58 protein-coding genes, 1 other RNA gene, 2 riboswitches and 1 other annotated feature are annotated in these 52,663 nt (G+C 35.9%); of the genes, 42 read left to right on the forward strand and 17 right to left on the reverse strand.

Annotated elements, in window-relative coordinates:
• Positions 1-176 precede the first annotated feature (176 nt).
• Positions 177-458 (reverse strand): DUF4190 domain-containing protein, encoded by a 282-nt coding sequence (locus BUB12_RS09135; RefSeq protein WP_234982632.1) that lies wholly within the window; start codon positions 456-458, stop codon positions 177-179.
• Between the two features lie 219 nt (positions 459-677).
• Here BUB12_RS09135 and BUB12_RS09140 point away from each other — a divergent pair, with 219 nt between their 5' ends.
• The 9 genes from BUB12_RS09140 (at position 678) to BUB12_RS09180 (ending at position 5,033) form a co-directional block, all read left to right on the forward strand.
• Positions 678-1,133, forward strand: coding sequence for a YrvL family regulatory protein (locus BUB12_RS09140; RefSeq protein WP_072890245.1), 456 nt, complete (start codon positions 678-680; stop codon positions 1,131-1,133).
• Positions 1,130-1,591 (forward strand): hypothetical protein, encoded by a 462-nt coding sequence (locus BUB12_RS09145; protein ID WP_072890248.1) that lies wholly within the window; start codon positions 1,130-1,132, stop codon positions 1,589-1,591. Before BUB12_RS09140 ends, BUB12_RS09145 begins: the two co-directional genes overlap by 4 nt.
• The gene (locus tag BUB12_RS09150) at positions 1,575-1,784 is read left to right on the forward strand and encodes a hypothetical protein (RefSeq protein ID WP_072890250.1); all 210 of its coding nucleotides are present in this window, start codon (positions 1,575-1,577) and stop codon (positions 1,782-1,784) included. Before BUB12_RS09145 ends, BUB12_RS09150 begins: the two co-directional genes overlap by 17 nt.
• An 11-nt stretch (positions 1,785-1,795) precedes the next feature.
• Positions 1,796-2,404 carry a class I SAM-dependent methyltransferase gene (locus tag BUB12_RS09155; protein ID WP_072890252.1) on the forward strand — a complete coding sequence of 203 codons (609 nt, stop codon included), beginning with the start codon at positions 1,796-1,798 and terminating at the stop codon, positions 2,402-2,404.
• A 50-nt stretch (positions 2,405-2,454) separates the two neighbouring features.
• Entirely contained in the window at positions 2,455-2,622 is a 168-nt protein-coding gene (locus BUB12_RS17655; RefSeq protein WP_159431561.1) for a hypothetical protein, read from the forward strand.
• Complete coding sequence (locus BUB12_RS09165) at positions 2,603-3,514, forward strand: alpha/beta fold hydrolase (RefSeq protein ID WP_234982634.1); 912 nt, start codon at positions 2,603-2,605, stop codon at positions 3,512-3,514. The genes BUB12_RS17655 and BUB12_RS09165 overlap by 20 nt, the downstream gene beginning before the upstream one ends.
• 10 nt (positions 3,515-3,524) lie before the next feature.
• Positions 3,525-3,881, forward strand: coding sequence for a hypothetical protein (locus BUB12_RS09170; RefSeq protein ID WP_072890256.1), 357 nt, complete (start codon positions 3,525-3,527; stop codon positions 3,879-3,881).
• Positions 3,882-4,095: 214 nt separating this feature from the next.
• Positions 4,096-4,536 (forward strand): NUDIX domain-containing protein, encoded by a 441-nt coding sequence (locus BUB12_RS09175; protein ID WP_072890257.1) that lies wholly within the window; start codon positions 4,096-4,098, stop codon positions 4,534-4,536.
• A gap of 2 nt (positions 4,537-4,538) precedes the next feature.
• Positions 4,539-5,033, forward strand: a complete 495-nt coding sequence (locus BUB12_RS09180) for a GNAT family N-acetyltransferase (RefSeq protein WP_072890259.1) — start codon at positions 4,539-4,541, stop codon at positions 5,031-5,033.
• A gap of 134 nt (positions 5,034-5,167) precedes the next feature.
• Here the strand turns inward: BUB12_RS09180 and metG are convergent, their stop codons facing one another.
• The 3 genes from metG to BUB12_RS09195 form a co-directional block, all read right to left on the reverse strand.
• Positions 5,168-6,805 carry a methionine--tRNA ligase gene (gene metG, locus BUB12_RS09185; protein WP_072890261.1) on the reverse strand — a complete coding sequence of 546 codons (1,638 nt, stop codon included), beginning with the start codon at positions 6,803-6,805 and terminating at the stop codon, positions 5,168-5,170.
• Positions 6,806-6,858: 53 nt separating this feature from the next.
• Positions 6,859-7,172 (reverse strand) — a binding site (T-box leader).
• Between the two features lie 100 nt (positions 7,173-7,272).
• Positions 7,273-8,007: a metallophosphoesterase family protein gene (locus BUB12_RS09190; protein ID WP_084063289.1), complete on the reverse strand. Its 735-nt coding sequence runs from the start codon at positions 8,005-8,007 to the stop codon at positions 7,273-7,275.
• Between the two features lie 4 nt (positions 8,008-8,011).
• Positions 8,012-8,212: a DUF4177 domain-containing protein gene (locus BUB12_RS09195; protein ID WP_072890265.1), complete on the reverse strand. Its 201-nt coding sequence runs from the start codon at positions 8,210-8,212 to the stop codon at positions 8,012-8,014.
• A gap of 99 nt (positions 8,213-8,311) precedes the next feature.
• On the opposite strand from BUB12_RS09195, the gene BUB12_RS09200 reads away from it, so the two are divergent.
• From BUB12_RS09200 to BUB12_RS09235, 6 genes are all read left to right on the forward strand, one after another.
• A complete protein-coding gene (locus tag BUB12_RS09200) occupies positions 8,312-8,719 on the forward strand; it encodes a VOC family protein (RefSeq protein ID WP_072890267.1) in 408 nt (135 codons plus the stop codon).
• Entirely contained in the window at positions 8,716-9,705 is a 990-nt protein-coding gene (locus tag BUB12_RS09205; protein WP_072890269.1) for an alpha/beta hydrolase, read from the forward strand. Before BUB12_RS09200 ends, BUB12_RS09205 begins: the two co-directional genes overlap by 4 nt.
• Positions 9,656-10,345: an aspartate/glutamate racemase family protein gene (locus BUB12_RS09210; protein ID WP_072890271.1), complete on the forward strand. Its 690-nt coding sequence runs from the start codon at positions 9,656-9,658 to the stop codon at positions 10,343-10,345. Before BUB12_RS09205 ends, BUB12_RS09210 begins: the two co-directional genes overlap by 50 nt.
• 9 nt (positions 10,346-10,354) lie before the next feature.
• Positions 10,355-10,945 (forward strand): zinc dependent phospholipase C family protein, encoded by a 591-nt coding sequence (locus BUB12_RS09215; protein ID WP_072890272.1) that lies wholly within the window; start codon positions 10,355-10,357, stop codon positions 10,943-10,945.
• 52 nt (positions 10,946-10,997) lie between these two features.
• Positions 10,998-12,818 (forward strand): GNAT family N-acetyltransferase, encoded by a 1,821-nt coding sequence (locus BUB12_RS17660; RefSeq protein WP_159431562.1) that lies wholly within the window; start codon positions 10,998-11,000, stop codon positions 12,816-12,818.
• Between the two features lie 207 nt (positions 12,819-13,025).
• Positions 13,026-13,568, forward strand: a complete 543-nt coding sequence (locus tag BUB12_RS09235) for a hypothetical protein (protein ID WP_072890274.1) — start codon at positions 13,026-13,028, stop codon at positions 13,566-13,568.
• A 95-nt stretch (positions 13,569-13,663) separates the two neighbouring features.
• Here BUB12_RS09235 and BUB12_RS09240 read toward each other — a convergent pair whose 3' ends face one another.
• Positions 13,664-15,181, reverse strand: coding sequence for a DHA2 family efflux MFS transporter permease subunit (locus BUB12_RS09240; protein ID WP_072890276.1), 1,518 nt, complete (start codon positions 15,179-15,181; stop codon positions 13,664-13,666).
• Between the two features lie 191 nt (positions 15,182-15,372).
• Between BUB12_RS09240 and BUB12_RS09245 the strand changes: the two genes are divergently transcribed.
• Both BUB12_RS09245 and BUB12_RS09250 read left to right on the forward strand, forming a co-directional pair.
• A complete protein-coding gene (locus tag BUB12_RS09245) occupies positions 15,373-16,254 on the forward strand; it encodes a TetR/AcrR family transcriptional regulator (RefSeq protein ID WP_072890278.1) in 882 nt (293 codons plus the stop codon).
• A gap of 135 nt (positions 16,255-16,389) precedes the next feature.
• Positions 16,390-17,151, forward strand: coding sequence for a DUF2087 domain-containing protein (locus BUB12_RS09250; protein ID WP_407668442.1), 762 nt, complete (start codon positions 16,390-16,392; stop codon positions 17,149-17,151).
• A 29-nt stretch (positions 17,152-17,180) separates the two neighbouring features.
• Here the strand turns inward: BUB12_RS09250 and BUB12_RS17665 are convergent, their stop codons facing one another.
• Positions 17,181-17,336: a hypothetical protein gene (locus BUB12_RS17665; RefSeq protein ID WP_159431563.1), complete on the reverse strand. Its 156-nt coding sequence runs from the start codon at positions 17,334-17,336 to the stop codon at positions 17,181-17,183.
• 126 nt (positions 17,337-17,462) lie between these two features.
• Between BUB12_RS17665 and BUB12_RS09255 the strand changes: the two genes are divergently transcribed.
• Positions 17,463-18,797 (forward strand): amino acid permease, encoded by a 1,335-nt coding sequence (locus BUB12_RS09255; protein WP_072890282.1) that lies wholly within the window; start codon positions 17,463-17,465, stop codon positions 18,795-18,797.
• On the opposite strand, the gene BUB12_RS09260 is transcribed toward BUB12_RS09255, so the two are convergent.
• Positions 18,775-19,404, reverse strand: a complete 630-nt coding sequence (locus tag BUB12_RS09260; RefSeq protein ID WP_072890284.1) for a LysE family transporter — start codon at positions 19,402-19,404, stop codon at positions 18,775-18,777. The genes BUB12_RS09255 and BUB12_RS09260 overlap by 23 nt on opposite strands.
• 65 nt (positions 19,405-19,469) lie before the next feature.
• Complete coding sequence (locus BUB12_RS09265; RefSeq protein ID WP_072890286.1) at positions 19,470-19,943, reverse strand: GNAT family N-acetyltransferase; 474 nt, start codon at positions 19,941-19,943, stop codon at positions 19,470-19,472.
• Positions 19,944-20,120: 177 nt separating this feature from the next.
• Here BUB12_RS09265 and BUB12_RS09270 point away from each other — a divergent pair, with 177 nt between their 5' ends.
• The 3 genes from BUB12_RS09270 (at position 20,121) to BUB12_RS09280 (ending at position 22,850) form a co-directional block, all read left to right on the forward strand.
• Positions 20,121-21,053, forward strand: coding sequence for a ketopantoate reductase family protein (locus BUB12_RS09270; RefSeq protein WP_072890288.1), 933 nt, complete (start codon positions 20,121-20,123; stop codon positions 21,051-21,053).
• 324 nt (positions 21,054-21,377) lie between these two features.
• Entirely contained in the window at positions 21,378-21,917 is a 540-nt protein-coding gene (locus tag BUB12_RS09275; protein ID WP_072890290.1) for a DUF6241 domain-containing protein, read from the forward strand.
• A gap of 15 nt (positions 21,918-21,932) precedes the next feature.
• A complete protein-coding gene (locus BUB12_RS09280; protein ID WP_072890292.1) occupies positions 21,933-22,850 on the forward strand; it encodes an aldo/keto reductase in 918 nt (305 codons plus the stop codon).
• A gap of 27 nt (positions 22,851-22,877) precedes the next feature.
• Here the strand turns inward: BUB12_RS09280 and BUB12_RS09285 are convergent, their stop codons facing one another.
• Complete coding sequence (locus tag BUB12_RS09285) at positions 22,878-23,384, reverse strand: YusW family protein (protein WP_072890294.1); 507 nt, start codon at positions 23,382-23,384, stop codon at positions 22,878-22,880.
• Between the two features lie 147 nt (positions 23,385-23,531).
• Between BUB12_RS09285 and BUB12_RS09290 the strand changes: the two genes are divergently transcribed.
• The 4 genes from BUB12_RS09290 (at position 23,532) to BUB12_RS09305 (ending at position 27,031) form a co-directional block, all read left to right on the forward strand.
• Positions 23,532-24,746 (forward strand): DUF819 family protein, encoded by a 1,215-nt coding sequence (locus tag BUB12_RS09290; protein ID WP_072890295.1) that lies wholly within the window; start codon positions 23,532-23,534, stop codon positions 24,744-24,746.
• Between the two features lie 83 nt (positions 24,747-24,829).
• Entirely contained in the window at positions 24,830-25,162 is a 333-nt protein-coding gene (gene csaA / locus BUB12_RS09295; RefSeq protein ID WP_072890296.1) for a chaperone CsaA, read from the forward strand.
• Between the two features lie 211 nt (positions 25,163-25,373).
• Positions 25,374-26,063 carry a CBS domain-containing protein gene (locus BUB12_RS09300; protein ID WP_072890298.1) on the forward strand — a complete coding sequence of 230 codons (690 nt, stop codon included), beginning with the start codon at positions 25,374-25,376 and terminating at the stop codon, positions 26,061-26,063.
• Positions 26,064-26,077: 14 nt separating this feature from the next.
• Complete coding sequence (locus BUB12_RS09305; protein WP_143155619.1) at positions 26,078-27,031, forward strand: glycerophosphodiester phosphodiesterase family protein; 954 nt, start codon at positions 26,078-26,080, stop codon at positions 27,029-27,031.
• Positions 27,032-27,097: 66 nt separating this feature from the next.
• Here BUB12_RS09305 and BUB12_RS09310 read toward each other — a convergent pair whose 3' ends face one another.
• The gene (locus tag BUB12_RS09310; RefSeq protein ID WP_072890299.1) at positions 27,098-27,865 is read right to left on the reverse strand and encodes an NRDE family protein; all 768 of its coding nucleotides are present in this window, start codon (positions 27,863-27,865) and stop codon (positions 27,098-27,100) included.
• 165 nt (positions 27,866-28,030) lie between these two features.
• Here BUB12_RS09310 and BUB12_RS09315 point away from each other — a divergent pair, with 165 nt between their 5' ends.
• Both BUB12_RS09315 and BUB12_RS09320 read left to right on the forward strand, forming a co-directional pair.
• A complete protein-coding gene (locus tag BUB12_RS09315) occupies positions 28,031-29,479 on the forward strand; it encodes an MDR family MFS transporter (RefSeq protein WP_084063291.1) in 1,449 nt (482 codons plus the stop codon).
• A 168-nt stretch (positions 29,480-29,647) separates the two neighbouring features.
• Positions 29,648-30,250, forward strand: a complete 603-nt coding sequence (locus BUB12_RS09320; RefSeq protein WP_072890302.1) for a short chain dehydrogenase — start codon at positions 29,648-29,650, stop codon at positions 30,248-30,250.
• Positions 30,251-30,310: 60 nt separating this feature from the next.
• On the opposite strand, the gene BUB12_RS09325 is transcribed toward BUB12_RS09320, so the two are convergent.
• Entirely contained in the window at positions 30,311-31,951 is a 1,641-nt protein-coding gene (locus tag BUB12_RS09325) for a putative bifunctional diguanylate cyclase/phosphodiesterase (protein ID WP_072890304.1), read from the reverse strand.
• 135 nt (positions 31,952-32,086) lie between these two features.
• Here BUB12_RS09325 and BUB12_RS09330 point away from each other — a divergent pair, with 135 nt between their 5' ends.
• From BUB12_RS09330 to BUB12_RS09340, 3 genes are all read left to right on the forward strand, one after another.
• Complete coding sequence (locus tag BUB12_RS09330) at positions 32,087-32,539, forward strand: V4R domain-containing protein (protein ID WP_072890306.1); 453 nt, start codon at positions 32,087-32,089, stop codon at positions 32,537-32,539.
• Between the two features lie 110 nt (positions 32,540-32,649).
• Positions 32,650-33,171, forward strand: coding sequence for a nitroreductase family protein (locus tag BUB12_RS09335; protein ID WP_072890308.1), 522 nt, complete (start codon positions 32,650-32,652; stop codon positions 33,169-33,171).
• Positions 33,172-33,318: 147 nt separating this feature from the next.
• Complete coding sequence (locus tag BUB12_RS09340; protein ID WP_072890310.1) at positions 33,319-34,092, forward strand: HAD family hydrolase; 774 nt, start codon at positions 33,319-33,321, stop codon at positions 34,090-34,092.
• A gap of 53 nt (positions 34,093-34,145) precedes the next feature.
• Here the strand turns inward: BUB12_RS09340 and serA are convergent, their stop codons facing one another.
• The 4 genes from serA to BUB12_RS09360 form a co-directional block, all read right to left on the reverse strand.
• Positions 34,146-35,732, reverse strand: a complete 1,587-nt coding sequence (serA, locus tag BUB12_RS09345; protein WP_072890312.1) for a phosphoglycerate dehydrogenase — start codon at positions 35,730-35,732, stop codon at positions 34,146-34,148.
• Between the two features lies 1 nt (position 35,733).
• The gene (locus tag BUB12_RS09350) at positions 35,734-36,888 is read right to left on the reverse strand and encodes a pyridoxal-phosphate-dependent aminotransferase family protein (protein WP_072890314.1); all 1,155 of its coding nucleotides are present in this window, start codon (positions 36,886-36,888) and stop codon (positions 35,734-35,736) included.
• 71 nt (positions 36,889-36,959) lie between these two features.
• Complete coding sequence (locus BUB12_RS09355) at positions 36,960-37,157, reverse strand: hypothetical protein (RefSeq protein ID WP_072890316.1); 198 nt, start codon at positions 37,155-37,157, stop codon at positions 36,960-36,962.
• 208 nt (positions 37,158-37,365) lie between these two features.
• On the reverse strand, positions 37,366-38,460 hold the full coding sequence (locus BUB12_RS09360; protein WP_072890317.1) for a 5-methyltetrahydropteroyltriglutamate--homocysteine S-methyltransferase: 1,095 nt from the start codon (positions 38,458-38,460) through the stop codon (positions 37,366-37,368).
• A 72-nt stretch (positions 38,461-38,532) separates the two neighbouring features.
• A riboswitch (SAM riboswitch) is annotated at positions 38,533-38,634 on the reverse strand.
• 213 nt (positions 38,635-38,847) lie between these two features.
• A riboswitch (yybP-ykoY riboswitch) is annotated at positions 38,848-38,984 on the forward strand.
• A 210-nt stretch (positions 38,985-39,194) separates the two neighbouring features.
• On the opposite strand from BUB12_RS09360, the gene BUB12_RS09365 reads away from it, so the two are divergent.
• From BUB12_RS09365 to BUB12_RS09390, 7 genes are all read left to right on the forward strand, one after another.
• On the forward strand, positions 39,195-41,831 hold the full coding sequence (locus BUB12_RS09365; RefSeq protein WP_072890319.1) for a cation-translocating P-type ATPase: 2,637 nt from the start codon (positions 39,195-39,197) through the stop codon (positions 41,829-41,831).
• A 307-nt stretch (positions 41,832-42,138) separates the two neighbouring features.
• Complete coding sequence (locus tag BUB12_RS09370; protein ID WP_234982636.1) at positions 42,139-42,762, forward strand: 3'-5' exonuclease; 624 nt, start codon at positions 42,139-42,141, stop codon at positions 42,760-42,762.
• Positions 42,763-42,781: 19 nt separating this feature from the next.
• On the forward strand, positions 42,782-42,934 hold the full coding sequence (locus BUB12_RS17670) for a hypothetical protein (RefSeq protein ID WP_159431564.1): 153 nt from the start codon (positions 42,782-42,784) through the stop codon (positions 42,932-42,934).
• A 16-nt stretch (positions 42,935-42,950) separates the two neighbouring features.
• Positions 42,951-43,178, forward strand: a complete 228-nt coding sequence (locus BUB12_RS09375) for a YdbC family protein (RefSeq protein WP_072890322.1) — start codon at positions 42,951-42,953, stop codon at positions 43,176-43,178.
• Positions 43,179-43,321: 143 nt separating this feature from the next.
• Complete coding sequence (gene sppA, locus BUB12_RS09380) at positions 43,322-44,314, forward strand: signal peptide peptidase SppA (protein ID WP_072890323.1); 993 nt, start codon at positions 43,322-43,324, stop codon at positions 44,312-44,314.
• Positions 44,315-44,328: 14 nt separating this feature from the next.
• On the forward strand, positions 44,329-44,796 hold the full coding sequence (locus tag BUB12_RS09385) for an RDD family protein (protein WP_072890325.1): 468 nt from the start codon (positions 44,329-44,331) through the stop codon (positions 44,794-44,796).
• Positions 44,797-44,951: 155 nt separating this feature from the next.
• Entirely contained in the window at positions 44,952-46,553 is a 1,602-nt protein-coding gene (locus tag BUB12_RS09390) for a fatty acyl-CoA synthetase (RefSeq protein WP_072890327.1), read from the forward strand.
• Between the two features lie 44 nt (positions 46,554-46,597).
• Here the strand turns inward: BUB12_RS09390 and BUB12_RS09395 are convergent, their stop codons facing one another.
• Positions 46,598-47,845: a TraB/GumN family protein gene (locus BUB12_RS09395; RefSeq protein WP_072890329.1), complete on the reverse strand. Its 1,248-nt coding sequence runs from the start codon at positions 47,843-47,845 to the stop codon at positions 46,598-46,600.
• 132 nt (positions 47,846-47,977) lie between these two features.
• On the opposite strand from BUB12_RS09395, the gene sspL reads away from it, so the two are divergent.
• From sspL to BUB12_RS09415, 4 genes are all read left to right on the forward strand, one after another.
• Complete coding sequence (gene sspL, locus BUB12_RS09400; RefSeq protein ID WP_072890331.1) at positions 47,978-48,118, forward strand: small, acid-soluble spore protein L; 141 nt, start codon at positions 47,978-47,980, stop codon at positions 48,116-48,118.
• 17 nt (positions 48,119-48,135) lie between these two features.
• Positions 48,136-48,384, forward strand: coding sequence for a sporulation protein (locus tag BUB12_RS09405; protein ID WP_072890346.1), 249 nt, complete (start codon positions 48,136-48,138; stop codon positions 48,382-48,384).
• A gap of 73 nt (positions 48,385-48,457) precedes the next feature.
• A non-coding RNA gene (gene ssrS / locus BUB12_RS09410) (6S RNA) lies at positions 48,458-48,640 on the forward strand.
• A gap of 1,374 nt (positions 48,641-50,014) precedes the next feature.
• Positions 50,015-50,383: a VOC family protein gene (locus BUB12_RS09415; RefSeq protein ID WP_072890333.1), complete on the forward strand. Its 369-nt coding sequence runs from the start codon at positions 50,015-50,017 to the stop codon at positions 50,381-50,383.
• 44 nt (positions 50,384-50,427) lie between these two features.
• Here BUB12_RS09415 and BUB12_RS09420 read toward each other — a convergent pair whose 3' ends face one another.
• Complete coding sequence (locus BUB12_RS09420; RefSeq protein WP_072890335.1) at positions 50,428-50,691, reverse strand: hypothetical protein; 264 nt, start codon at positions 50,689-50,691, stop codon at positions 50,428-50,430.
• A gap of 150 nt (positions 50,692-50,841) precedes the next feature.
• On the opposite strand from BUB12_RS09420, the gene BUB12_RS09425 reads away from it, so the two are divergent.
• Entirely contained in the window at positions 50,842-52,275 is a 1,434-nt protein-coding gene (locus tag BUB12_RS09425; protein WP_072890337.1) for a DHA2 family efflux MFS transporter permease subunit, read from the forward strand.
• Positions 52,276-52,663 lie beyond the last annotated feature (388 nt).

Here is a 52,663-nt window from a genome sequence, read left to right on the forward strand (position 1 = left end):
AAGTATAGCCACGTCCAGCTCCAGCGCCCAGCGACTAGTGAGACTTCCTTCACCTCCGTACGATAAGTCAACATCGACTCCCTCTGGTCGTCGTGTTTCCTTTATCTCCTCCGGCTCAGTCCCAGTCCATACGTCGCTAACCGGGCGCTTGCGCTTTTGTACTATGAAAAACAATCTTATCCAGAAGAAACTAATAGCAAAAAGGAAAGTAGACCAATAATAGTAAAAATCTCAAGCACCACTCCAACGATACTGCATATCATGCCAGAGCTTGCCAGGCCTTTTCCACCTTCGTTTGTTGTAGCAATCTCTTTGATGGCTTTTCTAGAAAATACAATTCCGATAATCCCTAGTATTCCACCAATAAATGGGGTTAGGATAGATAGAATTCCTAATGTTAAAGAAACAATTGCATTACTATTCGTTTGCACACTCCGTACTTCAATTTCCTCATTCACAATAATTCACCTCCAAAAAGTCGAATTAAAAACTATTTTATTTATTATTATGTATTGGGTTTGCCATGTTTAAATATTATATTATCATACTCCTTGTGTATCTAGAATAGTATGAAATTCATTCTAAAGATAAATGATTCCTACTGTTTGAAGTTTCACTTTATGATAAAATTGTAAAAAGAATAAGAAGGTTTGTATTAATGTAATTCTTCATGGGATGTGATTTCAATCAGCAAGAAAGATGACAAAGAATTAGGTGTAGGTGGAAAAATAACAGTATTTACTTTATTAACCATTGTTGTATTAGGAGCTCTGGCAGCATTTCTAGCGATCGTTGCTTTTGGCTTCATCGGTTTCTTTCAAATTTTTGAGGCGGAGTATGATTCCTTTGGAAGTCTTTTTTCCTATATAGTGATTGCGTTTATTATTAGTATTTTTCTAGAATTATTTGCTCGCGCCTTATTTAATGTAATGTCTCTATACATATCAAGCAAAGTAAAAACGTTTGTTGTTAGGTTGATTCTTGACGCAGGCTGTACATGGTTTGTCTTATTCCTAGTTGATGAATGGATGACTAGTGTACAAATTCCTGCACTTACAGAGTTAGCGTTAGCACTATTATTATTTTTAATTGAATATTTATTTGATGGAAATGGGAAGGAGAAAACGGAATGACTACGTATCATTCGCGTTCAAGCAACTCCATATTAACAGCCCTTATTGTTGTTGGAGTACTAATTGCACGAGACTATCATTTGGTTTTATTAATCATTCCTACTATCTTACTTCTCATAGGACTATTGCGATTGCAGGTAGAGATAGATGAGGAAATTAAGATTACCATTTGCTTTATCCGTTTACCATTGTTCCAAAAAAGTGTATCTGCTGAAAAGATTAGTAGTATTAAATTTACTCGTGCAATGTGGGCTAAGAAACGATCCGTTGTGAAGTTCAAAAATGGTTTCTTCCTCTTTTTAACTCAATATTATCCAGGTGATTTTTACGAAAAATTAATGGACTTTTCATCTCAGTACCAAATCCCTGTTAAAAAAACTAAAGATTTTGAAACTATTATTAGACTGGAACGTAAGAAAATGAATAAGGAGGAAGGTAGAAATGAAGAACTTTTTTAAAAAATATTTTAATAGTATTGCATTAATTGTTGGTACGATTACTTTTATAGCAAACGTTCCTGCCTTTCTAAATAGAGAAGGTGGAATGGTTGCACTGATATTCGGGGGTATTGGCTTATTGGCATGGTTAGTTCTAACGATTGCCATTCATAAAGAGAACAATGAGAAACCAGATCATCGAACAAGTGGCTAAGGGGAGAAGCTATGGAATCAATTAAAAAACTACATGTTTCATCATATAATCAACAAGCGGAAGCGAGAAATGCATTGACACTGCCAGAATGGAAGAAGAGGGAACGACAGAACTTTTATGAAAAATTAGTTAAAGGGCAATCCTTACTAGAATTAGGGGCAGGACCTGGACATGATAGTTTATTTTTCAAAGATAATGGGATCCAAACAATGAGTATTGACTTATCACCAGAGATGATTCGACTATGCAAGGAAAAAGGATTAGATGCCAAGGTAATGAGTTTTGAAAAACTAGATTTTCCGGACCAATCCTTTGATGCCATATGGGCTTTAAATTGTCTCTTACACGTACCTAAAAATGAAATTAGAAACGTATTATCCGAGATTAAAAGAGTTTTAAAGCCTTCTGGGTTATTCTACATGGGTGTTTATGGTGGGCAAGATTCTGAAGGTATTTGGGAAGAAGATACCTATGAACCAAAACGATTTTTTTCCTTTTATAAAGATGAGCAAATCCAGACAATCTTAAAGGAATTTTTTGAAATCGAGTATTTTCAAGTACTTCCCGTAGAAGCATTTGGTGGTAATTTAAGTTTCCAATCAATTATTCTCAGAAATTAAGTTGTAAGTAAGTTACATGCGTATATCAAGTTGGAATGGGAGAGGTTCTGTTGGGAGAATTTTATTTACTATTAGCTATTGTCTTTGTTGGAGTAATTGTCCTTGGTATGTATGAAACAAAGAAGAAAAATGAAGTGAAGCTAGAAGAGATAAAATTAGAACGAGAAAAGATTGCACTAGAACAGAAAAAAATGGACCATGAAAATGCAAAATTATGAGCTTTTAACAATTAATCACCGGAAAATAGAGGTACTTAGAAAAGGAAATAGTGGTCCACCTATTATTATTTTAGCAGGAATGGGTTGTTCATTTGATGAATGGTATGAAGTCACAGATACAATAAGCACATATAGTAAGGTAATTCTTTTTCATAGACCCGGTTTAGGAAAAAGTGAAATAGGGAATGAACCTCGCACAACAACGGCAGTAGTCGAGGAATTAAAAAAAATGTTGGATCAAATTGTGCTGAATGAATCTGTAATATTAATTGGACATTCCTATGGTGGTCTGTGTGTACAACATTTTGCTAAGGTATATCCCGAGAAGGTTTCTGGAGTAATTCTAGTAGATTCTACTTCTGTTGATTTAAAAAAATTAGATGAATTATATTTACCTGTTTTAGATGAAGAAGGATCAGATGCCCATTGGTTAGAAAAATGCCTTGAATACTCTAAGATGACATCTAATGAATTAAAAAGGGAGATTCAGCCAAGCCTTACAAAACAACAAAGGAGGCTTCCTTTTTATATACAGAATCGTTTATTAGAATTTCAAGTTAATCCATCAATGTATCAAGCAATGTATTCTGAGATAACAAATTGGAAAGACGATGCAGAACTAATAAAGAATTTGGGTGAATTTCCAGACCTACCACTAATTGTGATTAAACGAGATAAAGAATATAACATTCTATTAAGTGTACAAGAAGGTTATCCTGAAGATGAGTTAAGGTTACTTGAAGAAACATGGGGAAAATTAATTCATGCCCAGGCTAATCTGAGTGAAAGAAGTGAATTGATATTAGCTAATAATGCTACCCATGCTATCTATTTAGAGCGGCCGGACATCATTAATCTTGCATTGCAAAAGCTACTAAATCAAAGACAGTGAGGTGAAGAAAGTGGATTTTATTATTGGTATCATTGTTTTAATACCAGTAGTTGGAATTATTTATTTTATCGCTAAATGGTATTTATCCGAATCTTTTAATCCTCATGCGATCGTACGATATGGATTACTTTTTATAATTGGAACTCTAATAGGTGGAACGGTCATGTACGTATATTCTAATTTCGGTCTAGAAAGTACTTTGGATCGATTCGGTTTGCTCGCTGCTGCTGCATTGACGATATGGATCGATATTAAGAAACATCAAAATGAAGGTGAGCTATTCAATAAGGCGTTTACTAAGCTACTGATTTTTAGTGCATGTATATTAGGAATAGCGCCAATCGTTTGGAATACCCTTCCTCTCTAAATGGTAGAATCGATGTGAGGACATATAGTACTTTAATTGATTGAAAACAGGTAGTTTTTACCTGTCCGAGGACATTTGGTATCTTATTTGGATAATATAAATAACACATTATACTAATTCTAGTAGTATAAGAGATTAAATGTCCGAACAGATATGAAACTACGCGTATTTTACTAATTAACGGAAAATATGACCGAATCATAGGTGATTAACGATGATTAGACACGCAGTCGGCGCTATTGTTTATCAGCACGATAAATATCTACTTGTACATAAAATAAAAATCAATACGAAAACAGGTAAAGAAAAAATCCAGGGTGAGTGGGATTTTATTAAGGGTGGCGTAGAGAAAGATGACACAGACCTAACAACAGCCATTCTTCGTGAACTAGAAGAAGAAACTGGTTCAAAAGAATACGAGATTGTAAGACAGTTTAATGAGAAAATTTATTTCAATTTTCCATCGCATATAGCATCAAAAATTGGCTACGAAAAACAAGAAACTACCATGTTTTTGGTTGAATTTCTAGGTGACAGTCTTACTCCTGCTGATGATGAGATTAGTGAATTATTATTTGTAGAAAAAGACGAAGTTCCTACTAAGCTTACCCATTCAGAATCAAGAGAATACTTTGAGCAATACATAGGAGGATAAATATGAATTTTACGATCCGCAAAGCAAATCAAGAGGATAAAAAACAAGTACAGGATGTAGCGACATCAAGCTGGCATTCTACATATGAAGGAATAATTCCCATTGAAGTACAGGATAACTTTTTAAATGCTGCTTACAGTGATGAAAATATGAAATATCGCATAGAGAATTCCTTATTATTAGTTGCTGAAGCAGAAGGGAAAGTCGTTGGATTTGCAAATTTTTCGCCGGTAAATAAGGAAGGACAAGCAGAACTTGGGGCCATATATTTGAAACCAGATGCTCAAGGGAAAGGAATAGGGACTGCTTTATTACAGCATGGAATTAATTCACTAGAAGATGTTAAAGAGATTTATATCAATGTAGAACGAGATAATGAAATAGGAAAAACGTTTTATGAAGCAAAAGGGTTTAACGTAGTGAAAGAGTTTGATGATGAATTTGATGGACACATTTTAAAAACGCTCCGAATGGTGTTGAAAGTGAACAGAAAATAGTTGTTTCAGTTTCAAATCACAGAATGGAAGTACCCAAGTAATAAATGGGTACTTCCATTATTATTGTTCCATTAGGTTTTAATAAGTAGAGTAAAAAATCAACCGTTAGATTTGTAATAGTAATTTCTAATCTATTACAATGTAGATCTTTCTTTTAATTTTTCAATTTCAATCTCAATTTTTGAAACATCAATTCTTTCAAATAAGGGTTTAACATCTGTTAAAGTAAACGTGTTGTTTTCAATAGGCTTCCAATGAAGTTCTGCTATACCTAAGATCTTTTTTACTTCATTGCTTGAGAACGGCAGAAAAGGGCTTAACAACTGAGCTAAATTTTCAATGATGTATAAACACGTAGTCAATGTATCTTTGCAATCGGTTATAGACTCCTTCAATTGAATCCATGGTTGTTGTTTGTCAAAATACTTATTTGCACTTCGTATAAAATCAAAAATTATTTCAAGTGCTTGTTTAAAGCGTGCTTCAGCGATAAGTGTCCCTACCAGTGGATAAAGATTTTCAATTTCAGTTTTTACTTGAGAGTCAATTTTTCCACCTTTAATAAATCCATCAAAGGACTTATTAACAAATTTTAATGTTCTATTCACGAAGTTTCCATAGGCACCTAATAATTCACCATTGTGACTATATACAAACTCCCTCCATGAGAAATCAGAGTCTCTATTCTCAGGTGCATTAATAGTTAAGAAATACCGGATGGAGTCTGGATGATAATGTTGAATCAAATCTGGTACCCATACGGCCCAGTTTTTACTAGTTGAGAGCTTTTTATTTTCCACAGTTAGAAACTCATTAGAAACGATGTGAGTAGGTAGAGCATGTTCTTTTATCCCCATCAAGATGGATGGCCAAATAATGGAGTGAAATGGAATATTATCTTTTCCGTGTATATAGTAAGATTTTGTATCGTTGTTCCAATAAATAGAATCATCTTTTTTATTTTCCTTTGCCCATTTTTTACTAGCAGAATAATAACCAGATACAGCTTCAATCCATACGTAAACTTTTTTATCCTCATATCCATTTACAGGTACAGGAACACCAATTGGTAAATCTCTTGAGACTGCACGGTCATGCAACCCTTCTTTCAAGTACCTCTCAGTTAATTTAATTGCATTTTCACGCCATAAGCCATTAGCTTTTGCTTTATTAACATAATTTTTTACTTCATCTTGAAATGCACTTAACCTAAAGTAGAAGTGTTCTGTTTCTCTTGAAATTGGGTCATCCCCACATATCTTGCATTTCTTGTTATAAAGGTCTAATGGGTCTAAGATTTTCGAACAATGATCACATTGGTCACCTCTAGCATCCTTTCCACAGTTAGGACAAAGTCCTTCGACAAAACGGTCAGGTAAAAATTGTTCGCATGTATTACAATACGCCTGTTCAATATTCTTTTTATAAATATTTCCATTATCCAATAGTTTTAGAAAAATTTCTTGAACAGTCTTATGATGATGCTCTGAGTCTGTGCGAGTATAGTAATCAAATGTGAAGCCAAGTTTCTCAAAGCATTCACTAAATTCTTTATGATATCTATCAGCTATTTCTTTAGGTGACACCCCTTCTTGTTTTGCTCTAATTGTAATTGGTGTTCCATTGCAATCACTTCCAGAAACATAAAGTACATTATCCCCCTTAGATCGATAATACCGAGCTAAAATATCTCCTGTTAATAGACTTGATACATGGCCTAAATGTAATGAACCATTTGCATATGGCCAAGCCCCTCCAATTAGTACATTCAATACAATTCCTCCTTTAAATATAAATAAAAAACCTCGCCCCCAGACAAACGTTGTCTAAGGACGAGGTTATACTCGTGATACCACCTTAATTCACTAATCACTCACATGATTAGTCTCAATAAGTACGGAACAATATATCCCACATGTAACGGGCAGTAATACCCCCACTGAATGAAGTTTCACTGATATGTTCTTATACTCTGACATTTATAACGAGTGCCAAATCTCGTCACAACCTTACTCATTATGGAGTTCAGCTATGCAGCTCAGAGACCATATTCAATCAACTGTTCAATACTTCTTTTCACCAACCGAAGCTCTCTGCAAAGGAATAAAGTTGATTTACTCTTCTCTTCTTTGCTTTTATATTATTTTAATCATTATACATTAAAATATAAATAATTCAATATATTAATTAAAAATAAAAAGTTCATTCTTCGATTATTATATAATCACATTTTCTATACTTAAATACCATAAAACGTTTTTAGGATGAATTCTTTTTCCGGTATGTTTTGTTTTTCAAATTCTCTTAGGAAATCTATTTTATTATATGGTACTTCTCTTATATCTATTGAAAATGCGTTCCTTTCAATGTTAACAATTGCATATGGTGCAATGGCATCGTGTTGGCAACCGAGAGACCCAGGATTAAGATAGGTCTTTTTATCTCCACGAAAATAATGGCGTGGATGATGATGACCAAAACAGATTAAATCAGCGTCATAAGGTTCAAACAGTGAATCCATGTTTTGTAATGAAGGTTCAACGATAGAATGAAAAGGATCTTGATGAATGGGCACATTTATGTTGGAGGCATCAATGTAATAATGTGAATATATAATAGAAATGCCTTGTATGTTTTCCTTTATGATTCTAGGGAGTGTAGATAATTTTTCGATGTACTTTGGATTAAGTTGATTAGCTATCCACTGATGATGCTCTATTACATGCCTATGGCTATCTGGATATGGTTCTCCATTTAATAAAGCAATAACAGCTTCATCATGATTACCTGTGATCATTGAAACATCATCTCTAGAAAACAGGATTTCTAGAACTTCATTTGTATCAGGTCCAATAGCAATCATATCTCCAAGGCAATAAATATAATGAATGTCAGTCTGTAAGTCAATGTCATTCAATACTGCTTGTAATGCATGAGAATTTCCATGAATATCAGTTATAACAGCAAACTTCACAATTCTACCCCTCTATTTTTCTCTTAAAAATTAATTGATTAAATTCAACAGAAACTTCTAATCCACGTCCACCGACTTGTGGGATAACATTTACAAGATCCCATCCATTTCTTCCATATTCATTTAATTTCGCTTCGAATTCTTCTCGGTCTGCACTAGTAATTCCTAATGACCATGTTTCTACTGCAAATTCCCATTTATCCAATATGTCCACTTCCTATCTAATGTAAATTAATTCTATCTTACCACATTTTAAATGTTATAATAATTATAATCATTATGAAAATAGAAAGTGGGAATTAGATTGGGAGCATTAAAACGAATTGGAACTACCTATCTCCCTGTTCAAGATGTAAAAGAATCTGCAAATTGGTATGAGGAAAAACTGGATGTTGTTATTAATTATTTAGATGATGAAAAAGCCATCGTTGACATGGCAAATCAAAGTTTCTTTTTGGTGAAGGCTGAATTAGGGGAAACATCGAACTTTATAGACTATCAGGGAAAAGAACATTTTTCATGTACGTTTGAGGTAGATGGACTTCGTAATTTAGAAGAAATACATAAAAGATTACTAGAAAGAGGGGTTCCTGTTGGGGAAATAGAGAATAGAGGGCACGCAGGAAGAAACTTTGTTTTTAGTGACCTGAATGGGAATAAATTTGATGTATGGAGTGAATTAAGTCCGGATTTCAAAAGGAGATATAAATGAAGGCAGTAAGGGTTGTAAGAGGAGTCGTAAATACTATAGGCTTTCCTTTCTATTTAGCCAATTTAGGAATGAATAGGCGAAGAGAAGTTGAAGCGCCAGGAGAATTAGTAAAGATAAATGGCCGATTGATTCATACAATTATTTCAGGTAATGAGAGTACGAATTGTACAGTTGTATTAGACGCAGGTTTAAGTTGTTGTTCCTTAGATTGGATCCATGTGCAGCCTGAGATATCCAAGCTTGCTAAAGTTATTTCATTTGACCGTGCTGGATACGGTTGGAGTTCACCTTCTAAAGATAATTATACAAGTGAAGACGTTGTAAAAGATATTAAAGGGATTTTAGATAAAACATCAGCCAAGCCACCATATATTTTAGTTGGGCACTCATTTGGAACCTTGAATATGAGATTATTTGCGAGCACTTATCCTGAATTGGTTAACTCGTTAATACTAATTGATGGCGTCCATGAAAACAGATATTTACATGAAAATTGGGATGAAAATAGAAAGAAAGCCTATCAAAAAAATCTTTTACTCTATCAATTCGGATATATAACCTCTGAAATTGGACTGCCAAGGCTACTAAGGCATGGTGTTGGACGGAGCAGGTTGAACGGAGAACATCAAAGCTATGCTGATTATATTAGTTACCAACCGAAAGCATTTGAGGCCCTTTACAAGGAATTTTTAAATAGTGAAACGTCGGCTAGACAAGTAGCTGATGCTAAGCCGTTACCAAATGATTTGCCCGTTACTGTAATTAGTTCAAACAATCCAGACCCCATTTGGCGAGAACATCAACAACTTCTATGTGGACTGTCTAGTAATACTGACTTTATTCAGACGGATCATGGCCACTCCATTCATCTAGAGAACCCAACATTAATTACTGAAATCATCAATAAAAAAGTACATCAGTTTAAGGAGGAAATCTATGAAAACGATCGGCTTAATCGGAGGGATGAGCTGGGAATCAACTGCTGAGTATTATCGGCTAATTAATCAATTGGTAAATAAGAAGCTTGGCAATCTACACTCTGCAAAATGTATTCTGTATAGTGTTGATTTTGAGGGAATTGAACGCTATCAAACTCTAGGTCAGTGGGATAAAGCTGGAGAAGAGTTAGCAGAAGTAGGAGTAAATTTAGAAAATGCTGGTGCTGACTTTATTCTTATTTGCACAAATACGATGCATAAAGTGATAGAGCAAATAGAAGGTAAAGTAAACATCCCGATATTGCATATTGCTGATGCAACAGCTGAGCTTATAAACCAACAAGGGTTACAAAAGATTGGTTTATTAGGAACAAAATATACGATGGAACAAGATTTTTACAAGAGTAGAATCGAAGAAAAAGAAATCGAGGTCATCACTCCAGCAAAAGCGGAACGAGAAATGATCAATGATATTATCTTCCACGAATTATGCCATGGTGAGATTCGTGAAAGTTCAAGAAAAAACTATATTAACGTTATTGAACGCTTAATCGAGCAAGGAGCAGAAGGAATTATATTGGGATGTACTGAAATAGGCTTATTGATCAAACCAGAACATTCACGTGTTCCGTTGTTTGATACAACTGAAATCCATGCTCGAAAAGCTGTTGAAGAAGCGATTCGTTAGGAGGAAAAGATGGGTTCAAGAATCATGCATTTAATTATCGCAAATGAGTTAACGAAACGATTGCCAATAAAAAATAAACTAGCATTTTTAGTAGGTGGGATTGCTCCAGATGCTGTTGCACCGAAAGAACAATCTCATTTCTATGAAGGTGATCATGAAAAGTTTACTAGAAACATTGCGTATGAAACGTTCTACAAGAAATATAATTCGAAAGAAGATTATATGCTAGGATACTTTACTCATCTGGTTGCTGACGATCTTTGGCTACAAGGATTTTACATTCCGTGGTTAAAAAATCGTATGGAAAACAATCCTGATCTACATAAACGATATCATCATGATTTTTATTTATTAAATGGCAAATTACTCGATTATTATGGGGTGCGAGAAGATATCTTAGACAATACCGATGATACTATTCCTGATTTAGAAGAGGTAACAAAAAAGGATGTGTTGGCATTCATACCTTCCCTAAAAGGAGATATGAACTATAGTAAGGAAGTTTTAGAAGAAGAACTTCAAGTGTTTACGTTGCAGCAAATTATTGGATATGTCGAGACGTCAGTTAATAAATCAATCGCATTATTAAAAGAACGATAACAACAGAGACTCAATTTAACGAGCTCATAACTAGCATCAAGGAGTCGATAAAATGAGAATATGGTCTGGAGCAGCTGGTATATGTGTCAGTGAACATGGGAAATTGCTTATGGTGAAACAGGGTACAACGGAAGAAGACAAGCTTTGGGCTGTACCTTCTGGAGGTAAGCAGTCCGATGAAACGTTTGAAGCATGTTGTATACGTGAAGTAAAAGAAGAAACTGGATATGATGTAGAAATTGTACAACCATTATTTATAAAGAAAAATACAACGGATACCTATCATTTCGAGGTTCAATACTTTGAAGTGAAAGTAATTGGTGGAGAGAAAAGGATAGATGACCCTGATCACTTAATTTATGACGTGGACTGGAAAGACTTGAACCAATTGAAAGACGATGAACTGGGGTATCCAGGTGACAGGAAATTAATAAATGATGTCATCAAAAATGATGTACATTCCAAGGAAATTGTTACGGCAAGATGTTATTTATCTAAAGTAGTTCGAGAAGATTATAAGCATGTAAAAGAACTATATAACAACGAAGAAACAATGAAGTACCTTGGTGGTATACGTGAGGAAGAAGAGATTCGTACTACTTTTCATGAACTAATAGAACCGGAAAAAAAGTTGTGGGTTATTCGAACTCTTGATAACGATGAATTTGTTGGATTAATTTCCTTAGACACTCACCATAATGGGACGGATGTGGAAGTGTCCTATCAACTTTTACCTAGATGGTGGAAAAAAGGAATTGGATCCGAAGTAGTTAAGGAAATAGTAATGTATGCTTTCACACATCTCAAGCTACTGAATATTGTAGCAGAAACCCAGGTTGCAAATGAGGCTTCAAGAAAGTTATTGGAAAAACAAGGTTTTGTGGTGAAAGAGAAGCTACAGCGATTTGGAGAAGAACAAGTGATTTATTGTTTAGAAAACCCTTTTATAACAGAAGAATCGAACGAAAATGGAAGGGAAATTTTGAAGGCGTTCGGTTTTGAATTGGATGTTGAGCCGGAGAGTATTTATCCATTTTCACCAGTATACAAGATCAATGATGTCATCATTAAGAGAACTCAAGACAATCCAAAAGCCTTAATTGATTATCTTCTAATGCTTAAGGAACATAATATTCAAGTGGTAACCCCAGTAAAGCTTCCAGTGGAAAATCCACAAAGAATAGATGATGAAACGTATATTGCTTATCCATTTATTAAAGGAGATAAGTATGAAGGAACAAGAAAAGAAATCTATGAAGCTGGAAAACTATTAGGTGAAATCCATGCTTTGTCACCGAAGGAAAACTCCTTTGGCCTGTCCGAGTATGATGTATATGATTTTAATGAAGATGAAGTTGAAGCCAGTGTACATCATATTCATGAGTATGCAAGTAAGGTGAATTTTCCTGTAGATACCCTTTCTCTAAGGGAGAAGTTGTTGTCGGTTGTTTTAGTCCAAGAAGAATTAAAGGATAGTGGATTGCCACATATAGCAACACCACATGATTATAAAGCAAATAATTTAATTTATCGTCCAGACCCTTATTTGATCGATCCTGATAATGCGTCATGGATTCCTAGAATATTTGATTTGGCGCTCGCATTATTACTTTTCCATAATGAAATGGATAGTGCACCGGACCGAGTCTTTACTACAGATGAGTGGGAGGAATTTTTACGAGGGTATAAGGAATCAGTATTCTTAACGGATTTGGAAAGGGATTCTTGGCAGAAAGCAATAGAACATGTCTTTTTAGATGAGGTTATGTGGCTGATGGCTGAATTTGAAGAAGATTGGGAGAGTCCTAGTCAACGCAATTTGTTTAAAAACTTATTAGAAGTTCTTAGGGATAGTTCAGGGTATCGAATATAAGAGACTAAGTAAAACATTTCAAACTAGAGGCAATCATTGTTATGAAAACTTCACCTAATATAAATTGCAATTATTTGAAACCTTTTCCTGTTCTGTTTCGTCTAATTATTAGAGGATATAACCTATTTAATAAACACATTTTACATATTCATTTTACTAAACTCGGGTTGGGAAGCATGCAGTGCCAATCTTATCAGGGGGAGGAATATGAGAAAAGGGCTTTTGTTATTGGTGTTACTAATTTTAATGTCAGGTTGTTCGTCTAGTAGTTTAGAAGAAGCAGTTAGGAATAGTGGGTATGACCATGACCAACCAGATATTCTATATCAAGATGATGAGAATGGAATTGTTATTTTTTTAACGAAGAATTCTCAGGATGAATATATGATTGTTCAAAGCACATACAAAAAAACACTTTTTGATAATTTTAAAGTAGATTCAAATAATAACTATGGTGTTATTGTTGATATATCAAATCGATATGAATTTATTACTTTAGATGCAATAGGCAATGAGTCAGATAATCCTAAACACCTTGTTTGGGGCGGTGTTTACCAATATCCGGGTGCTGAGGTCGTTAACTATTCGGTAATAAGTGAAGATGGTGATGAAATCTATTCATCAAGTGTCGAAATCAATAGTAAACATGTTTTTGTTGATTTCTTACAAGATGATTCCTACATCTCAGGTGCTGAAAAAGTTTACTATGAAGTGCTAGATAATGAAGGGAATATTCTTTATACCCAATAAAAAATGGAGGCATTGCTATAATACTAGCAATGCCTTTTGATTTGCTTACATAACAAACGAGAGGTTGTTACACCTCCCGTAATCTTCAATAATATTTACCCTTGTGTTGCTGGGTTTTCATTGATTTCCGAATCTTGTGTTTCTGGTTTAATGTCTTCTGCTGAAGATGTAATTCGCTTCATAAAGAAGGTTAAGACAAGTGCTAGAACAATTACTATAGTAGAGATAAAGAATGAAAGATTAACCCCATTAAGCATTGCTTCTTTTAGGATGGATGCTTCCATTTCTTTCGTAACTCCATTTTCAGCAGTAGCTAAAGCTTGCATGTAAAGTTCTTCCCCTTTTGATTCCGAACGTGCATTCATCAAACTAACTAGTACTGCAGCTCCGATAGCACCAGTAACTTGCTGTAATGTGTTATTCATTGCCGTACCGTGTGGATAATATCTTTGTGGTAACTCATTCAACCCATTTGTCATGATAGGCATGAATACCATGGACATTCCAAATGCTCGAACAGCGAATAATATAACCATACTTGAGTAAGCAATTTCCATATCTAATTGACTAAAGAAGTACGTAGTTACAATTGTAATAGATAATCCAACAATGGCTAAATTCCTCGGACCAAACATATCAAATAATTTCCCTGTAATAGGAGACATAATTCCCATTACAAGTGCCCCTGGTAGCATTAATAAACCTGCTTCCATCGGTGAAAAACCACGGATATCCTGTACGTAAATTGGTAGCAAAATCATTGCTGAGAATAATGCCATTGATAAGACAATAGCAATTGTTTGAGAAAGTGCAAACATAGGATATTTAAAAATCCTAAACTCTAAGATTGGCTCCTCTAAACGGAATTGTCGTAGAATCATAATAACTAATGAGACGGCACCAACGATAATGGTTCCATAGGCCATTGGGTTACTCCAGCCTTCACCTGCAATACTAAATCCGTATAACAATCCACCAAATCCAAGACTTGATAGAATAATAGAAAGAACATCTAATTTAATTGGACGTTGTGGTGTTAAGTTTTTCAATCGGAAAATCGAATACACTAATGCGATAACTGAAAACGGAATAACAATAGTAAATAATGTTCTCCAATCATAGTGTTGAACGATGTATCCGGAAAGTGTTGGTCCCAATGCAGGAGCAACAATCATAACAAGCCCAAAGAATCCCATTGCTGTCCCACGTTTTTCAATTGGGAAAGAAACAAGCATAACGTTCATCAGTAATGGCATCATGACCGCTGAACCAGCAGCTTGGATCATTCTAGCTACAACTAAAATACCGAATGTCGGTGATATACTAGCTAAAACAGTACCAATTGTGAATAAGCTCATTGCTGTGATAAATAGGGATCGGTTTGTAAATCGTTGAATTAAGAAAGCACTGGCAGGGATCAATATTCCATTAATCAACATATAGCCAGTTGAAAGCCATTGAACGGCAGTTGGTTTCACTTCAAACTCATGCATGATAGTCGGTAGTGCAACATTTAATAATGTTTCATTTAAAATTGCCACGAATGCACCAACAAATAAAATGGCAATCATGGCATAAGGAGGTTTATTAGGGATCGCTGATGTCTCAGTCATATATTTTCCTTCTTTCATTTAATATCAATTTGTACTTCACATATTCTATACCGATAGTCTAAAATATGCAATAGTAAACTTTGAAAAAGAATATAATGTTGATTAAACAGTGTTTTAGTAATAGAATGACGGTATAATTAGTATGCGTTCATAACCTAAAAAAAGCTGTGAAGAAAGTAAAGGTGAAAAGCATGAACCCCAAAAAACAACAAATTATCGATGCAGCACTTAAGCTGTTTGTGAATAAAGGTTTCTCTAAAACGTCTATACAAGATATTATTAATGAAGCTAATATTGCCAAAGGAACATTTTATAATTATTTTGTCTCGAAAAATGAATGCTTGATGGCTATCTTAGAATTTGTGGAAGAAAAAGGTGACCAAAGAAGACAAGAGCTTGAATACGGGAAAAAGAAAACAGATGAAAAAGTATTCATTGATCAAGTAGCAGTCAGAATGAATATGAACAAAGAATACAATTTACTCCATCTATTTGAAACAGTGACTTTTTCTAGTGACAAAGATTTAATTGAGTTTATGAAGAAACAACACACAAAAGAGATTAAGTGGATTGGGAATCGTATTTATGAATTGTTCCAACTAGAGAAGCAAGATTATATTGTTGACCATGCTGTAATCTTTTTAGGAATGCTACACCATATCATGCATTTTTGGAAAATAAACAGCGATAGAGATATTCCAATAGAGCAGCCGATTCAATTTGTGTTAAATCGACTAAAACCAATGGTATACGAGCAGATTGAATCTGGAGAGCTATTTTTTAAAAAAGATTGGATTTTATTAGAAATCGATGCTTCAGATTCTGCTGATATTGAAGAACAATTTATAGATACGTTAAAAAAATTAAAAGAGAAATTGTCTAGGGAAAAACAGGATGTATCTAAGGAATTGGAATATATTGAGTTTATTTTACAAGAAATGAAATCAGCTGAACCAAAAGAATTTGTATTAGAAAGCATCTTACTGTCCTTAGCACAAACATTGAAAGATTCGAACTATGAACATGATGTGAGAAGAATCATGCATTTAGCAGAAGTGCTAAAAAATAATTGAAAAAACCTTCATCGAAACCCAATTTCGATGAAGGTTTTTTTAGGTATTGATTAATTGATAAAATATAAACGTTATAGTAAGATGTTTGTAAATGAGTAGACATTAATATGAAATGTTTAAAAAGAGGTGAATTTATTGGAAAGAGAAGAATTGTTTTGGAATGCTTCCATTGATGAGTTAAAACAAGGGTATGTCAAAAACAAAGATGTATTTACTTGCATTGTTTGTGGTAAGGCCTATCAGAAGGGAATAATTTATCCAAATGGTGAATTATTATATGAAGCAGAATTTGCAGTAAAACAACACATTAGGGACCAACATGGCTCGATGTTTCATTATTTACTTCAAATGAACAAGAAATATACTGGATTAACAGACTTGCAAAAAGAAATCATTAGCTATTTTAAAGCTGGCATGTCTGACAAAGAAATTGTGGATGAAATGGATGCAGGGAGTACATCTACTATTCGTACGCATCGCTTTAAACTTAAGGAAAAAGAAAAACAAGCAAAAGTCTTTTTGACAATCATGGAATTGCTAACGGAAGAACGAGAGCAACAGGAGGAAGATCCATTTATACAGATACACAAGGGGGCTACAATGGTGGACGAACGCTATGCAATCACGGAACAAGAGAGAGAAAAAGTGCTGAGTACTTATTTTAAAAATGGATTAGATGGACCACTAAGCCAATTTCCGAGTAAAGAAAAGCGGAAAATTATTATATTACAACATTTATTAACACGCTTCGAAGCAAATAAGGAATATACCGAGAAAGAAGTGAATCATATCATTAAATCTGTCTTCGATGACTTTGTTACAATACGCCGATATTTTATTGAGTATGGATTTATGTTAAGAAATCGTGATGGTAGTAAGTATTGGCTGAATAATTAACAGTGGGGAAACCCCACTGTTTTTTAAAATCAAACATCTCTTCCAGTAGCCCCGGGGTGTTTGTTGGAAGTTTTACGATTGTTCGTATTTGGATCTAGTTCCTTTCCACGTTCACCATGACCTAGATAATCAGTCTTTTCTTTCTTCTGGTATTTTACTAACTTGTCGAAGTCCTCATTTATCACAGTTATCCCTCCTATACCGATTACAATACCCAATTGAAAAATCTTCGATGCACCCATTATTTTCCGAATTAAATTGATCGATTGTTGGGGAATGTAAAGGTGAAGTGTGTAAGTAGGAGGATTATTATGGGGCAAACGAAAAATGAAGAGAAAAATATGAAATGGTGGCAACTATCTTTATTTGGTGTAGGCTGTACGATTGGTACAGGTTTTTTCTTAGGGTCCAGTATCGGGATTCAACTCGGTGGTCCATCCATAATACTAGCACTAGTTATTGCTGGGATTGCTACATACATCGTGTTTGATGCTTTAGCAAAACTGACTGCAGACCATCCAGAAGAAGGAGCATTTCGAACATATGCAAAAGAGGCGTACGGTCGGTGGGCCGGATTTGGAATTGGATGGATTTATTGGAGCGTTGAGATACTTATTATGGGGAGCCAATTGACAGCCTTGGCTATATTTACGAGGTTCTGGTTCCCTAATATCCCGTTGTGGATGTTAGCAGGTGCGTATGCAATTATAGGTTTATTCGTTTTATTAATTGGATCAAAAGGTTTAAGTAAAGTTGAAAATGTACTAGCAATCATGAAACTAGCAGCACTTGTTATGTTTATTGGACTTGCTGGTGCTTTTGTTTTTGGAATAATTGATGGGGCAGAGGAATTAAATATCCCAAAGTCGGTTGGTGAGTTTTTCCCAACTGGATTTGTTGGATTCTGGTCTGCACTGATTTTTGCCTTTTATGCTTTTGGTGGGATTGAAGTAATGGGATTAATGGCTGTTCAATTAAAGAATCCTAAAGAAGCGCCCAAAGCTGGTCGTGTCATGATTTTATCACTTGTCGTTATTTATGTTTTAGCCCTTGGCCTAGCACTAATTCTAGTTCCGTGGGGTGATTTTCCAGCTGAAGAGAGTCCTTTCATCATTTCTATCGAGGGGTTTAAGTTACCATATGTTACTCATATTCTAAATGGAGCAATGATTATTGCTGGTTTTTCAACGATGGTTGGGTCTTTTTATGGTGTAACTACAATCCTAGTTTCTCTAGCTCAAGATGGGGATGCCCCTCGTTTCTTTGCAAAAGAAGGGAGGCTGGCAATCCCGATTCCAGCCCTTGTCATTTTAATTATTGGTTTAATTGGTTCGATCGTTATGGCACTTGTATTGCCTGACAAAATTTACACTTACATTACTACCGGTGCGGGACTAATGCTTTTATACAATTGGCTGTTTATTATCCTTAGCGCAAGGAAACTATTAAAACCTAAATTTAGTATGCAAATCATGTATTTTACAGGAATTGGTCTTTTGCTTGCAGGTATTAGTGGTACATTACTCGATCAAACGAATCGACCTGGATTCTTTATAAGTATTGGGATATTAGCGTTAATTGCAATTGTCGTTTTCTTTATGAATAAAAAATGGAAAAAAGAAGCTAATACTCAATCATCAACATAATGCCTTGTGTACTAAAATAAATGCCAAATCCAATCAAAGCAAGTCCCGAGAAAATGGTAATGGCTCGCAGTAATTTAATGTTAAGTACTTTTCGAAAACTACTTGATAAAGCTGCCATAAACACATCCCAGGTTAGTAACCCAATAAAAATGGCGATGCTGTATAGCAATAATGCTTCATATCCATAGGTGCTAGCAGTATTTGCTAAAACGGATCCGTAAATACCAAGCCAAAATAAAATGGTTAGAGGATTCGTGATGGACATAATAAAGCCAGCAAAAAAGGATTTGTGTAGTGGCTCAGACAACCGATTTTGATTCGTAGTTAACTTTTTTGAACTGACCATGCTTTCTATCCCTGTATAAATAAGTACAAACCCACCAAATAGCCATAAAAATGTCTTTATAAATGGAGTGTCAATTACATGAACTACTCCTAAATACACAATTAACATATAAATAGCATCGGCAGTAATTGCACCAAGACCAACAAACCAAGCAGGGAAGAACCCTCCCTTAATTCCACGATCGAGTTGTGCCGCATTAACAGGGCCAATTGGAGCCGCTAGAGATAATCCTAAAAATATGTAGCTGAGAAAAACGCTCAAGTCATACACTCCTCTTTGAAATAGCTTGTCTACCTATATCTATTCAAAAAGGAGTACTTGTACAACTATTTTTTCTTAATCATTGTTATAAAGGTTGCACGACTATTTGAAAACTCATGTACTTGTACAAAGTTAAATTTTTCGTATAAATGAATGGCTCTCTTATTAAAACTGGCTACGGTTAATCGAATCACGGACTTTGGAAATTCCTCTTCAATACATTGGAGAATATTTGCGAAGAAAAGATGTCCATTCCCCTGACCTGTTCGTTCAGGTTTCATACCAATTCCGATATCTAAACAGTTATCTTTATAGATTTCTTTATGGTTTTTGGAATGTACTTGTGCTGATGAACCAAAACAAAAGAAACCAATCAGCTCTCTTGTTGGACTATGTACGGTACGATAGGAGCCATTTTGTAATTCTAATAGTGCGTCTCCTGAGAGTACATTATTATAAAAATCATACGGTTTCTCATATTTCCAAGTAAGAATTTCTATAGCATGCTTTTGAGTCATTTTTTTTATGATATAACTCATTTTGTATAATCACTCTCTTTTCCGTAAAAAACCACTGATGAAGTTTTCCTTTATATTGAGTTATTCTATGAAGATAATGAAAATTCCTTTAATACAATTCAATTGTTTGGAGAAGGATTCAATGGACCCTTTGTCGAAAATAATATAGGAAGAATCGATTAAAGGGGATGGATAATAATGAATATAACCGTATTAGGTGCCGGTGCAGTTGGAGGTTATTTTGGTTCGCGATTAGCTGATGCAGGTGCGAATGTGACATTTCTAGTTCGGGAAAAACGAAAGGAAAAATTAGAAAGTACTGGATTAAGGATAAAAAGTGTTAAAGGAGACACTTACTTTAGACAGCCTAATATAGCAACAGACCCCTCAGAAATAACAGAATGTGATCTTGTCCTTTTATCTGTAAAAGGGTACCACTTAGAAAATTCCTATCCAATGATTGAACCACTAGTGAATAGAGGAGCAAAAATCCTACCATTACTTAATGGCGTAGAACATTATGAGATTCTGGAAGAAAAGTTTGGTAAAGAAGCCGTCATTGGTGGACTATGTTTTATTATAACCACTCTAGATCAAGATGGAAACATAGTTCATACGAGTAATCAACATAATATAACTTTTGGTATGTTGGATGATAGCCATCGTTCTACCTGTAATCAATTGGAATCCGTACTTAAAAATGCAAACGTCGAATACACCTATTCTGATGAAATCCAGGAAGCAATTTGGAATAAGTATGCCTTTATTACGGCTTATTCTGGTATTACAACAGCAAGTCGATTAGAAATAGGTCCGATTCGTACCCAAAAAGAAACATTAGAATTATACAAGGATGCTGCAGCTGAAATGAAACAATTAGCTTCTGCGCATGGTGTAGATTTAGGTGAGAAATTTATCGATATAATAGAAGAAAGAGCATTTCAATTTCCGGAAAATGGGACATCATCCATGCATCAAGATTTCCGCAAAGGGTTGCCATTAGAGTTAGATAGTTTACAAGGCGGAGCTTTGCGTATGGCGAAATCAAAAGGAATGCAACTACCAATCATAGAAACTATTTATAGACTTTTAAAGCCATATGAACAAGGTAATATGGGAAAAGTATTATAGATGTTTTAATAAATAAAACCCCAACTTTGAATTCTATTAACTGAAAGCGACAACAGTTGACGGTGATTACCAAACTAGCGAAGTGTATTTTCCGGAGCGATCGAGTACACGCCACCAATAAACTTTTTTATGCAATTTAAAAAACTATAGAATCCAAACACTCAAAACATATTTTTCTAGAACCTTGTCTTTAGAGTGATTATTAATAGTTGTTTGCTAGGCTCTTTAAGTGTATAACCTCTAATAAACTCAATTAATTACAATCTACCAATCCAACATGTATAATTGGTGTAACTTACGAACCTTTTAGTTAGGAGGGTGATGATGAAAAAAGTAATAAAAATCATTATGTATATTACAATTACGATTCTATTAGGGTTCGGTGGATGGAAAGCATATGATTGGGTGACTGGTGAACTTGAAAAAGAGGAACAATTACTAAATGAAGAAAAACAACTAGAAGAAGAAGCAAAAGGAAAAATTGAGGAAGAAGATTTAGAGAAATTTGAAACAAAGGGTTTAAATCCCTTTGGGCAACAAAAGGCCATGAATGAAATGACTGACCGGTATTATCAAGATTATATTCACGGGATGTCTCATCAAAAGGTAAGAGCGAGCGAAAAATGGGGATTCTATGAAATACATCCTGATCGGATACAATGGCTCTTGGATGGATTAGAAGAAGTGGATCTGAATCATGAGGATATTTATCGGGAAATTTTAGAGAAATGGGCCGCTAGTGATTTTTCAACCATTGACGATGATCATAATGCCATTTGGGACTTACAAGGTGGCACCATTGGGAAAGCTACAGGTATATTAAGTCCTGAAGAGGAAGAAGCCTATATTAACAAAAATAAATAGCAAGGAGTTACAACAGTGAAAAATATCAGACTAGGTAATAGTGATTTGCATGTATCCAATTTATCACTAGGTTGTATGCGTATGGCAAACCTAAACGAATCTCAAGCATCGGACGTGATTAACCATTCACTTGAATTAGGAATCAATTTCTTCGATCATGCGGATATCTATGGTGGAGGTAAATCTGAGGAGATATTTGCAAATGCTATAGAGATGAACCCGGCCATCCGTGAAAAAATGTTTTTACAAACAAAAACTGGAATAAGAAAAGGATTCTTCGATTTCTCCAAAGAACACATTGTAGGATCTGTTGAACAGAGTTTAAAACGATTGAAAACCGACTATGTAGACGTGTTGTTATTACATAGACCAGATACCCTTGTCGAACCTGAAGAAGTGGCAGAAGCTTTTAATGAACTGGAACAAAGTGGAAAAGTGCGTTATTTTGGGGTGAGTAATCATAATCCACTCCAAATTGAACTGCTCAAGAAATATGTGGAACAAGATTTAATTATCAATCAGTTGCAGTTTAGTATGATGCATACAGGGATGATTGATGCGGGGTTACAAGTAAACACGAAGCATGAAAATAGCCTAAATCGAGATGGAAGCGTTCTGGATTATAGCCGTTTAAACGATATGACGATTCAAGCATGGTCTCCGTTCCAATATGGTTTCTTTGAAGGTGTTTTTGTCGATAATGACAAGTTTCCAGAGTTAAATGAAAAACTACAGGAAATTGCTGATAAGTATCAAGTAACGAAATCCGCAATAGCCATTGCATGGGTTTTGAGACATCCAGCTAAAATTCAACCGGTTCTAGGTACGATGAATATAGAGAGATTAACTCAAATTGCAAAAGCGTCGGATATTGTTCTAACAAGAGAAGAATGGTATGAACTTTATCGTTCAGCTGGAAATGAGTTACCTTAATAAAATATACTTCAATCAATTATATTACTAGTTGATTGAAGTATATTCCTTTTCAACTCCAACATTAAATGTAATCTCCAATTCAATGTTGATAGCGTCCTCTGGTATGTGGAAAGCCTCGATTACTGTTTTTACTACATCCTCATTAGGTGTTTCCTCTGTAAAATTAAACCCCGAAAATTTATCATCTAATTCCTCAAACGCACCAAAACTGTATAGATTAATATCTTGATTTTTGTCTTTATATATAGCGTCTATTCGCTCTCCATCAAATTCATACTCAATATTAATTGCATGTTCTGTGCCATTATAATCTGCCTGAAGAGAGAATGCCTTAAAACGGTATGCAGCAGCTTTAACAGCAGGATTATTAGGCTTAAGGTCTTCATTGTTATTACTATTATTCTCTATTTTAGTTTCCGCTCGTTTGGGATCAGTTGTAGGGTCAAACTCTACTTGTTGATTGTTTAAACCACAGGCAGGCAACCATGTGAATAATATTATCATCATTGTTGAAAGTAATAAGTTCCTCAAGTTGATCGCTCCTAAGATGACTTTACTGTTACTATTCCCAATCTGAGTTATCAATAAACCGGGAGTAAATGTGGATTAGGCAACCTTTTTGTGAATACGTTCTCCTTTCGATATAATCAGTACAGACGAAAATGAAGGAGAGGAACTATGGTTTATTCATTAATTCAACCGGATGATATTTGGATACTGTGGGCCTTTTTAGCTGGATGGGCAGGAATCAGTATCTATTTAGAACAAAAATATGATTGGGCATCCAAAGTTTCTGGAGCAATCATCGCTTTAGTCGGAGCCATGCTATTAGCTAATTTTAATGTGATTCCGACCGACTCACCTGTGTATGATACCGTTTGGAGTTACGTAGTTCCACTAGCGATACCGCTGTTATTATTCCAATCCAATATATTAAAAATTTGGAATGAAAGTGGTCGTTTATTAATTATGTTCCTATTTAGCGCCATTGGTACGGTTGTTGGTGCAATTGTAGGATTCTTCTTTTTGAAAGACTTAATACCGGGACTCGATAAAATAACCGCAATGATGACTGGGTCTTATATTGGTGGAAGTGTAAATTTAGCTGCATTATCAGCGAGATTTGAAACTCCTAGCGAAATGATATCTTCCGCTGTTGTTGCAGATAATTTAATGATGGCTTTATACTTTTTAGTATTAATGGTAATCCCAACACTCACATTTTTTAGAAGAAAGTTTAAAACTCCACATGTCGAAGAAGTTGAGAAAAACAATAATGATGGGAATGAGAATTTAGCTGCAAGTTACTGGAAAGGGAAAGAAATTTCATTACAAGATATTGGTCTAGCAGTAGGAACAGCATTTGCATTAGTTGCTGTATCATTTACTTTGGCCGAGTTTTTTGCAAACTTAATCCCAACTGGGGAAAATATCTTCTTTAATATTCTACATGGTATTTTAGGTGACAATTATTTAATGCTCACTACTATTACTTTACTAGCAGTCACCATCTTTTCTAGTTATTTTGAGAAAATTAACGGAGCCCAAGAGATTGGTACGTATTTAATATACATATTTTTTGTCGTAATTGGTGTACCAGCATCGCTTCCAATTATTCTTCAAAATGCACCATTATTATTAGTGCTCGTATTTATTATGGTTGTAATTAACATGGTTGTATCTTTTGTGTTAGGAAAGCTATTTAAATTTAATTTAGAAGAAGTTATTTTAGCGAGTAATGCCAATATTGGTGGTCCTACAACTGCAGCGGCTATGGCAATTTCACAAGGGTGGAGCAAGCTAGTAGCTCCTATTTTAATCGTTGGGACACTCGGATATATTATCGGAAATTATATTGGAGCAGCCTTGGGTTATTGGTTTGGTACGTTTTAATATAGTTAGTTGTCTGCTTTTTCTATTATTTAAAGCTATTTTTTGATAATATAGAAAACAAAATATAGTGATGGAGGAAGAAAATGGCGACTATTGATGATTTTATGAAGCTAGATTTGCGAATTGGAACGGTAGTAGAGGCTGAACCTTTTCCGGAAGCACGTAAACCAGCAATCAAACTTAAAGTTGACTTTGGTAGGGAACTAGGAATTAAACAATCATCTGCACAAATAACCAAACGCTATAACCCTGAAGATTTAATTGGAAGGCAAGTTGTAGGTGTGGTGAACTTTCCACCAATGCGAGTTGCAGGCTTTAAATCAGAGGTGTTAGTGATTGGTGGAGTACCAAGTGATGGAGATGTCGTTTTATTAAGGCCTGATGAAGAAGTAGAAAATGGTACAAAAATATCCTAATAAGGAGACAGTCAATAGGCTGTCTCCTATTTTTTACATTAAATTTTTAACCAACTTATAGTTATATTTACTCGTTGATTCGTCAAAGTTATAGAGGCGAATTGTTCATATAGTAATTCATAAAACCAAACTTTCGAAATTATGCTAAAGATTGTATAATTAATTTAATAATCTACGAGGTAAAGATATAAACTTAAGGGAGAAACAAAAAATGGAAAGAAATTCTGAACGCTTTTTAACTGCTTTTAATCGAATCGAAAAAGCATTGAGACAAGAGATGCGCAATAGCAAAGGTATCGGTTTTTCAAAAGCCGTTAAGATTATGTCAAAACATAATCTTAACTTAAATCGGTATGCAGAAGATCTGCTTGAGTATGCTGAACTTCGAAATGCAATTGTTCATAATAGGATCGATACTGACTTTGCGATTGCAGAACCACATAACTCCATTGTCGAGCAAATTGAAAAAATAGAAAAGTCGATCACACAACCACAACAAGTAGTACCTGTATTTGAACGCAAAGTAATATCGTTTCAAGAGGATGATTCCTTAGAAAAAGTACTCGATACGATAGAACAAAGAGGATTTTCTAAATTCCCTATTTATCATGATAATGAATTTAGAGGACTAATCTCAGAAAGCGGAATAACAAAATGGTTAGCTTCTAGTAAGTTTAAAAGTGGAATTGATACGAAAATAAAAGATATCCTTCCTTTTCAAAAGGACGGTAATTATCAATTTATTAATAATGATACGCCAGTGATTGAGGCGGTTGAAATTTTTAAAGCGCAAATTGAGAAGGGAAACCGTGTTGATGCTCTGCTCATTACGAAATACGGTTCTTCAAAAGAGCCATTACTCGGAATTATTACATCATGGGATATAATAGCCGTTGAATAGAGAGGAATAGAAAAATGGGGAATACAAATCCAATTGAGAAGAGTAGTCAGCAACCGATAAAAAAGAAAAAGTCAAAGTTGAAATGGATTGGTTTTGGATTAATAGGAATTCTTTTAGTATGGGGGATTCTTTATATTTTTCCAAGTGGTCAAATTCAACAGGTAGCCTATTTTGATAATGAGCGACCACTGGTTATTGCACACCAAGGGGGAGAGCATTTAGCACCTTCAAGTACAATGGTTGCATTTCAACAAGCTGTTGAAATAGGTGTAGATGTTCTTGAGTTTGATGTTCATATGACAAAAGATGATTATCTTGTTGCCATTCACGATCCTACCGTTGACCGTACAACAGACGGTGAAGGGAAAGTAATTGATTTAACCTTAGAGGAAATCCAAAAGCTGGATGCAGGGTATTACTTTCAAGATTTAGAAGGGGAGTATAGTTACCGTGGCCAAGGAATCCATATTCCTACAGTGGAAGAGATTTTCAATGCTTATCCCAACATGAAATATGTTATAGAAATTAAAGATACAAACGAACCAGAGTTATATCAAACTGTCAGTGAAGCACTGTGGCAAACAATCGAAAAACATGGATTAGAAGAGAAAGTGCTGATAGCTTCATTTGATCATGCAATTATTGATTTAGTCAAAGAGGTATCTGATGGAGAAGCTTTAGTTAGTGGTGGTAGAGAAGAAATTAAGAAGTTCGTAATCTTACATAAGTTATTCCTAAATGGACTCTATTCACCTACTGTTGAGGCTGTTCAAATACCAACAGAAGATAGTAATATTAATTTAATGGATAAAAAAATAATCCGTGGTGCGGAACGTAAAGGTATGGATGTACACTACTGGACGATTAATGATAAAGAAATGATGGAACAACTAATCGACCTCGATGCAGGGGGAATCATTACCGATAGACCAGATCTATTAATAGAACTTTTAGATGAGAAGTATTAGTGTTTCTGACATTATAGATAGAGGCAAAAACGTTTGGTTTTTCATCGGCCAAACGTCTTTGTATTTTTAGTTTTCTATCTTAAAGGAAAATTGCTTTTCTTCTTTTAATATTCCATGCTCGTAATTTCGCTCTACAAAGGTTAAATTGTTTTTGTAATCAATCGTTAGAACGGTGGAACATCTTGTCCCGTAATCTGGAAGTTTAATAAATAGCGGAGATAATTTTTTCTCTAATTCTCTTCCTATTCCAGTGTTAGGTAGTTCTTCTTCTGCGGATTCTTCGGCATCAAGTAATAACTCAAATAACTTAGCTTCATCAACTTTGCTAGTATCTTTTGTATAATTCTTTAGGTTTTGTGTTCCTTTGACAACTTTTGGCCATGGTGTATTAAGAAAATGGTTACTAAGACCATATGTACCTGGTTCTATTTTGGTAATCGTATCTTCAACGTTGTTGTAATAAAAAAGTTCTTCAGGGCTTCCGACAAGCACATTATATCCGACGAAATCTTCTTTACTCGACCTCAACTGAGTGATATATTCTTCTGTTGATAAATCCTCACTCAAATAATTCTTTACAATTTCACCACGAGACTTTCCACCTGTTCCCATATGGTCTGGATGTCTAAAATTAGTTAGAGCAGCAAATCGTCCTTGTTTTGTTACACCTAACCAGGTCCCCATTTGTTGGAGGTCACGCCCTGCTAAAATAACAGGTTCATCCTCCCAAAAATGAGCAGAAGCAGTTGGTCGTTTGTAAAATTCATCCCGGTTAGCAGCTACTATTAATTTGTATTGTGGGTGGTCGTGAAATTGAAAATTAATTAAACACATCGCATTCACCTCACTTTATATGGAAGCATAATTCGCTTCACTTTTATGTATTCTATAACTGTGATAGAATCAAGGGTTGTATTGGACACAATTTAGTCAAATTTAATAATTTATCTATGTTGTGGTATCAATAAAATAATGAAGTACAAAGAAAGAAGGAAGAGTATGGCTAAAAATCATGCTCCAGCACCCGAGGAGCCAACAGAAATAAATAGAACTCCACTTATTATTGTATTACTTTCAGGGGCATTTGTCGCCATATTAAATCAAACATTACTTGGAACTGCATTACCTCATATAATGGAAGACTTACAAATCGAAGCAGACGTCGCCCAATGGTTACAATCCATTTTTATGCTTGTAAATGGAATTATGATCCCTGTTACAGCTTTCTTAATTGAAACGTTTACTACAAGAAGGTTGTTTCTAACAGCAATGGGTTTATTTGGATTAGGTACGTTAGTTTGTGCTATAGCTCCTGGATTTACAGTGTTATTAATCGGCAGAATACTACAAGCAGCAGGTGCAGGTATTATCATGCCATTGTTACAAACCATTATGTTTTTAATCTTTCCGATTGAAAAACGTGGGTCAGCCATGGGGATGTTCGGTTTAATTATCGCATTTGCACCAGCAATAGGACCAACGTTAGCTGGATATTTAGTAGAAAACTTTCCATGGAGAAGCCTTTTCTACGTAATTTTCCCAATCGTTGTTATCGATATTATTCTTGCTTACGTTCTATTAAAAAATATTACAAAACAAACATTTCCAAAGGTGGATGTCTTATCAATTATCCTTTCAACATTTGGTTTTGGTGGGATATTATATGCATTCAGTACAGCTGGAAGTGGATTCTTAAGTGGGCAAGTAATTATTTCTTTAGTTATCGGTATAATATCACTCACTTGGTTTATTTTAAGACAGCTTAAATTAGAACAGCCGATCCTAGAATTTCGGGTCTTTCAAAATAAAGTATTTACTTTAACGACGGCTTTAGGAATGATTGTATTCCTATCATTAATTGGTGGAGCAGTTGTACTACCACTATTTATGCAAGAAATGCTTGGTTTCACTGCTTTAGAATCAGGTTTAATGTTACTACCAGGTGCTTTAGTAATGGGCTTGATGAATCCAATTACTGGTCGTTTATTTGATAAATTTGGTGCGAGAGCGCTAGTCCGACTAGGATTATTACTTGTGACGATTACTACGTTTATGTTCTGTAATCTTACCATTGAGACAACATTTAAGTATTTGGCAGTGGTTAATGTTTTTCGCATGCTTGGTGTGGCAATGGTCATGATGCCAGTAACTACAGCCGGGTTGAATCAATTATCACCTAAAAGATTGCCTCATGGTGCTGCGATGAACAATACATTCCGTCAAATATCTGGTGCAGTTGGTACTGCATTACTTGTAACGGTTATGACTGTAGCTGCCGTACCAGGAGAAGGAGTAAGTGGAGAAATAACTGGAGTTAATGTTTCATTCTTAGTAGCCGGTGTCATTTCTCTAGCTGGATTCGTATTATCCTTTTTCATCAGATTACCAAAAGCAGGGGAAGGATATCGAGAAGAACCAGCAACTACAAAAACAGCAACCCAAGAATAAGAAAGAAAAAAGGATATCATCATACGTGGTATCCTCTTTCATTTCTATCCATTCTACATTAGTTAATAAAATTTAGAATATACAGGCTTCGATTTGGATATGTATGATATAGTATAGATATATTTATAGCGTAGAACGTCCTTATTACAGTAAAGGAGTGGGGAGAGTATGAAGATTCTTATTGTTGGTGCAAGTGGGACAATCGGCTCTGAGGTAACCAAAGTACTAGAAGACAATAATAATGAAATCATTCGTGCAGGACGTAACGGCGCGGATGTTACAGTCGACCATACATCAGAAGAAAGTATTAAGAAAATGTATGAAACAGTAGGAAAAGTTGATGCAGTGATTAATGTGTCAGGTGGAGCGAATTTTGCTTCTATTTCAGAGATGACCCCAGAACTTAACCAAAGAGGGATCGATAGTAAGCTAAAAGGGCAGATTAATCTTGTTTTACTAGGAAAAGATTACGTGAATGACGGTGGAAGTTTTACATTAACCACTGGTGTCATGATGGATGATCCTATTCCACTCGGAGCTTCAGCTGCAATGGCAAATGGTGGTGTGAGATCTTTTGTAAAAGCTGCGTCCATTGAAATGCCACGTGGAATTCGAATAAACAGTGTGAGCCCTAATATTGTAGAAGAATCCTGGGAACGTTTAGGTGGCTTTTTTGCAGGGTTTAATCCTGTACCTGCCAAACGTGTGGCATTAGCGTACAAGAAAAGTGTGGAAGGTGCACAAACAGGACAAAATTACGAAGTATACTAAGGCATAAGTAAATCCGAACATTGAGTTCGGATTTTTACTGTTCAAGACGAATGTTTAGATCTAACCTTTTCTTTCTAATAATTCCTGGATTCTACCTGTTTCCATTGGCTTATAAAAGTAATACCCTTGAACGGCACTGCATTTCTTTGAGTCCAGATTAGATAATTGTTCTTCTGTCTCTACCCCCTCTACAATTACTTGCAAGTTAAGGTCATGTCCTAAGTTAATCATAGAATTTAGGATGGCCTTTGTATTTCTATTTGTTTCTACATCATTAATAAAAATACGGTCTATTTTTAAGCTGTCAATTGGAAAGTTCTTTAAATATTGATAAGATGAATGTCCTGTCCCAAAATCATCAATAGCAACCTTCACTCCTAATGCTCGGATCTTCTCTATTTGGATTGCTGACATTTTTGTATCTTGCATCACCATTGATTCTGTTATTTCCAGCTCAAGTAAATTAGGAGGTACTTTTTCTATCTTTAGTAAGGTAGCGATTTTATCGGGTAGATTTTTCTGCATGAATTGTTGTGCAGACAGATTTACAGAAATACGAATAGGATTTCCTAGTTGTTTCCAGTGATGTATTTGCTGGCAAGCTTTTCGTAATACAAAATCATCAATCTCTAAAATTAATCCGGAATCCTCAGCAATTGGAATAAATTCGTTCGGTGGAATAATGCCATACTCAGGGTGGCGCCAACGAACTAAAGCCTCTACAGCTACAACTTTTTCATCAACGATATTCACTTGAGGTTGATAAAAAAGCTCAAGCTGCTCTTCCTTAATTGCTTTTCGTAGCATATTTTCCAGGTGAAACCGTTCAAAATTAGAGGCATGTAATTCTGCCTTAGACAATTCGTAATTGTTTTTGCCTTGCTTCTTTGCATGATACATTGCAGAGTCTGCTTGCGAAATTAAAGCTTCCAAATTTTCTCCATCATGGGGATAGAAGCTTATACCAACACTTATGGTTACGTAGACTTCATTTTCCCTAAGTTGAAACGGAATAGAAAAGTGCTCTATAATTTCCTCCACTTTGTATATGGCTTCTCTTTCATGACCAATGTTTGGTAATAATGCAATAAATTCATCCCCGCCAAGTCGTGCTAAAATATCCTTTTCTGAAAAACATGATTGCAAACGTTCTGCAGCTTTTTGTAACAATAAATCTCCGTATGCGTGTCCAAATGTATCATTGATTAATTTGAATCGATCAAGGTCAAAAAATAAAAGGGCAAAGATATGTTTTTTTAATTCAGGTTTTAATAATAATTGCTTGACATTTTCCTCAAAAGCAAGTCGGTTAGGTAACTTCGTTAAACCATCATTATAAGCAAGATACCGTATCTCTTCTTTCTCTATCATAGTATGAAAGACATATTGAAAATACTTTTCTCCATTTGCTATGCGAAATGATTGTATATCTAAATATTTTTCATATGACGATTCATTTACTGTAATGGTTACATTACCTTTCCAATTATCTTGTAAAGGGGCAGTAAAACCTCCGACACGCACATGCTGCGAGAAAAAGTTGTTGATCGAGTCTCCAATACGAAAGGAAAACGAATGTTTAAATACTTGGTTTACTTGAATTATTATTCCATTAGAGTCAACAACAATTATGGCATGTTCATTTTGCATCATACTTTCTTGTAATATGAAAGGAATATCCAATTCATTTGAGTTTGACATTATGGTTACCTCACTAGTTTTAGTTACTTCAATTGTACAGAAATTGTATTGAATTAAACGTGACTTGTATCACATACATGTAATTTGTTTTCTGTTTATAGTAGAGGGGAATGACTGATTAGGAGGCAATTTGTAATGAACACATTTACCTTTGAAGATTTAAAAAAAATTGACCGATTAAAATTAGGCGAAGATGTACCGTTAGAATTATATCGGGCAATCCGTTTGATCGGGTTAAACCAAGGATTACCTATGGAAGGAAAAACAACAACATTAACAATCGGCAGAAAAATTGGTAGCAGCTTGCCTGTTGAAACGGTAGAAGATTTGTTTAGTATATATGAAGAATTAAAGATAGGTATCCCAGTGCTATTGGAAAAAACAGAAACAACGATGCTCATACGTGTAGAAGACTGTTTTTGTGAAGGATTACCTATTCAAGAAGGGAAAATGGTTTGCGATTTGGAGGGAGCAATCCTAGAAGGCGGACTATCGAAAGTATTAGACAAAAAACTATCTGTATTTGAGATTAAATGCAATATTAACGGGGATGAACACTGTGAATATATGGTTCGTATATTAGATTGAGAATGTGGAGGTTGTCATATATTTTAGAAAATCTCTTCTTTCCTAAATCAGAGTATGTGTATCGGAATAAACTGTTAGTGTGGTAAAATTATGAAAAAGGAGGAGATAACATGGATGTTTTTAAAGCTATTCAAGCACGAAGAGAAATAACAAAGTATCAAGATAAACCAATTCCAAATGAGTTATTCGAAAAGGTAATTGATGCAGGAGTGTTTGCACCCACTGGCAATAACCTTCCTTCTAAACATTTAATTGCAATAACAGATAGAAAAATGCTCGATAAACTTGCTGATACAACTCCTTACATGAAATGGATGAAGGAAGCCCAAGCTGCTATTGCTGTAACGGCAAAACCTAGTGTTAGTAAATACTGGCTACAAGATGCCTCATTTGCTTGTGCTTTTATATGGTTAGAAGCAGTTGAGCTTGGCTTAGGTTCTGCTTTTGGTGCCGTATATCATTCTGAAGATGAGGAAGAATCTCAAATAAGAGAAGACTATGTTCGCAAGCTGCTAGGTATTCCTGGTGACCAAAGAGTTGTAGCTGTTTTAGGGTTAGGATATCCTGATCAGACACCAAAACCAAAAAAGCACGTTCCAAGAGATGAAGTAGTGTCTTATGAAACCTATTAGAAACAAGCAGTCCTAGTAATGGACTGCTTGTTGTTGAATGAGGATTAATTTGCTTAAATGACCAACAAGCAATTTTCCGATTTCATCTTATCCCAAATGTTTCCTACCTATGGTACACTGTCTTAAAAAGGATAGAGGAGCTATTGCATGGTTAAAGCAATATTATTCGATTTAGATGATACATTATTATGGGATGAAAAAAGTATTCAATCGGCCTTAGATGCAACTTGTAAAATTGCGGGAGAGGTGTATTCCATAAATCCCGTGGAGTTAGAAATGAAAGTTCGAGAAACAGCTCGTGGACTATACGCTTCATATGATACATATGAGTTTACTAAGAAAATAGGAATAAATCCTTTTGAAGGATTGTGGGGTAATTTTAATGATGATGGGGAAGATTTCAAACGCTTAAGGGAAATTGCACCAGAGTACCGCGAAAAGGTATGGACCATGAGTTTAAGAAAAATGGGGATAGACGATCAAGAATTTGGTCAGGAACTTGCTGAAACGTTTCGAGCACATCGTAAAAATAACCCATTTGTTTTTGAGGATACGTATCCAGTTTTAAATCATCTTAAGGATAATTTTCAACTATTACTTTTAACAAATGGCTCTCCAGATTTGCAACAGACTAAGTTAGAGTTATCGCCAGAAATTAAAGGATATTTTGATCATATTATTGTTTCTGGGGAGTTTGGAAGTGGTAAACCAGACCCAGAAATATTTGATTATGCGCTCTCTCAATTGGACGTAGAAAGAGAAGATGCCATGATGGTGGGAGATAATTTAAACACAGATATTCTAGGTGCAAACCGTGCAGAAATAGAGTCAGTTTGGGTTAATCGTAAACAAAAGGAGCACCGAGACATTCAGCCTAGCCATGAAATTGGTGGTTTAAAAGAATTGTTAGATAAACTTTAAGAGGCACTTCCATAAATTGGGAAATGCCTCTTTATGATTCAAGCATTCCATAATTATAAATCAATGACTTGAATTTCTTTGATTTCATCTAGTTCTTTTAACCGAGCTAATTCTTGTTCATGTAGGCGTTTATCGACCTTTAACACCATGATTGCATCGCCACCTAAATTGGATCGGTCTACTTGCATGGTTGCGATATTAATTTGAAAGTCTGCTAGTAAACTTCCTATTTTCCCTATGACTCCTGGTTGGTCATTATGGTGGATGAAAATAATATGTCCCTCGGGAATAACATCAATACGGTACTCATCCAATCTTACAATTCTTGGGCCGAGTCCAGGAAGATGTGTTCCAGAAACACTTTTTGACTCTCTATTAGTTTTTATCTCTACTTTTAATAGATTAGTAAACCCTTTATTTGCTGAGCTTTTATTTTCATGAACCGTTATTCCACGTTTCTCTGCTAAATAGAGGGCGTTAACGTCATTGACATGGTCACCAAGATGACGTTGTAGTACGCTTTTTACTATCGTTCGAGTGATTGGGGAAACTTCCAGCTCGGCTAGTTCACCTTCATACGAAAGTGTAATCTCCTCAATTGGCTGTTCAACTAGATGTATTAAAGTAGTTCCTAGTTTTTCACCTAGATGAAAATATGGTTTCATTTTATTCAATATTTCTATTGGTAACGATGGAAGGTTAACTGGGTTTTTAATTTGTTCTCCCATTAGATAACGGATAATGTCCTGACTAACATCTATTGCGACCATTTCCTGAGCTTCTATCGTACTTGCCCCAAGATGAGGGGTAGCAATAACTTCTGGTAATTCTAATAGCTTGTGATGGTGAAAGGGTTCATTTTCAAATACGTCTAATGCTGCACCAGTGACTTTTTTAGAAATGATAGCTTGATATAATGCCTCTTCATCAATGATTCCACCTCGAGCACAGTTAATGATTTGGACTCCCTTTTTCATCTTCTGAAAAGCTTTCGTATTAATTAAATGCTTCGTTTCGTTTAACAAAGGGGTATGGATGGTTATGAAATCACTTAGAGCCAATACTTCATCCAGTGTACCGAAGTTTACTCCTAATTTTTCTGCTTTTTCTTGTGTTAGGAAAGGGTCGTAAGCGATGATTTCCATTCGTTGCCCTTTTGCACGGTAAGCAACTTCTGCACCAATCCTTCCTAATCCAATGACGCCTAATGTTTTGTTTCTTAATTCAACCCCGACATAATTCTTGCGATCCCAATCCATGTTTTTTAATGCTTGATATGCTTGGGGGATTTTCCTAGCTAATGACATTAACAATGCCATCGTATGTTCTGCGGCCGAGTTAGTATTTCCGTTTGGTGCATTGACAACAATAATTCCTCGTTCTGTTGCAGCATCTAAGTCAATGTTATCGACACCAACTCCTGCTCGACCTATGATTTTTAAGCGAGTGGCGTGCTCTAATACATCACGTGTCACTTGTGTTTGACTTCGAACAATTAACGCATCAACATCACGTATCAATTCTTTTAAGTTAGAGCTTCTGCGTTGATTGATTATCGTCAGCTTTATGTCAGGGTGGTTCTTTAATGGGACTAATCCTTCTTCATGTAAAGGATCAGTAATCAGTACATGAAAAGACACCCTATTTGACCTCCTTTGTAAGAATTTTTTGTGCTGCTGCTATTCCACTTCCTAACATTACATTTTTCCCGGTTTTTACTAATCCGATTTCTATCAAGCTAATAGTTTGCAAAATATCAGATGGTGAACAATACCCCATATGTCCAATTCGAAAAATCTTTCCTTTTAATTCTTGCTGTCCACCTGCTAAAACAAGATTAAAATCATTTTTCACAGTTTTTCTTAAAGCATCCGGATTAAAATCATTCGGGATTACTGAAGTGACTGTCGGAGAAGCGCAACTGTCACGAGTTAATAGTGGTATGTTCCAAGCTTTGAATGCTTCTCTTGTCATCAATTTCATTAGTTGGTGCCGTTCATAAACGTTCTCCAGGCCTTCCTTTTCGAACATGTCCAGAACTTGATTTAGCCCAAATAACAATGAAATGGAGGGAGTAAATGGTGTTGAATCAGAGAGAATATTTTCTCTGTATTTTTGTAAATCAAGATAGAATGTAGGTATATTATTTTTTTCAATAACTTCCCAAGCACGTTTACTTGCTGCAACAAAAGTTAATCCAGGAGGAAGCATTAGAGCTTTTTGAGACCCAGTTACGACTAAATCGAGTCCCCATTCATCCATTTTCGTTTGGACTCCTCCAACGGCTGAAACCCCATCAACAATGAATAAGGCGTCGGAGTTTGTGTGAATGATATTGGAAAGCTCCTGAATAGGATTAAGAACGCCTGTGGAAGTTTCACAATATGTGACAAAAACAGCTTTAATTGAAGGATGGCCTTTAAGGAAGTTCTCCACATCTAATGTATCGACTGCTTTTCCCCAGGTTACATCGATTCGATGCACATTCAGTTGATATGCTTCACAGATTTTTGCAAATCGCTCTCCAAATACACCTGTAACAATAACTAAAACCTCATCACCAGGTTGCGTGCAATTGGTTACGGCAGCCTCTAAACCTGCTGTTCCACTACCTGCAAGAATTGCAATCTCTTCTTTTGTTTCAAAAACTTTTTTTAGTTTTGGTTTAATTTTCCTTAGTAATTCTTTCGTTTCTTGATCACGATGCCCTATCATCGGATGTAGCATTGCTCTTTGAACAGAGGGTGGGATAGGAGTTGGCCCGGGAATACGTAATAATTGTTGGTCGGGTAACATTAGAATATCTCCTTTCTAAAGGTAAGGTCATCAATTATTCCAATATAGAAAAAAAGAGACGCTCTTCTAGTTTAGCGACTCCTTCTTTGTCTTGGTTCATCATAAATTGGTACATCTTGAGTTTGAGTTTTACTCTTCTTTTGAAACTTAGCGATTAACGCCATTATTCTACTTTTCCTTTTGCCAAACAAAATTCGATTTTCAACATAATAGATCGTCTCTTCGATAATAATGAGTAGGATAATAAGGCCAATAATCCAATATAGCATACTAGAATACTCCCTTTAACAATAATGATACTACCATTATATACTAAATAATGAGAAAACATTGTGATTTTTTTAAAATAGTATGAAGAAATAATCATTTGTAAAACTAAAGGGTTAGTAGAATATATGGCTCTAAAAAACAGTGCGTTGATTACACTAGTGACACCCATTTACAGAATAGCGGCTGTCACTAGCTTCCAAAAATCACTTATTTACCCCATATTTCCTCGGAAATATCGACAATAAATTTCAATTTTCTCCATTGTTCTTCCTCAGTTAATTTATTTCCATGATGGGTAGAAGCAAAGCCACACTGTGGGCTAATACAGATTTGTTCTAATGGAATGAATTGGCTTGCTTCCTTAATTTTAGTGAGGATGACATCCTTATTCTCCAATTCTCCCCTTTTTGATGTGATGACACCTAATACAACTCTCGGACCATTATTAGGAATAAATTCTAATGGTTTAAAGCTACCGGAACGTTCATCATCATATTCTAGGAAAAAGCCATCTACATTTTCCTTAGCAAAAAGGGTAGGTGCAATTTCTGCATAACTTCCTTTAAAAGCCCATGTTGATTTGTAATTTCCTCTACACAAATGAGTCGTTACATAAAGATCTTCTGGTTTATTTTCTAGTACACTATTAGCGACATGTAACGCAAGTTCAATGAGTTCTTGTCGAGAGTATCCTTCTTCGTAAGGTGCTAAGCTGTCCGCATTTAGACCAGCAATATAAACATCATCAAATTGTATGTAACGTACACCTGCTTGATAAAACGCTTTCAGTGCATCACGATATGTTTGAATAACATCTTTTGCATATTCATCGAGAGTAGGATAAATTTCCGGATTTCGAATCCCTGCATGAAATAATTGATTTGGACTTGGAATAGTTTGTTTTGCAACCGCTCGCCCATTAACAATTTGATTAAATTCTTTAAAGTCTGTTAGAAAAGGGTGATCCTGATTAAAGGATATTTTACCGATATTACGAACATCATAGGCTTCTGTTTCTTCGTCGTGGAAATTATATCCAACCTTAGGAACGTATCCCTCTATACCATTTAAATTTTCTAGAAAATCAATATGCCACCATGAACGGCGAAATTCACCATCAGTGACAGCCTTTAAACCAACTTCAATTTGTTTATCTACAATTCGTTTGATTTCTTCTGTTTCCACTTCTCGTAGCTCTGAAGCTGAAACTTGTCCGTTATTAAATTGAGACCTTGCTTCGTGTAATCTTTCTGGTCTTAGTAAACTCCCCACATGGTCAGCTCGAAATGGTACGCTTGTCATTTTTACATCACCTCGTTTTAAAATTAGAAAAACCCCTTCTAAAGATAGAAGAGGTTTTATAAGCTATTACTCTTCTTATCTTCAAGCAAAACGCTTCTGGAATTAGCACAGTACTTGTTACAGTCTGTTGCTGAGGCTTCGAAGGGCCAGTCCCTCCACCTCTCTGGATAAGAATATAAAATTATTTATTTTTTGTTCAGAGATGTCTAGCTCCGTGCGCACTGCGCTTTTCTTGAAATTATATTAAATATTACACCTTCTAATAAAGGATTGTCAAGAAAATATTTTTCCCTCATGTTTGCTATTAGAGGATCATTAAAATTTAATTGAAAACTATCCTTGTTTTTCACATTATGGTATAATATGGTATAAATCATAATCACTTTGACCTGTGTCAAAGGGGAGTAGCGGTTGGATTAAAATCCAAAAGTCAGGTCGTCATTCCATGGTAATTACCATCGGCCTTACTGGCATGAAGATGCTATGCGAGACCTTTGCCTTCTATAGGCAGGGGTCTCGTGTTTTTTTGTGCAAGATAAGAATGTAGCGTTGCGCTGGCGTGAGTAATCTAAAAAAACTACGTGGATATAATCACTGCTGTTTGTGCCGAGTAACAACAGGCACTGTTTCAGTTCTTACATCGCAACGCGGGCGCGCTCTAGCTTTTCTTATTTCTATAGAATGTTTATGTATATCTAGGGGAAAATGGATATAGAGGAAAGGAGTTTACATATATGGAATTTTATCGTCTAAGTACAGAAGATACGTTAAAAGAAGTCCAATCATCTGAAGAAGGATTATCCCAATCTGAAGTTCAATCACGTATCGAAAAAAATGGATATAATGAGATAGCTGATAAGGAAAAGGTTCCTACTTGGAAGCTTTTTCTAGAAACGTTTAAAGACCCAATGGTAATTGTGTTATTAATAGCTGCGGGTGTTCAGCTAGTTCTGGGGGAGATTGTTGAGTCGATTATCATCTTCCTTGTGTTAATCCTAAACTCAGTAATAAGTGTAGTCCAAACAAAAAAGGCAGAGAGTTCATTGGATGCCTTAAGAGACATGTCAGCACCTGAAGCCAAGGTAATCCGTCAAGGTAATAAACAGACAATCCCTGCTAGAGAACTCGTTCCGGGGGATATTGTTCTATTAGAAGCAGGGGACTATATACCGGCTGATGGAAGAATTTTAGAAAGTGGTTCTCTTAAAGTAAATGAAGGGATGTTAACTGGAGAATCAGAGTCTGTTGAAAAGCATGTGGATGCATTAGAGGATGAAGCAGCACTAGGGGATCGACGTAATATGGTCTTTAGCAGTTCGCTCGTCGTTTACGGACGGGGAACCTTTGTCGTTACAGGAACAGGTGAAAAGACAGAGATTGGTAAAATTGCCGGAATGATTGCGACTGCTGAAGAAAAACAAACTCCGTTACAACGTAAATTAGAGGTATTTAGTAAGAAGTTAGGTATTGGTATTTTAATTCTATGTATTATCATTTTTGCATTACAAGTGGGGAGAATTTGGTTCGGTAATGAAACGGTGGATATGACGACAGCAATTTTAAATGCATTGATGTTCTCAGTAGCTGTTGCCGTCGCTGCCATTCCTGAAGCATTGTCGTCTATCGTAACTATTGTTCTATCTGTTGGTACGAATAAAATGGCCAAGCAACATGCCATCATTCGGAAGCTTCCAGCAGTGGAGACTTTAGGTTCAACTAGTGTTATTTGTACAGATAAAACTGGTACATTAACGCAAAACAAAATGACTGTTACGAATTTTTTCTTGCCTGGTGACCAAAGAGAAAAGCTACCAGATGATCCGTCACAATGGACGAAAGCAGAGAAATTTCTCGTTAATATAGCAGCACTCTGTAATGATTCTTATATTAATAAAGATGGAAATGAAGTAGGAGACCCGACGGAAGTAGCATTAATTAATTTTGCTAATAAAAATAATCAAGATTATGATGCACTTCGTCAACAATACCCAAGAGAAGGAGAACTACCTTTTGATTCGGATAGAAAGTTGATGTCAACGGTTCATACGATTGATGGGGAAAAATTAATGCTGACTAAAGGTGGCCCTGATGTCATGTACAATCGGGCATCCTATGTTTTTTGGGACGGGAAAGAAAAAGAAATTGACGATGATTTACTAAATTTATTTGAACAAGCCAATGAAGATTTTTCCAATCAAGCATTACGTGTATTAGCGTATGGATACAAAAGATTGTCAGATGGAAAAACAACTATTACAGAAGAAGATGAACATGATTTAGTGTTAGTGGGATTAACGGCTATGATTGACCCTCCAAGAGAAGCTGTTTATGGTTCCATCGAAGAATCGAAAAAAGCTGGCATACGTACAATTATGATTACAGGTGATCACAAAACGACAGCCCAAGCCATTGGACGAGATATCGGACTTATGGAAGAAAACGATATTGCCGTAACTGGACAAGAATTAGATGCGATGTCAGATGAAGAACTAGATAAAAAGCTAAAGCAGATCTCTGTTTATGCTCGTGTGTCACCAGAAAACAAAATTCGTATCGTACGTGCTTGGCAAAAACAAGATAAGATTACAGCAATGACTGGAGATGGAGTCAATGATGCTCCGGCATTAAAGCAAGCAGACATCGGTGTGGCAATGGGTAGTGGAACCGATGTGGCTAAAGATTCTTCAGCAATGATTTTGACCGATGATAATTTCGTTTCCATTGTTAATGCTGTTGGTGTCGGAAGAACAGTATTCGATAATATTAAGAAAGCGATAAGTTATTTATTCGCTGGAAACCTAGGAGCAATTATTGCAATTCTGTTTGCTGTTGTCTTTAATTGGTCCAATCCGTTTACAGCGCTTCAATTACTATTTATTAACTTAGTAAATGATTCTCTACCAGCAATTGCATTAGGTATGGAAAAATCAGAACCCGACGTAATGAATCGAAAGCCAAGACATGTTGATGAAGGTATTTTTGCAGGTGGAACGATGCGTGCAGTGATTACAAGAGGACTCTTAATAGGAATCGCTGTAATCATTTCGCACTACATTGGATTACAGCACTCAGCAGAAATGGGAGTTGCAATGGCATTTACAACATTAATCTTAGCTAGAACATTACAAACATTTACCGCACGCTCCAATGCACAAACAATTTTTGGAGTAGGTTTTTTCACAAACAAATATGTGTTAGGCGCTGTTTTAGTTTGTTTTGTTCTTTATACGATCACCATCCTTCCATTCGCTCGAGATGTATTTGCAATACCTGAAGCATTTGGATTCAATGATTGGATGCTTGCAACAGGATTAGCAATTGGAGCAGTTGTGCTAATGGAAATTGCAAAAGTAATTCAGAATCGTAAATAATATGCTTAGATAGAAACTGCACCTCATAGTTGGAGGTGCAGTTTTCTATGTGGTAACCGTGAGAGGACATTGGATACGTTATAATTAAAAAAACGAGATAAATGTATTGTTATGGACATCAGGTACGCTATTTTACTAAATAACTCTAACAAGAGATAAAATTTGAACGGATAACGGAATCGATGTCCTTAAAGCTTCAAATCATCCCTTTTAAATAGAAATTACGGAAGAAATGTCCAATCAAATCCCATCGCAATTTTCACTAATCCTATGGTATCATTGAAATAAAGTTTACTAATAAAGGATTGTGTCAATTTTGAGATTTATATCGATAGATTTTGAGACAGCAAATGAGAAACGGTTTAGTCCATGTGCTGTTGGAATAGTTGTTGCTGAAAATAATAAAATAATAGATGAATATTATAGTTTAATCAACCCGAAAACATATTTTAATCCTATGAATATTCGTGTTCATGGGATAAGAGAAGATGATGTCAGAGATGCTCCAAACTTCCAAGATATATGGCCAACACTAAATAACTTTTTAAGCAGTAATCTAGCAATTGCTCATAATGCTAGTTTTGATATGAGTGTGATTAGGCAGACGTTAGATCAGTTTAAGTTGCCATACCCAACAATGGACTATCTTTGTACTGCTAATATCTCTAAAAAAGTCTGGCCTGATTTGTATAACCATAAGTTAAACACACTTGCAGATTATCATGGAATTACGTTCGAACACCACCATGCACTAGAGGATGCAAGAGTTGCAGCAAAAGTGTTTTTCAAAGCATTAGAAACGTATGAAACGAATTCTATTGATGAATTTTTAGAAAAAAATAGCATTACAAAAGGTAGAATCTTTGAACGTGGTTATTATCCACCAAAAGTGAAACGGTTAAAAACGTCTAAAAAGTTATACATCAAATAAATACAATTGGAGGGGTATCGTGGAGTCTTATTATGTTGGTTGGGGAACATTAATGTTGATAAATGCTGGAATAGCACAGGGTAAAAATCGAAGTGGCTTTAATTGGTTTTTACTTTCATTGGTTCTAGGACCAATTGCTACTCTAATTTTAGTTCTAGTTGAAAAAAGATAGAAATGGAGAGATGTACGTGGCTGATTTAAAATACGAAATAATTGAAACAATTGCAGTTCTCTCAGAATCCCCAAAAGGGTGGAAGAAGGAATTAAATTTAGTGAGCTGGAATGGAAGAGACCCTAAGTATGATCTTAGAGACTGGGCACCAGATCACTCGAAAATGGGAAAAGGAGTAACCTTGTCAGCTGAAGACTTAACGAATTTGAAAAAAGCATTAAACAACATGGATGAGATTGGATAGGTCTCATCCATATTTTTTTACTAATGTTATGGAATTTGCTTGATTCTAGATAGAATAATGTGATAGTTGTCACGTTAGAATTCTAAGTGTAAATAGTGTATCATTTTACATGAAGTACCTTGGTAGAATTTGGAGGAGATTGAATGAATGCAAAACGTTGGTTTGCACTGCTAATAGCAGTGGGATTATTTATAGTGTCTGTTGGGTTTCAGGTAGTAAGTAGTTTTGCTACAGCTAACTTTGATCAAATGTTTGCGATACCTGAAAATAAGTTTGAAGAAGAAGTTATTGAAAATGGAACAGGAGAAAAAATAGTGGTGCTCCACTTGAATGGTGTCATCCAAGATACAACACCAAGTACATTATTAAATACTACATCCTATAATCATAAACAATTTCTAGAAATGCTAGAAGAGGCCGGAAAAGATAGTAGTGTTGATGGAATAGTGTTAAGGGTGAATACACCAGGCGGTGGCGTTGTTGAAAGTGCTGAGATTCACGACAAAATTTTAGAAGTAAAAGCAGAATATGAAAAACCTATTTATGTATCAATGGGGAACACTGCAGCATCTGGTGGTTATTACATATCAGCACCTGTCGATAAAATTGTAGCCCACCCAGCTACATTAACTGGTTCTATTGGAGTCATTATGGAAGGATATGACTTGTCAGGTTTGACGGAAGATTTAGGCATTGAATTCAATACAATTAAAAGTGGGGAGTTCAAAGACATTATGTCTTTCTCACGTGAGATGACTGAAGAAGAACGTGAATTATTACAAGCGATGGTTGATGATATGTACGATGATTTTGTACAAGTAATTGTAGATGGTAGAGGTATGTCTGAGGAAACCGTTCGAACATTAGGAGATGGTCGTGTCTATACAGGTTCACAAGCGAAAGAAAATAACTTAGTAGATGAGCTAGGTTCTTTGGATGACACGATTGAGATGATGGAAACCGATCAAGAATGGGATAATGTACAGGTTGTTCAGTATAATAGTCCATTTGGGTTCAACCAATTCTTTGGCATAACTGCTCAAAATCTATTTGGAAAACAAACAGAAGTATTTGGTGTGATGGATTTCATCCGTGAAGCAAACGCACCACGTGCAATGTATTTATATTCTAACTAGGGGAGGTGCCATAAATGAGTGAAGATCAGGTTTCATATATGGAAGAAGAGACGCATCATGCACGGATATATGCAGGCTTTTGGATGCGATTTTGGGCATATATTATTGATTGGATTGTTGTATTTAGTGTTAGTGGCATCCTCCTAGTACCGTTCAAATTTTTGAATGACGGGATGGCCATTGAAGTAGGGCTTTGGACATTACAAGGTATTCTTGCAACAATCATTTTTTACCTTTATTTCTTATTAATGACCAAGTTTTTAGGACAAACGTTAGGTAAAATGATACTAGGGATACGAGTAGTAAGAGAAGATGAGCAACCACTTAGTTGGATGGACCTGCTATTTAGAGAAGTAGTGGGAAGATTCCTTCACCGCGTCTTTTGGTTTACATCCTTGCTTTATATCACAGTAGCATTTACAGGAGAAAAACAAGGTGTTCACGATATTGTTGCAAATACAAGAGTAGTATATGACAAGTAGAACTGAGATATTAATGTCTCAGTTCTTTTATTTTGCCAATTTCATGTGAGAACAGTGATAAGTACTTGCTAATCCTATTTATCTGAATTAAAATAATAGATAGAAAATTCTTTATAAAGGACCATCAAAATACTTTTGGGGAGTGGGATTGGAGAATGAACACAGATGCAAATGTACTTGGTGAATTAGAAAAAACGTTAAAAAGAGCAAGAAGGAACACAATGGGCGATCTTTTGCTTCGAACAAGAGAGAGAATGCCTGAAAAATTTGCGTTGGCTTATAAAAATCAACGTTTGAACTACGCTGAACTTGATGACCTAGTCAATCAAACAGCACATGTATTTGTTGATGCTGGCATGAGAAAAGGGGATATGATTACCGTCATGTCCAAAAATAGCTTAGATTTTGTTATTGTTAATTTTGCTTTAGCCAGAATCGGTGCCGTTATGATTCCAATTAATTATTTGTTAAATGTAGAGGATGTAGCCTTTATTCTCGAACATGCAGAAGTGAATGGTTTTATTGCCTCCAAAGAATATGCCCCAGTCTTAGATGAATCAGCAGGTCGTTTAGACATTAGTTTTCGATATCTAATGGATATGAATCCTTCAGAAGAAACTCCTAACAATCTTGCATCTTGGAAGCCATTACACTTGGAAAGACAGGGGCAATCAACCGACTTTGTTGATGCTGATATTGCTGATGCTGATTTAGCACATGTGCTTTATACGAGTGGAACAGAATCACGACCAAAAGGTGTCATGCTCACACATAAGAGTATAGTGAGTGAATATATGAGTTGTATTGTTGATGGAAGCATGCACGAAAAAGACGTATTAATTCATGCTTTGCCGCTCTATCATAGTGCACAGCTTCATTGCTTTTTAGGGCCAAGCATTTATCTCGGTTCAAGTGGTATTATCTTACCAGGAGCAACCCCTGAGGTAATTTTGGAAACGATTGAAAAAGAAGCCGCAACGCAATTATTCTGCCCACCTACTGTATGGATAGCACTTCTTAGACATCCGGATTTTGACCGTAGAGATTTGTCTACGTTAGAAAAGTGTTATTATGGTGCTGCAATTATGCCAAGGGAAATTTTAAAGGAGTTATCAGAACGTCTACCAAATGCAAAGTTTTGGAACTTTTACGGCCAAACAGAAGTCGCACCTCTTGCGACAGCACTCCAGCCAGAAGACCAAATGCGTAAACTTGGTGCTGCTGGTAAACCGACTTTGAATATGCAAACGAAAATAGTAGATGAAAATGATGTAGAAGTACCACGTGGTGAAGTAGGAGAAATTGTTCACCGGACACCTCATGCTATGAAAGGATATCTTCATGATCCAGATAAAACAGCCGAAGCTTTTAAAGGAGGATGGTTCCATAGTGGTGATTTAGGTGTGATGGATGAAGAAGGGTATATCACAATCATCGATCGGAAAAAAGATATGATCAACACAGGTGGAGTGAACGTTTCGAGTCGTGAAGTTGAGGAAACCATTTACCAAATGGATGGCGTATCTGAAGTAGCTGTTATTAGCATCCCTGATAAATATTGGATTGAGGCAGTGACGGCAGTTATTGTTCCAAAGGAAGGTGTCACTCTTTTGGAAGAAGAAGTCATTGCATTTTGTCGTGAACGGTTATCAAAGTTCAAAGTTCCAAAGTATGTTGACTTTACCGATTCTTTACCAAAGAACCCAAGTGGAAAGGTCCTAAAGAGATCATTACGAGATAAATATGAAGACGGGTAAACCATAAAGAGAAATCGCACAGCAATTTGCTGTGCGATTTTAAATTACAATACCTTTTCAACCTCGTATCCTTCATCTTCTAAAATCGAAATAATATGGGGCTCTAATAAGAAATGAAGACTACCAACAATGACAAAATACGTATCTCCATTATCTTCTTCTAAAAATTCCACAATCGATTCGGCCATTCCATAATTACGATTGTCATTTAAAGCTTCCATAAATAAGGCTTCATCTTCTGTCATCTCGACTCCTTCAACTGTTAGAGAATCTAGAAGCTCTTCAGCATTTCCTTCTTTATAAAGGTGAAGCATTTCTTTCATTTGTGCATCAAATTCGTCAATATCCACTAACGATTCTTCAAGCATTTGAACTTGATAATCCATCGTTGTATTTGCAAATAGGCCTAATTGTTCTTCTGGTGTCTCAAGTGCAATAATTTCCTTGTTATCTTCATCTGCTTTAGCTAGAAAATATTCATCAACACCAGCTGAATACCCCAGTTGCTGAATCATTAATTGTTGGATGGTTTGTGCAATAAACCATGGCTGGAGGTTTTCCATCATTTGTAGTGGCATATTAAATTCTTGCATGACAGTATCTAATTCCGTATATAACTCTGAAGAAAGATGGTCTCTTAAAGTAGTTCCATCGCTAAAGGTTGCTAACTCCATTGTCAGTCCCTGTAAAGCTAGCGGATTTATATTCGTTAAATCAATTTCAGGTACAACTACATCAGAATCAACATAGGCTTGTTCTATAGCTTTATTTAGTGGAAATAAATCTTCTGTTGCCATATGAATCGTACCTTGTAAGTAGACAGTAGTGTCCCCGTTTTCAACTTTCCATAAAAAGCCACCAGGACCATCTGGTTCTCCAACGACTTCTCTTACCAAAACTGAGGTAACTTCAACACCTTTTGCTGATAAGTTATCAAAAAAGGATTGATGTTCTGATACAGATGGATTCCCTATAACATTAACGGATGTTAGATTTTCTAACTCCTCTAAAAGTGAAAAGTCTTCAATTTTATTGTTTTGTAAGTCTAAATTTTCTAATGCGTTAAAATGTTGTATTCCATCTAATTGTTGAATACTTTCATCAGCTAAATTTAATTCCTCAATTTCTTTAATTACATTTTCATTAATTGGTTCATCGTCCTCAATGTTTAATTCGGTTCGAATAGCTTTCTCAAGATTTTCATCACTGATCGAAATACTTTCTTCTGATTGACAGGCAAATAGTATTGAAGCTAAGAACATTAATATTACTGTGTTTAGTACCTTTTTCATTTCATCAACTCCTACAATGATTGTATAAGAATAGTGTTATCATTACAATTTTTTACTGGCTGTATCTCATCATACGATAATGGATTGGATAAAACATGGTTAAAAGAAAATAATAAGATTGGAGGTGTAGTCATGAGTGAAAAGAACAACCAGTGGAGTAAGAAGCGTGTAAATACGAGTGTCAACCCTCAAGGATTGACTGAGGATGCTGAAGACCATCGACCAAAATCTCAGTTAGAGCAACGTTCCAAAAAGAAAAATACGAAGATCTAATAAAGCAGGTGATGACCATCGATAATACATTACTTTATTTACGAGAGTCGTTGTCCAATTATCTAGAGCATGATTTGTGCAAAGAAATATATAATAAAATGGAATCCAATCAGTATGAGAACGAAGAAGCATTTGTTAATGATTTGGATGATAAAGAACTTTCTTATTTAGAGTCCCTGGTTGAGAGGGAATTGAGTTATGCCAATAACGTAGGCGATGGAACTAGAATATATCAATTGAACGAAGTATATGAGTTACTTTTTTAGGACTTAACGTTCATTCTAGTCAACTGGATGAATTTGACATTGATTTTAAAAAGATTAGATAGTAGTATATAAATATAAGCTACGGTGTTCGTATTTAACTAAGTTTTAACCTCTAATGAAAGAATAGGGAGTTTTACATCGGAACTCTAATGTCGAGCCGCCAAAGAGTGGAAGACAGGAAGGTTTCTGCAAACACCCACTTGGTGAAGTGGTGGTTTAAAACTTTTTATTGAGAGTACGGCATTTGTGGCTATGAATAAGTTTATGGCAGACCAATTTCTTTTTAGAAGTTGGTCTTTTTAGTTTGCTTAAAGATAGTATGGATTTCAGGAATACTTAGATAAGAGTACTAACTCACCTGAGGTAGCAATAAGCTCTACTCCGAATCTCGATTTGGGCTGTAGAGTAGTTCGATGTTGCCACAATTGTATCTTTCGATTACCTTATCACTCTCTTTAATCTTCGTAAGGGCATCGAGAGCGTCTATCGATTACTTTTTGACTTGTCTTTTCTTCAAAAGGGCATCGAGGACCCCTCTCGATAACGGAAGAGCACCTTTTCCTTAAACTACGGTCATCGATAGCCCTTCTCGATGACGGAAGAGTGCCTTTTCCTTAAGCTACCGTCATCGAGGACCCCTCTCGATGACGGAAGAACCCCAATTCCTTAAGCTACGGTCATCGATGCCCCCTCTCGATGACGGAAGAATGCCTTTTCCTTAAGCTAAGTTGATCGATAGCTTTTCTCGATGACGGAAGAACGCCTATTCCATACGCTACCGTAACCGATCCCCCCTTCTCGATGACGGAAGAACGCCTATTCCTTCCACTACGGTCATCGATGCCTCCTCTCGATGACGGAAGAACCTCTTTTTCTTACGCTACGGTCATCGATAGCCCTTCTCGATAACGGAAGAACGCCTATTCCATACGCTACCGTAACCGATCCCCCCTTCTCGATGACGGAAGAACGCCAATTCCATACGCTACGGTCATCGAAGCCCTCTCTCGATGACGGAAGAACGCCAATTCCTTAAGCTACGGTCATCGATGCCTCCTCTCGATGACGGAAGAACGCCAATTCCTTAATCTACGGTCATCGATAGCCCTTCTCGATGACGGAAGAACGCCTATTCCATAAGCTACGGTCATCGATAGCCCTTCTCGTTGACGGAAGAACGCCTATTTCTTATGCTACGGTCATCGATGCCACCTCTCGATGACGGAAGAGTGCCTTTTCCTTAAGCTACGGTCATCGATGCCCCCTCTCGATAACGGAAGAGCACCTATTCTTTCCGCTACAGTCATCGATGACCCTCTCTCGATAACGGAAGAACGCCAATTCCTTAAGCTACGGTCATCTATATCCACTCTAGATAACGGAAGAGCGCTAATTCCTTAAGCTACGGTCATCGATAGCCCTTCTCGATGACGGAAGAACGCCAATTCCTTAAGCTAACGTCACCGATCCCCCCCTCTCGATTACGGAAGAACCCTAATTCCTTAATCTACGGTCATCGAGGCCTCCCTTCAATCAAAGTGATAAGTAAAAACACTCACTTTTGATTTAAAACTACTATTATCTATATTATTAAAGATATCGTATGATTTAAGTAGAAGGGGGAATTTTAATGGAATTTCAATTTAGAAAGATCGATCATGTCCAATTATCGGCACCAATTGGAGGGGAAGAAGAAGCTAGGAGATTTTACTCTGGCATATTAGGATTAAAAGAAGTAGAAAAGCCCCAACCTTTACGAGATAGAGGTGGTGTGTGGTTTAATGCAGGGGACATAAATATCCATATAGGTGTGGAAGAGAATTTTATTCCTGCAAAAAAAGCACATCCTGCAATTGCTGTTCAAAATCTTACTGCAATGAAAAAGTATTTAGAAGAAAAGAATTATAACTACGAAAATGATTATAATTTACCAGGGGCTAATCGTATATACGTACATGATTCTTTTGGTAATCGAATTGAGTTTTTGGAATGGATCTAAGTAAATACGTCCATAAACTGCAACAATCTCTAAGAACTACCATTTCACCGTTTATTTTTCCAGGTAATAAATAAAGCGATAATACCTAATATGATTCCAATACCGAATACGATGAATTGGGAAGATAGACCATGCACAAGATATGCATTAATAGTGGATACAATAAATAAAACTGTCCAAAAACTTACTGCTATCAATTTGCGTGAACGGGCTGAAATCTTTTTTGATAGGCTTGTAAAGGTTAGAGTTACCATCACGATGATTCCAATAATCAGAACTCCAAACCAAATCTCCTGAAAATAAGGCATCACTAACACTCCTAACATAAAATATTTATTAACACCATTATAAATTAAATTTTCCGAAAATAAAATACAAAATTGTATATTAGTAAAGTAGAAAATGGTATAATGTAAAATTGGAAGTAAACGAAAACAGCATCTGAGAGGGAGAAAGAAATGGGAAAAGAACAAGAAATGGACATAAAGCAAATGAAAAAATTTCCAATCGTTGCTGTTTTATTACCTGGTGCTTTCCTTGCAATTTTAAATCAAACACTGCTAGCTCCTGCAATACCAGTATTTATGGATAGTTTCAACATAACCGAGAATATAGCACAGTGGGTCATGACGATTTTTATGTTAGTCAATGGAATTATGATCCCTATTACGGCCTTTTTAATCGAAACATTTACTACAAGACGACTATTCTTATTTGCGATGAGTTTATTTGCTTTAGGAACAGCGGTTTGTGCAATCTCCCTCAATTTTCCGATGTTAATGACAGGGAGGGTCATACAAGCTGCTGGTGCTGGGATTATGATGCCGTTAATGATGACGGTCTTCATGCTTATTTTTCCTATTGAAAAGCGGGGGACGGCAATGGGGACTGTAGGATTAGTCATCGGATTTGCTCCAGCTATTGGACCGACACTTTCCGGATGGTTATTAGAACATTTTCAATGGCAGTCGTTATTTTATGTTGTTTTTCCATTGACAATAATTGATATAATTATTGCTTACTTTGTAATGAAAAATGTAACGAAGCGAACGTATCCTAAAGTCGATATTTTATCTATCATACTTTCGACACTAGGGTTTGGAGGATTATTGTATGGATTCAGTAGTGCTGGGAATTTAGGGTGGTCCAATCCAGTTGTGCTTCTTTCTATTGTAATAGGAATAGCCACCTTAACGATCTTTATTAAACGACAATTCAAATTGGAGCAACCAATTTTGGAATTTCGTGTTTTTCAAAATAGGATTTTCACGTTAATGACGATTATAGGTATGGTTGCCTTCCTTGGTTTAATTTCTGCTGAGACCATTTTACCAATTTACATGCAAACCATGGCAGGTTATTCACCATTAGAAACAGGATTAGTGTTGTTGCCAGGTGCATTACTCATGGGATTTATGTCTCCAATTAATGGGAGGATATTCGATCGATATGGTGCGAGGGTATTAGTAATCACGGGCTTATCCCTCTTAACCGTAACATCTTTTCTCTATACTCAACTTACTGCGAGCACGTCCTTAACTTATTTAACAGTAGTATTTGCTATTAGGATGTTCGGGATATCGATGGTAATGATGCCATCTACGACTGCCGGTTTAAATCAATTACCAAACCGGTTAATTGCACATGGTACTGCAATGAATAATACAATGCGACAAGTGTCAGCATCGATCGGTACGGGTATTTTAGTAACCATTATGACGAGTACAGCACTATCTACTGGTACTACTGCAGAACCATCAGAACTAATACGAGGAGTCAATGTAACTTTCTATGTTTCAACAGCCCTAACAATCTTCGCGTTAGGCCTAGCATTATTAGTTAGACGAACAAAACCAGATAAAGGTATTCCAGCAGTTCAAGGAAAAGGATAAAAGCAGGGGATTGAAATTCCCCTGCTTTTTGTGCGACGGGCAGTTACACGTGGCGCTGACAACTAAGCGCCTGTTTTATCTCTTTTAGGACAGAGACGTCACTGAGGTGAAACGACTGGATGACAGAAAGAAATAAAATTTCCAAATGGTGAGAGTCCATATCCGAGGAGACTGACCTAGCTCGGAAAGCCTAATCTAGGGCAATGCTGCGAGGTGTTGTCTGAAGGAGATGCGGGAATTCGAGAGAACCGTAGGCGAACAAATAGACCCTAATGCAATAAGTGTGAAGCACGGCGGCGGGATAAGTTGGTGACTTTTCGAAAAGTGAGGAAACCCACTAAGAGGCACCTTCTTTAGAAGTCAGAGCTAGAAGGTGTGGCTTATCACG

Origin of the sequence: Ornithinibacillus halophilus, assembly GCF_900129485.1 — a bacterium.
Classification (GTDB): Bacteria; Bacillota; Bacilli; order Bacillales; family Amphibacillaceae; genus Ornithinibacillus; species Ornithinibacillus halophilus.

Bases quoted from the DNA above. Each gene is read 5' to 3' on its own strand.
- BUB12_RS09145 (WP_072890248.1), top strand. From the start codon at position 1,130: ATGACTACGTATCATTCGCGTTCAAGCAACTCCATATTAACAGCCCTT.
- BUB12_RS09150 (WP_072890250.1), top strand. From the start codon at position 1,575: ATGAAGAACTTTTTTAAAAAATATTTTAATAGTATTGCATTAATTGTT.
- BUB12_RS09155 (WP_072890252.1), top strand. From the start codon at position 1,796: ATGGAATCAATTAAAAAACTACATGTTTCATCATATAATCAACAAGCG.
- BUB12_RS09165 (WP_234982634.1), top strand. From the start codon at position 2,603: ATGAAAATGCAAAATTATGAGCTTTTAACAATTAATCACCGGAAAATA.
- BUB12_RS09175 (WP_072890257.1), top strand. From the start codon at position 4,096: ATGATTAGACACGCAGTCGGCGCTATTGTTTATCAGCACGATAAATAT.
- BUB12_RS09180 (WP_072890259.1), top strand. From the start codon at position 4,539: ATGAATTTTACGATCCGCAAAGCAAATCAAGAGGATAAAAAACAAGTA.
- BUB12_RS09205 (WP_072890269.1), top strand. From the start codon at position 8,716: ATGAAGGCAGTAAGGGTTGTAAGAGGAGTCGTAAATACTATAGGCTTT.
- BUB12_RS09210 (WP_072890271.1), top strand. From the start codon at position 9,656: ATGAAAACGATCGGCTTAATCGGAGGGATGAGCTGGGAATCAACTGCT.
- BUB12_RS09215 (WP_072890272.1), top strand. From the start codon at position 10,355: ATGGGTTCAAGAATCATGCATTTAATTATCGCAAATGAGTTAACGAAA.
- BUB12_RS17660 (WP_159431562.1), top strand. From the start codon at position 10,998: ATGAGAATATGGTCTGGAGCAGCTGGTATATGTGTCAGTGAACATGGG.
- BUB12_RS09235 (WP_072890274.1), top strand. From the start codon at position 13,026: ATGAGAAAAGGGCTTTTGTTATTGGTGTTACTAATTTTAATGTCAGGT.
- BUB12_RS09240 (WP_072890276.1), bottom strand. From the start codon at position 15,181: ATGACTGAGACATCAGCGATCCCTAATAAACCTCCTTATGCCATGATT.
- BUB12_RS09245 (WP_072890278.1), top strand. From the start codon at position 15,373: ATGAACCCCAAAAAACAACAAATTATCGATGCAGCACTTAAGCTGTTT.
- BUB12_RS09255 (WP_072890282.1), top strand. From the start codon at position 17,463: ATGGGGCAAACGAAAAATGAAGAGAAAAATATGAAATGGTGGCAACTA.
- BUB12_RS09265 (WP_072890286.1), bottom strand. From the start codon at position 19,943: ATGAGTTATATCATAAAAAAAATGACTCAAAAGCATGCTATAGAAATT.
- BUB12_RS09270 (WP_072890288.1), top strand. From the start codon at position 20,121: ATGAATATAACCGTATTAGGTGCCGGTGCAGTTGGAGGTTATTTTGGT.
- BUB12_RS09275 (WP_072890290.1), top strand. From the start codon at position 21,378: ATGAAAAAAGTAATAAAAATCATTATGTATATTACAATTACGATTCTA.
- BUB12_RS09290 (WP_072890295.1), top strand. From the start codon at position 23,532: ATGGTTTATTCATTAATTCAACCGGATGATATTTGGATACTGTGGGCC.
- csaA (WP_072890296.1), top strand. From the start codon at position 24,830: ATGGCGACTATTGATGATTTTATGAAGCTAGATTTGCGAATTGGAACG.
- BUB12_RS09300 (WP_072890298.1), top strand. From the start codon at position 25,374: ATGGAAAGAAATTCTGAACGCTTTTTAACTGCTTTTAATCGAATCGAA.
- BUB12_RS09305 (WP_143155619.1), top strand. From the start codon at position 26,078: ATGGGGAATACAAATCCAATTGAGAAGAGTAGTCAGCAACCGATAAAA.
- BUB12_RS09310 (WP_072890299.1), bottom strand. From the start codon at position 27,865: ATGTGTTTAATTAATTTTCAATTTCACGACCACCCACAATACAAATTA.
- BUB12_RS09315 (WP_084063291.1), top strand. From the start codon at position 28,031: ATGGCTAAAAATCATGCTCCAGCACCCGAGGAGCCAACAGAAATAAAT.
- BUB12_RS09320 (WP_072890302.1), top strand. From the start codon at position 29,648: ATGAAGATTCTTATTGTTGGTGCAAGTGGGACAATCGGCTCTGAGGTA.
- BUB12_RS09325 (WP_072890304.1), bottom strand. From the start codon at position 31,951: ATGTCAAACTCAAATGAATTGGATATTCCTTTCATATTACAAGAAAGT.
- BUB12_RS09330 (WP_072890306.1), top strand. From the start codon at position 32,087: ATGAACACATTTACCTTTGAAGATTTAAAAAAAATTGACCGATTAAAA.
- BUB12_RS09335 (WP_072890308.1), top strand. From the start codon at position 32,650: ATGGATGTTTTTAAAGCTATTCAAGCACGAAGAGAAATAACAAAGTAT.
- BUB12_RS09340 (WP_072890310.1), top strand. From the start codon at position 33,319: ATGGTTAAAGCAATATTATTCGATTTAGATGATACATTATTATGGGAT.
- BUB12_RS09350 (WP_072890314.1), bottom strand. From the start codon at position 36,888: ATGTTACCCGACCAACAATTATTACGTATTCCCGGGCCAACTCCTATC.
- BUB12_RS09355 (WP_072890316.1), bottom strand. From the start codon at position 37,157: ATGCTATATTGGATTATTGGCCTTATTATCCTACTCATTATTATCGAA.
- BUB12_RS09360 (WP_072890317.1), bottom strand. From the start codon at position 38,460: ATGACAAGCGTACCATTTCGAGCTGACCATGTGGGGAGTTTACTAAGA.
- BUB12_RS09365 (WP_072890319.1), top strand. From the start codon at position 39,195: ATGGAATTTTATCGTCTAAGTACAGAAGATACGTTAAAAGAAGTCCAA.
- sppA (WP_072890323.1), top strand. From the start codon at position 43,322: ATGAATGCAAAACGTTGGTTTGCACTGCTAATAGCAGTGGGATTATTT.
- BUB12_RS09385 (WP_072890325.1), top strand. From the start codon at position 44,329: ATGAGTGAAGATCAGGTTTCATATATGGAAGAAGAGACGCATCATGCA.
- BUB12_RS09390 (WP_072890327.1), top strand. From the start codon at position 44,952: ATGAACACAGATGCAAATGTACTTGGTGAATTAGAAAAAACGTTAAAA.
- BUB12_RS09395 (WP_072890329.1), bottom strand. From the start codon at position 47,845: ATGAAAAAGGTACTAAACACAGTAATATTAATGTTCTTAGCTTCAATA.
- sspL (WP_072890331.1), top strand. From the start codon at position 47,978: ATGAGTGAAAAGAACAACCAGTGGAGTAAGAAGCGTGTAAATACGAGT.
- BUB12_RS09415 (WP_072890333.1), top strand. From the start codon at position 50,015: ATGGAATTTCAATTTAGAAAGATCGATCATGTCCAATTATCGGCACCA.
- BUB12_RS09420 (WP_072890335.1), bottom strand. From the start codon at position 50,691: ATGCCTTATTTTCAGGAGATTTGGTTTGGAGTTCTGATTATTGGAATC.
- BUB12_RS09425 (WP_072890337.1), top strand. From the start codon at position 50,842: ATGGGAAAAGAACAAGAAATGGACATAAAGCAAATGAAAAAATTTCCA.